General features: G+C 40.7%; 53 protein-coding genes (2 of these 53 running past the window's edge). 24 read left to right on the top strand and 29 right to left on the bottom strand.

Annotation, left to right across the window (positions count from 1 at the left end):
* The 3 genes from MMU05_RS11865 to rsmG all read left to right on the top strand — a co-directional run.
* Window positions 1-1,925, top strand: the 3' portion of a protein-coding gene (locus MMU05_RS11865; protein ID WP_241141896.1) for a VCBS repeat-containing protein. The gene continues 1,345 nt to the left of window position 1, outside the view; 1,925 of the gene's 3,270 nt are visible here — the last part of the coding sequence; its start codon lies beyond the left edge, outside the window; the stop codon is at window positions 1,923-1,925.
* Between the two features lie 151 nt (window positions 1,926-2,076).
* Entirely contained in the window at window positions 2,077-3,441 is a 1,365-nt protein-coding gene (locus MMU05_RS11860; RefSeq protein WP_241141895.1) for a phosphatase PAP2 family protein, read from the top strand.
* A 115-nt stretch (window positions 3,442-3,556) separates the two neighbouring features.
* Entirely contained in the window at window positions 3,557-4,189 is a 633-nt protein-coding gene (gene rsmG / locus MMU05_RS11855; protein ID WP_241141894.1) for a 16S rRNA (guanine(527)-N(7))-methyltransferase RsmG, read from the top strand.
* Between the two features lie 188 nt (window positions 4,190-4,377).
* Here rsmG and MMU05_RS11850 read toward each other — a convergent pair whose 3' ends face one another.
* The 3 genes from MMU05_RS11850 to MMU05_RS11840 all read right to left on the bottom strand — a co-directional run bounded on the left by MMU05_RS11850 (window position 4,378) and on the right by MMU05_RS11840 (window position 9,332).
* On the bottom strand, window positions 4,378-6,924 hold the full coding sequence (locus MMU05_RS11850; RefSeq protein ID WP_241141893.1) for a mechanosensitive ion channel family protein: 2,547 nt from the start codon (window positions 6,922-6,924) through the stop codon (window positions 4,378-4,380).
* Window positions 6,925-7,232: 308 nt separating this feature from the next.
* Window positions 7,233-7,802 carry an outer membrane beta-barrel protein gene (locus MMU05_RS11845; protein ID WP_241141892.1) on the bottom strand — a complete coding sequence of 190 codons (570 nt, stop codon included), beginning with the start codon at window positions 7,800-7,802 and terminating at the stop codon, window positions 7,233-7,235.
* Window positions 7,803-8,294: 492 nt separating this feature from the next.
* Window positions 8,295-9,332 (bottom strand): sialidase family protein, encoded by a 1,038-nt coding sequence (locus tag MMU05_RS11840; RefSeq protein WP_241141891.1) that lies wholly within the window; start codon window positions 9,330-9,332, stop codon window positions 8,295-8,297.
* Between the two features lie 98 nt (window positions 9,333-9,430).
* Here MMU05_RS11840 and MMU05_RS11835 point away from each other — a divergent pair, with 98 nt between their 5' ends.
* Complete coding sequence (locus MMU05_RS11835; protein WP_262917664.1) at window positions 9,431-10,627, top strand: ATP-binding protein; 1,197 nt, start codon at window positions 9,431-9,433, stop codon at window positions 10,625-10,627.
* A 32-nt stretch (window positions 10,628-10,659) separates the two neighbouring features.
* Here the strand turns inward: MMU05_RS11835 and MMU05_RS11830 are convergent, their stop codons facing one another.
* Entirely contained in the window at window positions 10,660-11,079 is a 420-nt protein-coding gene (locus MMU05_RS11830) for a PH domain-containing protein (protein WP_241141889.1), read from the bottom strand.
* A 143-nt stretch (window positions 11,080-11,222) separates the two neighbouring features.
* Between MMU05_RS11830 and dnaE the strand changes: the two genes are divergently transcribed.
* The 4 genes from dnaE to selD all read left to right on the top strand — a co-directional run bounded on the left by dnaE (window position 11,223) and on the right by selD (window position 18,219).
* On the top strand, window positions 11,223-15,509 hold the full coding sequence (gene dnaE, locus MMU05_RS11825) for a DNA polymerase III subunit alpha (RefSeq protein WP_241141888.1): 4,287 nt from the start codon (window positions 11,223-11,225) through the stop codon (window positions 15,507-15,509).
* Window positions 15,510-15,753: 244 nt separating this feature from the next.
* A complete protein-coding gene (gene trxA / locus MMU05_RS11820; RefSeq protein WP_113925010.1) occupies window positions 15,754-16,074 on the top strand; it encodes a thioredoxin in 321 nt (106 codons plus the stop codon).
* A 76-nt stretch (window positions 16,075-16,150) separates the two neighbouring features.
* Window positions 16,151-17,203 (top strand): tRNA 2-selenouridine(34) synthase MnmH, encoded by a 1,053-nt coding sequence (mnmH, locus tag MMU05_RS11815; RefSeq protein WP_241141887.1) that lies wholly within the window; start codon window positions 16,151-16,153, stop codon window positions 17,201-17,203.
* A complete protein-coding gene (selD, locus tag MMU05_RS11810) occupies window positions 17,179-18,219 on the top strand; it encodes a selenide, water dikinase SelD (protein ID WP_241141886.1) in 1,041 nt (346 codons plus the stop codon). The genes mnmH and selD overlap by 25 nt, the downstream gene beginning before the upstream one ends.
* On the opposite strand, the gene MMU05_RS11805 is transcribed toward selD, so the two are convergent.
* The 9 genes from MMU05_RS11805 to cmk all read right to left on the bottom strand — a co-directional run bounded on the left by MMU05_RS11805 (window position 18,216) and on the right by cmk (window position 26,068).
* Complete coding sequence (locus MMU05_RS11805) at window positions 18,216-18,842, bottom strand: 3-keto-disaccharide hydrolase (protein ID WP_241141885.1); 627 nt, start codon at window positions 18,840-18,842, stop codon at window positions 18,216-18,218. The two genes, selD and MMU05_RS11805, sit on opposite strands and share 4 nt — an antisense overlap.
* Window positions 18,843-18,948: 106 nt before the next feature.
* Window positions 18,949-19,506, bottom strand: coding sequence for a DUF502 domain-containing protein (locus MMU05_RS11800; RefSeq protein WP_241141884.1), 558 nt, complete (start codon window positions 19,504-19,506; stop codon window positions 18,949-18,951).
* Window positions 19,507-19,660: 154 nt separating this feature from the next.
* Window positions 19,661-20,272, bottom strand: a complete 612-nt coding sequence (nqrE, locus tag MMU05_RS11795; RefSeq protein ID WP_241141883.1) for an NADH:ubiquinone reductase (Na(+)-transporting) subunit E — start codon at window positions 20,270-20,272, stop codon at window positions 19,661-19,663.
* A gap of 15 nt (window positions 20,273-20,287) precedes the next feature.
* Entirely contained in the window at window positions 20,288-20,968 is a 681-nt protein-coding gene (locus tag MMU05_RS11790) for an NADH:ubiquinone reductase (Na(+)-transporting) subunit D (protein ID WP_241141882.1), read from the bottom strand.
* Window positions 20,969-20,995: 27 nt separating this feature from the next.
* The gene (nqrC, locus tag MMU05_RS11785; protein ID WP_241141881.1) at window positions 20,996-21,772 is read right to left on the bottom strand and encodes an NADH:ubiquinone reductase (Na(+)-transporting) subunit C; all 777 of its coding nucleotides are present in this window, start codon (window positions 21,770-21,772) and stop codon (window positions 20,996-20,998) included.
* Entirely contained in the window at window positions 21,759-22,973 is a 1,215-nt protein-coding gene (locus MMU05_RS11780) for an NADH:ubiquinone reductase (Na(+)-transporting) subunit B (protein WP_241141880.1), read from the bottom strand. The genes nqrC and MMU05_RS11780 overlap by 14 nt, the downstream gene beginning before the upstream one ends.
* Before the next feature lie 5 nt (window positions 22,974-22,978).
* Window positions 22,979-24,343 carry a Na(+)-translocating NADH-quinone reductase subunit A gene (locus MMU05_RS11775; protein ID WP_241141879.1) on the bottom strand — a complete coding sequence of 455 codons (1,365 nt, stop codon included), beginning with the start codon at window positions 24,341-24,343 and terminating at the stop codon, window positions 22,979-22,981.
* A 134-nt stretch (window positions 24,344-24,477) separates the two neighbouring features.
* A complete protein-coding gene (locus tag MMU05_RS11770) occupies window positions 24,478-25,377 on the bottom strand; it encodes a 4-hydroxy-3-methylbut-2-enyl diphosphate reductase (protein WP_241141878.1) in 900 nt (299 codons plus the stop codon).
* A gap of 10 nt (window positions 25,378-25,387) precedes the next feature.
* Complete coding sequence (cmk, locus tag MMU05_RS11765; RefSeq protein WP_241141920.1) at window positions 25,388-26,068, bottom strand: (d)CMP kinase; 681 nt, start codon at window positions 26,066-26,068, stop codon at window positions 25,388-25,390.
* A gap of 154 nt (window positions 26,069-26,222) precedes the next feature.
* On the opposite strand from cmk, the gene ade reads away from it, so the two are divergent.
* The gene (gene ade, locus MMU05_RS11760) at window positions 26,223-27,857 is read left to right on the top strand and encodes an adenine deaminase (RefSeq protein ID WP_241141877.1); all 1,635 of its coding nucleotides are present in this window, start codon (window positions 26,223-26,225) and stop codon (window positions 27,855-27,857) included.
* Between the two features lie 232 nt (window positions 27,858-28,089).
* Window positions 28,090-29,229, top strand: a complete 1,140-nt coding sequence (locus tag MMU05_RS11755; RefSeq protein WP_241141919.1) for an acyl-CoA dehydrogenase family protein — start codon at window positions 28,090-28,092, stop codon at window positions 29,227-29,229.
* Window positions 29,230-29,479: 250 nt separating this feature from the next.
* On the opposite strand, the gene MMU05_RS11750 is transcribed toward MMU05_RS11755, so the two are convergent.
* The 8 genes from MMU05_RS11750 to MMU05_RS11715 form a co-directional block, all read right to left on the bottom strand.
* Window positions 29,480-30,232 carry an MIP/aquaporin family protein gene (locus MMU05_RS11750; RefSeq protein ID WP_241141876.1) on the bottom strand — a complete coding sequence of 251 codons (753 nt, stop codon included), beginning with the start codon at window positions 30,230-30,232 and terminating at the stop codon, window positions 29,480-29,482.
* On the bottom strand, window positions 30,232-31,731 hold the full coding sequence (glpK, locus tag MMU05_RS11745) for a glycerol kinase GlpK (RefSeq protein WP_241141875.1): 1,500 nt from the start codon (window positions 31,729-31,731) through the stop codon (window positions 30,232-30,234). Before glpK ends, MMU05_RS11750 begins: the two co-directional genes overlap by 1 nt.
* 3 nt (window positions 31,732-31,734) lie before the next feature.
* Entirely contained in the window at window positions 31,735-33,303 is a 1,569-nt protein-coding gene (locus MMU05_RS11740) for a glycerol-3-phosphate dehydrogenase/oxidase (protein WP_241141874.1), read from the bottom strand.
* A gap of 125 nt (window positions 33,304-33,428) precedes the next feature.
* The gene (locus MMU05_RS11735; RefSeq protein ID WP_241141873.1) at window positions 33,429-33,926 is read right to left on the bottom strand and encodes a SixA phosphatase family protein; all 498 of its coding nucleotides are present in this window, start codon (window positions 33,924-33,926) and stop codon (window positions 33,429-33,431) included.
* 51 nt (window positions 33,927-33,977) lie between these two features.
* A complete protein-coding gene (locus MMU05_RS11730; protein ID WP_241141872.1) occupies window positions 33,978-34,205 on the bottom strand; it encodes a hypothetical protein in 228 nt (75 codons plus the stop codon).
* A 77-nt stretch (window positions 34,206-34,282) separates the two neighbouring features.
* The gene (locus MMU05_RS11725; protein WP_241141871.1) at window positions 34,283-35,017 is read right to left on the bottom strand and encodes an RluA family pseudouridine synthase; all 735 of its coding nucleotides are present in this window, start codon (window positions 35,015-35,017) and stop codon (window positions 34,283-34,285) included.
* A gap of 125 nt (window positions 35,018-35,142) precedes the next feature.
* The gene (locus MMU05_RS11720; protein ID WP_241141870.1) at window positions 35,143-36,723 is read right to left on the bottom strand and encodes a peptide chain release factor 3; all 1,581 of its coding nucleotides are present in this window, start codon (window positions 36,721-36,723) and stop codon (window positions 35,143-35,145) included.
* A 277-nt stretch (window positions 36,724-37,000) separates the two neighbouring features.
* Window positions 37,001-38,245, bottom strand: a complete 1,245-nt coding sequence (locus MMU05_RS11715; protein ID WP_241141869.1) for a sensor histidine kinase — start codon at window positions 38,243-38,245, stop codon at window positions 37,001-37,003.
* 148 nt (window positions 38,246-38,393) lie between these two features.
* On the opposite strand from MMU05_RS11715, the gene MMU05_RS11710 reads away from it, so the two are divergent.
* Window positions 38,394-38,864 carry a Dps family protein gene (locus MMU05_RS11710; RefSeq protein WP_241141868.1) on the top strand — a complete coding sequence of 157 codons (471 nt, stop codon included), beginning with the start codon at window positions 38,394-38,396 and terminating at the stop codon, window positions 38,862-38,864.
* A gap of 60 nt (window positions 38,865-38,924) precedes the next feature.
* Here MMU05_RS11710 and lipA read toward each other — a convergent pair whose 3' ends face one another.
* On the bottom strand, window positions 38,925-39,803 hold the full coding sequence (gene lipA, locus MMU05_RS11705) for a lipoyl synthase (RefSeq protein WP_241141867.1): 879 nt from the start codon (window positions 39,801-39,803) through the stop codon (window positions 38,925-38,927).
* A 60-nt stretch (window positions 39,804-39,863) separates the two neighbouring features.
* Window positions 39,864-40,592 (bottom strand): hypothetical protein, encoded by a 729-nt coding sequence (locus tag MMU05_RS11700; protein WP_241141918.1) that lies wholly within the window; start codon window positions 40,590-40,592, stop codon window positions 39,864-39,866.
* Between the two features lie 382 nt (window positions 40,593-40,974).
* On the opposite strand from MMU05_RS11700, the gene MMU05_RS11695 reads away from it, so the two are divergent.
* From MMU05_RS11695 to sdaAA, 4 genes are all read left to right on the top strand, one after another.
* Window positions 40,975-41,523, top strand: a complete 549-nt coding sequence (locus MMU05_RS11695; protein WP_241141866.1) for an RNA polymerase sigma factor — start codon at window positions 40,975-40,977, stop codon at window positions 41,521-41,523.
* Window positions 41,504-42,844, top strand: a complete 1,341-nt coding sequence (locus tag MMU05_RS11690) for a hypothetical protein (RefSeq protein ID WP_241141865.1) — start codon at window positions 41,504-41,506, stop codon at window positions 42,842-42,844. The genes MMU05_RS11695 and MMU05_RS11690 overlap by 20 nt, the downstream gene beginning before the upstream one ends.
* 2 nt (window positions 42,845-42,846) lie before the next feature.
* Window positions 42,847-43,803, top strand: coding sequence for an FKBP-type peptidyl-prolyl cis-trans isomerase (locus MMU05_RS11685; RefSeq protein WP_241141864.1), 957 nt, complete (start codon window positions 42,847-42,849; stop codon window positions 43,801-43,803).
* Window positions 43,804-43,905: 102 nt separating this feature from the next.
* A complete protein-coding gene (sdaAA, locus tag MMU05_RS11680) occupies window positions 43,906-44,814 on the top strand; it encodes an L-serine ammonia-lyase, iron-sulfur-dependent, subunit alpha (RefSeq protein WP_241141863.1) in 909 nt (302 codons plus the stop codon).
* Here sdaAA and MMU05_RS11675 read toward each other — a convergent pair.
* The 4 genes from MMU05_RS11675 to MMU05_RS11660 form a co-directional block, all read right to left on the bottom strand.
* Entirely contained in the window at window positions 44,803-45,261 is a 459-nt protein-coding gene (locus MMU05_RS11675; protein WP_241141862.1) for a hypothetical protein, read from the bottom strand. The two genes, sdaAA and MMU05_RS11675, sit on opposite strands and share 12 nt — an antisense overlap.
* Complete coding sequence (locus MMU05_RS11670; RefSeq protein ID WP_241141861.1) at window positions 45,258-46,181, bottom strand: sodium:calcium antiporter; 924 nt, start codon at window positions 46,179-46,181, stop codon at window positions 45,258-45,260. Before MMU05_RS11670 ends, MMU05_RS11675 begins: the two co-directional genes overlap by 4 nt.
* 5 nt (window positions 46,182-46,186) lie before the next feature.
* Entirely contained in the window at window positions 46,187-46,837 is a 651-nt protein-coding gene (gene upp, locus MMU05_RS11665) for a uracil phosphoribosyltransferase (RefSeq protein ID WP_241141860.1), read from the bottom strand.
* A gap of 134 nt (window positions 46,838-46,971) precedes the next feature.
* Window positions 46,972-48,249, bottom strand: coding sequence for an OmpA family protein (locus MMU05_RS11660; RefSeq protein ID WP_241141859.1), 1,278 nt, complete (start codon window positions 48,247-48,249; stop codon window positions 46,972-46,974).
* Between the two features lie 166 nt (window positions 48,250-48,415).
* Between MMU05_RS11660 and MMU05_RS11655 the strand changes: the two genes are divergently transcribed.
* The 9 genes from MMU05_RS11655 (at window position 48,416) to MMU05_RS11615 (ending at window position 56,602) form a co-directional block, all read left to right on the top strand.
* Complete coding sequence (locus tag MMU05_RS11655; protein ID WP_241141858.1) at window positions 48,416-49,327, top strand: M20/M25/M40 family metallo-hydrolase; 912 nt, start codon at window positions 48,416-48,418, stop codon at window positions 49,325-49,327.
* An 84-nt stretch (window positions 49,328-49,411) separates the two neighbouring features.
* Window positions 49,412-49,939, top strand: coding sequence for a hypoxanthine phosphoribosyltransferase (gene hpt / locus MMU05_RS11650; RefSeq protein WP_241141857.1), 528 nt, complete (start codon window positions 49,412-49,414; stop codon window positions 49,937-49,939).
* A 27-nt stretch (window positions 49,940-49,966) separates the two neighbouring features.
* On the top strand, window positions 49,967-50,539 hold the full coding sequence (locus tag MMU05_RS11645; protein ID WP_241141856.1) for an adenylate kinase: 573 nt from the start codon (window positions 49,967-49,969) through the stop codon (window positions 50,537-50,539).
* An 86-nt stretch (window positions 50,540-50,625) separates the two neighbouring features.
* Complete coding sequence (gene obgE / locus MMU05_RS11640) at window positions 50,626-51,621, top strand: GTPase ObgE (RefSeq protein ID WP_241141855.1); 996 nt, start codon at window positions 50,626-50,628, stop codon at window positions 51,619-51,621.
* Between the two features lie 74 nt (window positions 51,622-51,695).
* A complete protein-coding gene (locus tag MMU05_RS11635; protein WP_241141854.1) occupies window positions 51,696-52,271 on the top strand; it encodes a nucleotide exchange factor GrpE in 576 nt (191 codons plus the stop codon).
* 9 nt (window positions 52,272-52,280) lie between these two features.
* Window positions 52,281-53,387, top strand: a complete 1,107-nt coding sequence (dnaJ, locus tag MMU05_RS11630; protein WP_241141853.1) for a molecular chaperone DnaJ — start codon at window positions 52,281-52,283, stop codon at window positions 53,385-53,387.
* Window positions 53,388-53,466: 79 nt separating this feature from the next.
* A complete protein-coding gene (locus tag MMU05_RS11625; RefSeq protein WP_241141852.1) occupies window positions 53,467-54,354 on the top strand; it encodes a DUF4097 family beta strand repeat-containing protein in 888 nt (295 codons plus the stop codon).
* Between the two features lie 48 nt (window positions 54,355-54,402).
* Entirely contained in the window at window positions 54,403-55,302 is a 900-nt protein-coding gene (locus MMU05_RS11620) for an ABC transporter ATP-binding protein (RefSeq protein WP_241141851.1), read from the top strand.
* Window positions 55,295-56,602: an ABC transporter permease gene (locus tag MMU05_RS11615; RefSeq protein WP_241141850.1), complete on the top strand. Its 1,308-nt coding sequence runs from the start codon at window positions 55,295-55,297 to the stop codon at window positions 56,600-56,602. Before MMU05_RS11620 ends, MMU05_RS11615 begins: the two co-directional genes overlap by 8 nt.
* 55 nt (window positions 56,603-56,657) lie before the next feature.
* Here the strand turns inward: MMU05_RS11615 and MMU05_RS11610 are convergent, their stop codons facing one another.
* Window positions 56,658-57,098 (bottom strand): UPF0158 family protein, encoded by a 441-nt coding sequence (locus MMU05_RS11610; protein ID WP_113925050.1) that lies wholly within the window; start codon window positions 57,096-57,098, stop codon window positions 56,658-56,660.
* A gap of 86 nt (window positions 57,099-57,184) precedes the next feature.
* Window positions 57,185-57,671: the 3' portion of an alpha/beta hydrolase gene (locus tag MMU05_RS11605; protein WP_241141849.1), read on the bottom strand. Its footprint extends 152 nt past the window's final position; only the last 487 of its 639 coding nucleotides appear in the window; the start codon falls outside the window, past its right edge; the stop codon is at window positions 57,185-57,187.

Genomic DNA, 57,671 nt, shown 5'->3' with positions numbered 1-57,671 from the left:
TGGCCAAAGAATGGGGCTTGGACCAACTCTCCTACTCCAACGGTTCTGCCTATGCGGATCTGGACAATGATGGAGACCTTGATTTGGTGGTCAATAATATTGACCAAGAAGCATTTTTATACCAAAACCAAACTGCTGCAAAACTTCAAAACCATTTTGTTCAGTTTGATTTGAAAGGAGAAAATCCCAATACTTTCGGGATTGGTGCGCAGGTATTTGTCCATAGTGGGGAAGAAATATTTCACCAAACACTGAGCACTTCCCGAGGATTCCAATCAGGAACGTCCACAACTTTGACTTTTGGTTTAGGGAAAAATTCTGCTTTGGATTCTGTGGTGGTTGTCTGGAATGCCACAGTTACAGAAATTTTCCGAAACCTTGCCGTCAATAAAAGACATCTATTGGAAAAAGGAAAAGGGAAGAAATCTTCAATTTCCATTAATGGCTCAACCCCGATTTTGGAAGTCAGGGATTTTGGTATTGATTGGACCCATGAAGAAAACCTTGATTTTGATGATTTTAGAAGGGAATATTTGATCCCAAGAAAGTATTCGACTGAAGGTCCTGCATTGGCAGTAGGAGATGTGAATGGGGATGGTCTGGATGATATTTTCTTTGGCGGGGCCAAAGGTCAGGCCGGAGTTTTCTATTTTCAGATGGAAGGTGGCAAGTTTGAAAAAAGTAATCAGCCTGTCTTTGACAAACTGAATATGGCTGAGGACGTGGTCGCAATTCTGGAGGATTTTAACCTTGATGGCACTTTGGACCTTTACATAGGAAGTGGAGGTAACGAATCTACGAGGAAAGAATTTTTCAACTTTGACAGGCTTTTCCTGAACGATGGCAAGGGAAATTTCTTCTTTTCCATGAATTCCCTCCCTCCTATTGCCGAAAATACCTCGACCCTCGCCGTCCACGATGTCAATGGAGACGGGGCACCGGATATTTTTGTCTGTTCCGGCATTGTTACAGGCAATTATGGTGAAATCCCCAAAAGCTATTTCTTGCTCAACGACGGCAGAGGCCAATTCAAAGAATCTACAATAACCTATTTTGGAGAGGGTTTTCAACCTGGCATGGTCAAAAAGGCAAAATGGGCTGACCTGGATAATGATGGAAAAAAAGAACTCGTATTGGCAGGAGAATGGATGCCTGTGCAGGTTTACCGCCAAAATCCCGAAGGAAAATTTGAGTTGGCCAAGACCGAATCCCTAAACTTTCCAGGTTGGTTTTTTGGTTGGGAAGTGGAAGATCTGGACGGAGACGGGATGGGAGATATCTTGGTAGGAAACCTGGGATTGAATTCCAAACTCAAAGCAAGTCCCGATAAACCTGTTTGGCTTTACCACGGAGATTTTGATGAAAACGGGCAGGCTGATCCCTTGATTTTCCATTATATGGAAGGTCATTTGGTTCCTTTTGCCACGAGAGATGACCTGATCAAACAGATCCCGGGCATCAAAAGAAAACATCCAAATTATATTGAATATGCCACTATCCAATCCCCTTCAGATCTTTTTGAAAGTTCTCAGATTGATAAGGCTTCCAAATACCAAGCTTCGGAATTTAGATCAGGGGTATTTTGGAACAAAGGTGAAAAAGGATTTGAATTCAGTCCATTTCCTGTTGAGGCACAATTCAGTCCCCTCCATGGTTTTGCCTCTTTCCAATCCAATGGGAACCAATACCTGCTCGGAATCGGGAATTTCCATGGCTTCCGCAATGATTTTGGCAAAGTAGATGCACAGCCTTTGGTTTTGATGAAATGGGAAAATGGAAATTGGGAGACCATGCCGATGGGAATTAACGGGAAAGAATATTGGGGGGAATTCAGAAACATTTCAAAATTGAAATTAGTTGAAAAAGAAATTCTGGTAGCGGTTAGAAACAACGGAACTCCTCTGTTTTTCCAGTTCAAACCATAAAACCTGCTTAAAATCAGTCTATTTGGACAATGAAAATTAATGTAAATCTGGGAATAATATTTAAATTTGAGGGATCAAAACCACACCCTTTCCTCCCGATCTACCATTGAGGAATCTCTAAAACAGAAGAATAGCCAAAGATTTATAACCCATGAAAAGTATATTCCCAAGATTACTCCTTATCGTTTTCCTAGCAAATCTCGGATTTGGCTGTCAGGAAAAAAAGGATTATCAAAACGCCATTACGGATGGTTCCTACCAGATTGCTGCCCAGGACAAACTCACCACTGTCATCATCAATGATATTTTCTCACCCCCTGTCGCAAGCAGGATTTATGCCTATTCTTCCATAGCTGCATTTGAAGTGGCTGCACTCTCCGATCCCAATTACAAATCTTTGATGGGTCAGCTCAATGGTTTTGAGAAAACTGAATTTGATACAACAGGACAAATCTATTATCCTTTGGCTTCTCTTGCGGCCTATTACAAAGTGGCAACTGCGTTGATTTTCTCAGAAAATCTAATGACTGAACACCGTGACAATGCTTATGCAGAGCTTAGAGAAAAAGGCATTCCGGATGAAGTATTTGAAAGATCTGTCAAACTCGGTGATGAAGTCGGTGCACACGTAATTGCCTATTACAAAAAAGACAATTATCATGAAAGCCGTTCTTTCGAAAAATATACCGTCAGCAACGACCCAAGCACTTGGCAACCAACTCCTCCTGCTTATGGGGAAGGAATTGAGCCTCATTGGAATAAAATCAGGCCTTTTGTCCTTGATTCGGCATCACAGTTTAGAACAAATTCCGTTACCGAATTCAGTTTTGACCCCAAAAGTCAATTTTACAAAGAGGCAGAGTTTGTTTTCTCTACCGTAAATAATCTCACTTCTGATCAAAAGGATATCGCCATGTTTTGGGACTGTAATCCCTACAAGGTCAATGTCAAAGGACACGTGATGTTTGCTGAGAAGAAAATCACCCCCGGAGGCCATTGGATGGGTATCGCTGCGATATCTTCCAAAACAGCAGTGCAGGATTGGAAAGGAACTTCTGAAACTCTGGTCTATACGGGTTTGGCGGTTTTTGATGCGTTTATATCCTGTTGGGATGAAAAATACGAGACCAGGTTGATCCGGCCTGAGACATATATCAACCGGTATATTGACGAAGATTGGTTACCGCTATTGCAGACTCCTCCGTTCCCTGAGTATACAAGTGGACATAGTGTGGCATCCAATGCGGCCGCTGAAGCTTTGACCAGTTTATTTGGTGAGCCCTTCCATTTTGTAGATTCTACGGAAGTGGCCTACGGTCTCCCGATTAGAGAATTTGACTCTTTCAGGCAGGCGGCAGACGAAGCGACAATCAGCAGACTTTATGGCGGCATCCACTTTATGCCGGCCATTGTCAATGGATCTGTTAAAGGGAAAAATGTGGGCAACCATTTGATAGCCAATGTTAAAACCAAATCAGAATCATTTTCTCCTGTTGCCGAAAATGCAATAAAGTAAAACAGACTACTCCTTTATAAAGGCAGGTGATTCTTCATTTGCCTTTTTTTATTTCCCAAGGGGCAAAATAGCCAATCGAAAGCCCTAATTTTGAAACTTAACTCCAATAGAATTTATGGACCTTATTCTCAAATATTTTCCGGATCTGACAGAATCCCAAAAGGAAAAATTCGCCAAACTTGGCCCTTTGTATGCTGATTGGAATGAAAAAATCAATGTAATCAGCAGAAAGGACATGGAACACTTTTACGAAAAACATGTCCTCCATTCATTGGGTATCGCAAAAGTGATTCAATTTGAACCTGGAACAAAAATATTGGATATCGGTACAGGAGGAGGATTTCCGGGAATTCCATTGGCAATTATGTTTCCCGAAACACATTTTCATCTAGTAGATTCGATCGGTAAAAAAATCAATGTTGTCAAAGACATCGCTAAGCAACTGAAGCTTTCCAATGTCGAAGCCCAACAGGTTCGGGCTGAAGATTTGGTAAGGAAATATGACTTTATTCTCAGCAGGGCTGTGACCCGTTTTGCAAATATCCTTCCTTGGGTCAAAAATAAATTCAAAAAAGAAGACTTCAACGAACTCCAAAACGGCCTGCTGCTGCTCAAAGGCGGTGATGTCGATGAGGAAATGGAAGAAAGAGAAGTCAGCTATGTGGCCTACCACTTAGACGACTATTTCAAGGAAGAATTTTTCAAAACCAAAAAAGTGGTCTATGTGCCTTGGGAAGGGAAAAGGTGAGAAGAAGGGGAGTTTGGAAGTGGGAAGGTGGGAAGGATGGAAGTATGGAGGTGGGAAGTTTGGAAGTAGGAAGTTCGATCCAAAAAAAAGGTTAAGAATAGTAAATAACTTATCCTTGTCACATCGACCAGAGGGAAATATCTGTTGAAAAGAACGGTGGAAAGACGAAAAAGGAAATATAGCTTTCCTTAATCCTTTTCAGGACTTCCGGTATTGGCATATTCATCCAAGTCACCTTTTTGGGTTTCAAAACTTGACCTGAAATGTATATCACGCTGCGGAAAGGGAATAACAATTCCCTGCTTCTTGAACATCACATCGATTTGATTGATGATGTCGCCTTTGACAAAAGGGACCTCTAGGTAGTGTGTCACCCAAAAGGCAATTTCTAGGTCTATCCTACTATCATTGAACTCCAAAGGCAGAACTCTTGGTATTGGCTGTGGATGGATCCGAGAATCATTTTTCAAAATCTCTTTGATCAACATAGCGGTTTGTTCGAGGTCAGTTCCATATGCCACCCCTACCACAATGCTGACCTTTTTCCCTTTTCCCATAGTCCAGTTCACAAGTTGCTGACCAAGAAGATCCCCGTTAGGAATGATGATACTTGCCCCTTCATACATATTGACCACACTGCTTCGGAACCCGATGGATTTCATCACTCCCGGTTTTCCGTTGATTTCTATCAAATCCCCCACTTTGACCGGATTCTCAAATGCAATAATTACTCCGCTGACAAGGTTGTTGAAAAGTCCCTGAAGGCCAAGTCCGATTCCCACCCCCAGGGCACCAAGTACAATGGTAATCTTGTCCAAAGGAATCCCGGATGCCGCCACTGCCAAAAACAAGCCCATGCTGATAATGAAAATCTGAACCAAAAGAAGCCAACTTCCCAAGCTGATGCTTTTTCTTTTGGTAGGTGCATTTGCTGTATCAGGATCCGAGCTAAAGAAGGAAACTATTCTCGACAAAAGAACCGAAACCACTAAGATAACAAAGAAAATAAACAACCCATTGATGGTAAAATCATAGCTACCAAGGGTCTGTGGGGCATTGAGGAAATTGGTAAAATTTCCCGAAATCAAATGGTAAGCATAGAAATTTCTCCCTACCAAAATGACCCATCCAAACGTGAGTAGCATGTAAAACAGGCTTGGCACTTTCTCTCCAACCTTATCAAAATTGATAAAGAAAAGCTTCTTGTCCGGTTTGTTATAAATATTGGAAGCCAAAGCCAAAAGCTGGTTGATCAACCTCACAGCCCATAACAAAATGATCCCAAGTACAACTCCGAGAAAACCACTGACCAATAAGGCTTTGGAAAAATTAAGGCTTCCGTAAAGGTTGAAAATCAATGATAGGGACTGCATACCCAACATAAGCGCCACAAAATACAAGATGCGCCTTTCTTTGAGTTGTACCCTTTTATCATTGGCAAATAAGAATATGCCATACAAAACCCCAATGAAAGACAAAATTAACATGGCTATCCTCTCCACTTGGGTAAATGCCAATAACAAATTGATAGAGTTGGATATAAAGAAAACAACCAACACGACTACCCAAAATACCATCCAGTATTTAGAAAGAAACTTTCTGAAAAGGATGCTCAAGGAAATACCGGCAATCATCCAGAGTAAAAAATAAAAGACAAATGGTGGAGAAGGAAAGAAAAACTGGAAAATGCCAATAATGATAATGAGAGAGGAAAAAAACGGGTTCTTAAGGACAAGATGTTGATTTTCAAAATCTTCTGAATGGGTTTCTTCCCTAACATGAACTTTAACATTTGAGATGAAAAAAGTGAGCAAAAGAACCAAAAAAAGCATGGTAATAATTCTCCCACTGTAGATCTCAAAATATAAGATTAAAGCCAAAACCTCTTTTTGATGGGACATTTTTACCACTTCCCAAAAGCTAAAGGAAGAAAAACCCACATTTGCAAAACCACTCACCTCCTTTGAAAGAATTTCCCGATTCAATTCTCCCCTTCTTCTTTCTATCTCCAATATGGAGGCCTGGAGGGTAATCAAAACCTCGTCAGTTTTGGACTGTAATTTATCCAGACTATTTAGGGTATAGTGAAGGGCATTAAATGTTGGCTCAATTTCTTTGGCTAGAAGTACAAACTTCTTGGCATAAGCAGCCGCAAGCACTGAATCTGAGGAAAATTTATAAATCTCCTCAATGCCGGACAGAGAGTCAATCTCATAACTCAATCTGAATAATTCTTGGGATCGGTCCTGTATTTTTTCTTTGAACGAATTGGCTTTGTCAAACAATTCCCATAAAATCGCCCTTGATACCGCTAGATTCCTATCTGACTGGAGTATGTCATCATTATCAAAAACTCCCTTTTCCACAATCTCCCGTTGGGTATTGATCAGTGCAAGTTCTTTTTCAATCTTTAGCGAATCAAAGCCACTTCCCAAATATATCCTCGCCTCCTGAACCGTATTTTTGACCTGCGACATAACAGACCTCTGGATTCCCTGAACACGAGAGGCATTAAACTCCTCTACACTTTTAAGAAATCCATCAGAACCAATCTTTTGAAGTTTGCGGGTAAATTCCGCTTTGGCTGCAGTATCGATTAGAATAAGAGAAGTGGTGTCTTGTTGTTGTCCAAAAACCTGGACTGAGCCCGGGAAAAAGAGAATTAATCCCAACAATAGATGGATTGATTTAAGTAAACTTGGCTTAAAAAAAGGAACGGTTAGAATATAATTCATGAAATCAGTTGGAGTCAAATAGCCGTGAAGAAATCAAGTCACTTTCAATACTGAAAAATAATCATTTGATCGATGAAATAACAAAATCCACTGATAAATAAGAAAAGAGTGTAAAGCCAAAATGGGACTATTGGCCTATTAAAAAGTTGCTGAATAGGAAGACCCGAGTAGAAACCAAATTCTAAAGAATTTCAGAATAAATACAATATTTCAAAATTGATTTTGGAAATGAAAATGATAAAAAAATGAAAGGGTTTTCAGGAGAAACTCCGGCAAACCCTTGTCAATTTCAACTGGAAGTTTTTATCTTAAAATCTAAATCCTGCCGTCAAAAACACTCCGTTTGTTCTTCCCAAATCAATACCAGGAATATTTTTTTGAACATTGGTTAGGGACCATTGGTAACTCAAATCAATGAAGATAATAGAAATATCGGCACCTACCCCTGCAAATACTCCCCATTCAGGGTTGTTAAAATCACTTATGGCATATCCATCAGACACACTAGATAATATAAAGGCTGATCCTCCTCCAAAAACACGGAAACCAAATGAAGAATCTGTATTGCCAAGAATGTTATAGCCTATCGACAGTGGGATTCTAAAACCACGGAACTTCGCATCGGACAGCGAGGATACACCATCATTGATGGACGTAGATTCGACATTCCGAGTCATATAGAATATACCAGGCTCAACATAAAATTTGTTTCCTAACTCGACGGAAGCACCTGCCTGCCAGCCCATTTGACCGTTTGCATCATCCAGTGTTCCTGAAATATTTGTGAAATTTAACCCAGCACCAGGCTTGAAAGAACTTTGAGCAAAAGCACTTCCTACAGTTGCCATTAGAATAAATAATGTTACAAGACTTTTCATTTTAAATAGATTTTTGGTTTCAAATAATTAAGTAATTTGACTATCATGAATATTCCTCGATCGTTTTTTTATGAATCGAGACCTAAACGAATTAAATTATTTTTGGATAATTGAAAATTTGATTAGTCATGTTTTTAAAATATTCACTTCACAAATTTTAATATTTTATTATTTTTATTATTATAAAATCTAAAGGGATTCTTTAATAATTATTGTTTTTTAGCCGGAAATGGATTTAAATTTTGTTTTCCTTGGATATGAATCATTTTCTACACAAATGTTCATTCTTCAGATAATTACACTTTGAAATGTAAAAAGGCCCAAGTCTAGAGCTGTGTGGATTGTACTTTACTGTCCCAAAGCCAAAAAATGAATAGATGGGTATGAATTATTAAAAAAGGGTTTAAATGAAAAAGCTTCTATGACAGGTGGCTATCCTCTTAATTTATTTTACCTCTTAATTGAACCAAAGGAATGGATCATCTGCCAGTATCAGAATCCCACCTCAACCTTGACAAATTTGATCTTTTCCCTATTCCATGTATAACAAAAAACCAAATACCCTTCATCATAAATGATCGAAGGATAAGAAAACTCATTTTTCCCCTCCCCAGCCTCGATTACTTCCTTTATTGGCCAAGTCTGTCCATTGTCAAATGAAACCGCCAACTGCATTGGATAGCGCTTGCCCCAATTTTCACCAACCGGATTATAGACCAACGCGATGGTTTCATCCTTGATCTTGACGAGGTCTATGCCGCTGTTGTTATTGGGCAAATCTGTCAGTTCCACAGGTGACCAGGTTAAGCCATTGTCTTTGGAATCACTCCTACCGATTTTTCCGGCAGAAGTTCTCAAAAGCATGTGAATCCTATTTGGCTTTGATTCCCAAAGTGCAGGTTGGATGACGCCTTCACCTGTGATCAGCTTTCGATCTAGGATCAAAGTTTCTGTATTGAGCCAGGTTTTGCCACCATCTTCAGACCTGTCCACAAAGGCATTCCAAACCCTGTCTTTTTCCAAGGAAGCAGGTGCCAACCAAGTGCTGTCTGATAATACCAGGATATGATTACGGACAGGTCCCCTACCCCCACGGTCACCTTCCACGAGTTCTTTTGCCTTTGACCATGTATCGCCACCATCTTCCGAATACTGCACCCAAGTCTCCCAATCGTCGATTTCCTTTCCAACTTTGAAGTAGAGATACAATTTTCCATCCGGAGCATTGAACAGCACAGGGTTCCAATGCGGATCGTTTCTGACTTTGACCAGCATCTGTGGGGCTTTCCAGTTTCCGGGTTGGCCTTTGGACATCCATATCCCGACATCGTCGTTTTTCTCATGAGAACCAGCAAACCAAACGATCATATATTGCCCATTTCCCAATTTCTCTATAGAGGAAGCATGACACTGCGCAAAAGGCCTGTCGTCTCCAAAGATGAATTCATTGGTTTCAACTTGAAGGTTCACTGTCTGTGCAAAAGTCCCAAAACTGAGGGATAACAAGGATATAAAAAGGAGAGATTTCATATGAATTGCGGTTTCGTACTTTTAAAGATACAATTAATTATATTTTTTGTATCTTCAAAGATACACTTTAAATATTAAATCGTATCTTTGAAGATACAATGGAATCGTTAATTACAAGATACAAAAACCTTTTAAGGTCGGTCAAATTAGATTTTAAAAGAAATCTATACCACCAAATCAATTGGGACGCAAGAGCAATTTGTATCCTTGGTGCAAGAGGTACAGGTAAATCTACTCTGATGCTCCAATATTTGAAAGAGAAACTTCCAGAAAGCCAATCCCTTTACATATCATTGGATGACCTATATTTCAAACAAGAGGGACTTGTAGAAGTGGCAGAGCGATTTATCCAATTGGGTGGAAAGCACCTTTTTTTGGATGAGGTGCATAAGTATGGGGATTGGCAAGCCGCAGTAAAAAACCTTTATGATTTTTACCCGGACTTGAAAATGGTGATCTCCGGTTCGTCAATTCTTCCGCTTCAAAAGTCCCAAGTTGACTTGAGCAGGAGATTGGTTTATTATGAACTTCCCGAATTATCTTTTAGGGAATACATTGCATTGAAACATCAAATAGTGGCTTCACCGGTTGATTTGAACTATCTGCTCATCAATCACCAAGAGCTTTCAAGCAAAATAATTGAGGTTTTGCCACACCCATTAGCCGAGTTTGAACAATACTTACAATATGGAGCCTACCCCTTTTTTAAAGAAGGACAGCAAGATTATATCTCTAAAATCAATCAGTTGATCAATGTCATTATAGATTATGATTTACCTGAAGGAAGGGACATCTCCACCGCTACCCAGGCAAAACTGAAAAAATTACTTTACATCTTATCCACGGCTGTCCCTTTCAGCCCAAACATCACCAAACTGGCAGAAAAAACAGAAACTACGAGGCCTAGGTTACTGGAAATGCTCCACATGTTGGAAACATCTAGGCTCATCAGAAACCTTAGAAATTCATCCCATGGAGTCAGCATGATGAATAAGCCAGACAAAATCTTTTTGTCCAACACGAATCTCATTTATGCCTTGGCCCTTGAAAACCAAAATAAAGGAAATGTCAGGGAAACATTTTTTTATAACCAATTGGCAAACAGTAAAAGAACAGTCACCTACCCTCAGCAGGGAGATTTTCTGATCGATGATAAGTACTTATTTGAAATAGGCGGAAAAAATAAAGACTTCAGCCAAATCGCCAATCTTCCCGATTCATTCATTGCTGCAGATGATTTGGAATATGGATTAGGCAACAAAATCCCCTTGTATCTTTTTGGCTTTTTGTATTGAGAAAGGTATTTAAACATAAGAGATGCAAGTTTTTATTCCACAACTTCAATTCCAGAATTGATTTTTAATAAATCTTCAATCATTTCCTCATTGTCTTCAGGAGCTACATAAATTTCATCATATTTCATTTTTATGATAAGTCCTTTGCCGGCCATCGCAGGTTTGACCCCGGTCCACAAAGTTCTATTTTTGGTAATCCCGCTAATTTGATGGATATCTAAATCACCTTTTAAGAATGCTGATTTATAAAAAAGTTTTTCATTGTCAATCCAATAAGCGGTGCTAAGGTAAACCCAACTCAGCATTAAAATCGGAATCAAAAGAAGCAGAAAAATCACGGAGAAATTTAGAGGTAGTTGACTCTCAAAAACATAAACAAGAACAGGAAAAAGTATTGATAAAGCCAAAAGGATTTTTATGCCTGTTCCCTTTTTTGCCTTGTATTTTTTCATGGGTTAAGTTTAACAAAAAAGCTTATCCATTTCAAATGGCTTAATGTGAAAATCTAAAATTAAATCCCGACAATTTGCCCCACTCGCATAGCAGCTCCCGAGGATATGTCTTATTTTAGACCATCCAATTTTGAGTAGCACCTATGTACCTTATTTTCGATACCGAAACCACCGGATTACCAAGAAGTTACAATGCCCCCATGTCAGATGATGACAACTGGCCAAGGCTGGTTCAGGTGGCATGGCAGCTTCATGATGCCAAAGGCAAACTCCTTTCCAATCATAATTACATTGTCAAACCGGAAGGATTCACCATTCCTTACAATGCCGAAAAAGTGCACGGCATTTCCACAGAACGTGCCACCAGAGAAGGTCATGCTTTGGATAAAGTGCTCGCAATTTTTCATGAGGATGTAGAAAAAGCCAACTACCTCGTAGGTCACAACATCGGTTTTGACATCAATGTGGTGGGTTCTGAGTTTTTGCGAAAGCAAATTCCCATGAAGCTGCAGTCCATGAAGGAAATGGATACCAAAGACCTTTCCACGGATTTTTGTGCGCTACCGGGCGGCAAAGGAGGGAAATACAAATGGCCGACTTTGACGGAATTGCACCACAAACTTTTTGGCAACGGATTTCAGGATGCCCACGATGCGGCCTATGACGTAGCAGCCACTGCCAAATGTTTTTTTGGTCTGATTACCCAAAAAGTAATTTCCCCGGAAAAGGGAATCCTGGTTTCGGAAGTTATATATGAGGCACCAAAACTGGATGCGGCCAACTTTGCCAATGTAAAGGATGATCAAAAAACAGCCGCTAAAGATGTCCTGAAAGCTGCCGGAACAGCAGATATCTCGGTCATGACGGACATGCCTTTTTCGCACCTGCATGTCCATACGCAATATTCTGTCCTGCAGGCGACTTCTGAAATTCCTGCAATGATAGCCCTTGCAAAGGAAATGAAGATGCCTGCGATCGCCATGACAGACCACGGCAACATGATGGCGGCATTCAATTTTGTCAAAGAAGCCCTTGCAAAAGAAATCAAACCCATCATCGGTTGTGAATTTAACTTGACCAAGGACCGAAATAACAAAAGCCAAAAGGACGACGGTTACCAGACTGTACTCCTAGCAAAAAACAAAAAAGGATATCATAACCTCGCCAAACTCTCTTCCTACGCCAATATCCAAGGCTATTATTATCTCCCAAGGATCGACAGGGAAGTTTTGGTGGAATACAAATCAGACCTTATCGCTACCACAGGCGGACTGTGGGGAGAGATTCCCTACCTGATTTTGAATGTGGGTGACACGCAGGCGGAGGAGGCTTTTGTCTGGTGGAAGGAGCAATTTGGAGAAGACTTTTATGTAGAACTCAACCGCCACGGGATTCCTGAAGAGGAAAAAGTGAATGAGGTTTTGTTGCATTTTGCACAAAAGTACGGCGTCAAATACTTTGCCGCCAACAATACGTACTACAACCATAAAAATGACGCCAAAGCCCATGATATTTTGCTTTGTGTCAAGGATGGGGAATTGGTAGAAAAGCCGAAGAAATATATTGGAAAGCGTGGACGTGAATTCAGATATGGATTTCCCAATGACGAATTCTATTTGAAAAGTCCAGAGGAGATGAAAAAACTCTTCGCTGACCTTCCTGAGGCAATCGCCTGCACCAACGAGATTGTCGAAAAAATAGAAACCTACAAACTACAAAGGGATGTCTTGCTTCCCAATTTCCAAATTCCAGAGGAATTCAAAAATCCGCTTGATAAAGAAGATGGAGGCAAAAGAGGGGAAAATGCTTATCTGAAATACCTGACTTATGAAGGTGCGAAGAAACGCTACCCTGTCCTCACTGACGAAATCAGGGAAAGGCTAGAATTTGAATTGGCGACGATCGAAAAAACAGGTTATCCGGGTTATTTTCTCATCGTCCAGGACTTTACAGGAGCAGCGAGAAAGATGGGGGTCTCCGTAGGTCCGGGCCGGGGTTCGGCCGCAGGTTCTGCTGTTGCTTATTGCACGGGAATTACCAATGTGGATCCCATTGCTTATGACCTACTCTTCGAGAGATTCCTCAATCCGGACAGGGTTTCCCTTCCCGATATTGACATTGACTTTGACGATGAAGGCCGTCAAAAAGTAATCGATTATGTGATCAACAAATACGGTTCAAACCAAGTCGCACAGATCATTACTTACGGTACCATGGCTGCCAAATCAGCCATCCGTGATACCGCAAGGGTTTTGAACCTGCCTTTGGCTGAAGCCGATAAACTGGCAAAACTTGTCCCCGATATCAAGCTAAAGGCGCTTTTTGACCTTTCCAACGACCGGGCAAAACTAGCTGACAAACTCAAAAACAACGGAGAGGACATTGGCAAGGCGGATGAACTGATCCGTATTTACAAAGGTCAGGATGAATTGTCCCGAACCATCAAGCAGGCAACGGTTTTGGAAGGTTCGGTTCGAAATCTCGGAATACATGCCTGTGGGGTGATCATCACACCCGGAGACATTACCAATTACGTTCCTGTGGCTTTGGCCAAAGATTCGGACATGGTCTGCACGCAGTTTGACAACTCAGTCGTGGAAAGCGCCGGGTTATTGAAAATGGACTTTTTGGGTTTGAAAACCCTTACCCTGATCAAAGACGCTGTAAAAATCGTCAAAGAAAGACATGGCATCGACCTCGATCCGGATGAATTTCCGATAGATGATGTAAAGACTTATGAGCTTTTTCAAAGAGGGGAAACCGTCGGAATCTTCCAATACGAATCTGCAGGGATGCAGAAGTACATGAGGGAACTGAAGCCTACCGTTTTTGCCGATTTGATTGCGATGAATGCACTTTATAGACCGGGACCTTTGGAATATATCCCGAGTTTTATCCGAAGAAAGCACGGCACAGAACCAATCAGCTATGACCTTGATGACATGAAAGAATACCTGGAAGAAACTTATGGTATCACCGTCTATCAGGAACAGGTCATGTTGCTTTCCCAAAAATTGGCAGGATTTACCAAAGGCGAAGCTGACGTACTCCGTAAGGCAATGGGTAAAAAGCAAAAGGATGTCTTGGATAAAATGAAACCCAAATTTGTGGAACAGGCTTCCTCAAAGGGCCATGATCCAAAAAAACTGGAGAAAATCTGGAAAGATTGGGAAGCCTTTGCCTCCTATGCCTTCAACAAGTCGCACTCCACCTGCTATGCCTGGATTGCCTACCAGACGGCATACCTCAAGGCACATTATCCGGCTGAGTACATGGCTTCTGTACTGAGCAACAACATGAATGATATCACGCAGGTGACATTCTTCATGGAGGAATGCAAGCGTGCCGGAATCGCTGTATTGGGGCCGGATATCAATGAATCCAATAACGGATTTACCGTAAATAAGGAAGGTCAGGTCAGGTTTGGTCTTGCTGCCATCAAAGGTGCAGGAAGTGCAGCCGTGGATATGATTATTGCAGAAAGGGAAAAATCGGGACCTTACAAAAATATCTTTGAGTTCTGCAAAAGAGTCAATTCCCGAGCAGTAAATAAGAAAACGTTGGAGGCATTGGCAATGGCTGGAGGTTTTGATTGCTTCAAAGAACATCACAGAAGACAATACCTCGAAGCATTAGACGGTGATGTGACTGTGTTGGAAAAAGCCACTAAATATGCACAAAAAGTGCAGCAGGAAGCAGACAGTTCACAGGTGAGTCTCTTTGGCGGAGGTACCGGAATGGAAGTTCCCTTACCAAGCATCCCTCCGATGGAGCCGTTTAGTCAGCTTCAACAACTCAACATTGAAAAAGAAGTTGTCGGACTTTATATCTCAGGACATCCATTGGATCAGTTTAGGGTAGAAATAGAGTCATTTACCAATACGCCTCTTCCGGAGTTCAGTGATATCGAAACCTTGCGAAAAAAAGGCGAGATCAAATCCGCCGGTGCGGTGACATCATTTGCCCATAGGACTACCAAAACGGGGAAACCATTTGGAACGCTGACCATGGAGGATTATCACGGGGCGCATACCTTCTTTATTTTTGGAGAAGATTATATCCGGTTCAAAGAGTATTTCATGACAGGTTGGTTTATTTACCTGACCGGGTCCACCCATCTCAACAAATGGAAGGATAATGAATACGAATTCAAGATCAACTCCATGATGCTTTTGAGTGAGGTAAGGGGAAAAATGATCAAAGGTTTGCGAGTCAATATTGACCTAGATGACCTTAATTTTGACCTGATGGAAAAACTCGAAGCCATCACCCAAAAATATAAGGGAGAAGCCAAGCTGTACATCAACATTATTGACAGTAAGGAAAACATCACTCTAGACCTCATGTCCAAGCGGTATACGGTAGATCCTTCCAATGAAATGATCAAGGACTTGGGTCAAATTCCTGAGGTGGTCTATCAGATCATATAATCTGGAGAATTAGAAAATTTGCGAAACAAAGAATCATATTCCTCAAATTAGGGGTTTATAAAGTGTGGTTTCGATTTCCAGAAAAGCAATTTGGAAAAAGTTCCTATTGAAAAATGACTTTCAATCACACCAAGCAAATTCATTTTGGGTATTTTATTTTTTTAATACCTCTAGGAACTTATTCCCAAGTAAAGTGCTTTAGAAGTATATTTGAAAAATTAGCAACATCCAAAAATACAATACAATGGCAAAAGCAATAGAAATTACTGACGCAAACTTTCAAGAAATAATCAATTCAGAGCATCCTGTTCTAGTGGATTTTTGGGCAGAATGGTGTGGCCCATGTAAAATGATCGGCCCAATAGTAGAGGAATTGGCAGGTGATTATGCAGGCAAAGCAGTGATCGGAAAGGTAGATGTGGATTCCAACCCAATGGTTGCCTCGCAGCTTGGAATCAGAAGTATCCCAACCCTTCTTTTCTTCAAAGATGGCAAAATAGTAGATAAGCAAGTCGGAGCAGTTCCAAAGGCCGTTTTGGCTCAGAAACTGGATGCCCAGCTTTAATCCTGATAAGAATTAAATGGATAGCCACAAAGATTCGATCTTTGTGGCTATTTTTATTTTTGAGTAAAATGAATTCATGAAAGAAATCCTGATCGAACTTGAGCAATTTTTGGAACTACGGGGAAGCATCCCGATTTTGGATGCGCGTAGTGAAGGGGAGTTTGAGCAGGGACATATTCCAGGTACCACCAATGTGCCAATCCTGAACAACGAGGAAAGGAAAATTGTCGGAACGATCTACAAGCAACAAGGAAATCAGGAAGCCATTATAAAAGGGTTCGAGCTCGTCGGACCTCGGTTCCATGCCATTATTCAGGATGCTTTGCGGCTTTTTCCCGACAAAAAAATCATGACGTATTGTTGGCGGGGAGGCATGAGAAGTGAGATCATGTCTTGGCTTCTCAGCATGGCGGGATTTGAAATATTGCGGTTGAAAGGCGGCTACAAAACATACCGGACACTTACTTATGAAACCGTAAGGGCAAAAAGGGATTACATCGTTTTGGGTGGAAAAACAGGTGTAGGTAAAACTGTCCTGCTTTATGAACTCCATAAAAACAGAGAATCCGTCATCGACTTGGAAGACCTAGCCAAACACAAAGGCTCTTCCTTTGGCGGGATTGGTCTACCTCCACAACCGAGCATTGAGCATTTTGAAAATTTGCTTGCAGAAGAACTTTTCAAAATCCCGCTTTCCGAGAAAATATGGATAGAAAATGAAAGCCAGAGGATTGGAAAAGTGAATCTAGCAGATGAACTCTATGCCAATATCCTAGCTTCTCCTTTGATAGAAATCACAAAATCAGAATCAGAGCGGATCAATCATATCACTCAGGAGTACGCCTATTTGCCTACAGAAGATCTTCTTGAATCTGTTAAAAGACTGCAGAAAAAACTGGGAGGAAAGAGGACGGCAGAGGCTTTAGAGGATATCCTTCAACAGCGCCATGATTCATGGATAGCAAATATGCTGGTCTATTATGATAAGACTTACGGCTACGAACTCGCCAATAATAAAAGAGCGCAAACATTCCATCTAGACTTGAGTAATAAAGGTATTGAAGAATCTCTCCAGCAACTGTTGGCTATAAAACACACCATCCTATGGAAAAACCAACTATCAGATTAACGCAATTCAGTGAAGGTTCAGGTTGTGGATGTAAGATTGCGCCGGCAGTTTTGGATAGCATCCTTGCAAATAGAAATTCAGTGGATTTGGTGGATACCCAGCTTTTGGCGGGAAATTCATCCAAAGACGATGCCGCTGTATATCAGGTCAGTGAGACCATTGCCATGATCAATACAGTTGATTTCTTCACGCCGATTGTGGATGATGCTTTCGATTTTGGGAGGATTGCCGCAGCAAATGCATTGTCGGATGTATATGCGATGGGGGGAAAGCCACTTTTTGCCAATGCGATTTTAAGTTGGCCGGTGGAAAAAATTGATCCATTGTTAGCAAGCGAAGTGTTGGAGGGAGGAAGGGAGATGTGCCATTTGATAGGAATTCCTTTGGCAGGAGGACATAGCATCGCGGCCAAAGATCCGATTTTTGGGCTTTCTGTCAACGGAATCATTCACCCCAACAATATCAAAACCAACAAAGGATCACAGGTAGGGGATTTGATTTACATCACCAAGCCATTGGGTATCGGGGTTTTGGCTACTGCACTGAAAAGGGATAAAATCAAAGAGGAGGATTATGCCAACATGATGCGCTATGCCACCCAAATCAACTCCATCGGAAAAGATTTTGGATTATTGGATTACGTCCATGCGATGACCGATGTGACAGGTTTTGGAATATTGGGACATTTGGTGGAGATGGCGGAAGGAGCAGGACTTACAGCTGTCATTCAGGGCAACAGTCTTCCACTCATCGAAGGCGTATCTGATTATATTTCCCAATTCGTATTTCCTGACAATACCTACCGGAATTGGAATGCCTACAGCGGCAAATCCGAAGGAATCGTCGGCATGGAATTGGTCAAATTCTGCGATCCACAGACCAACGGAGGATTGATGGTGGCAATCAACCCAACATTTCAAAAAGCTTTTGAGTCAATCTTGGAACAACACCAACAAAAAGCATGGCTGATCGGGGAGTTCGATTCCCAATCAGCCGTGGTGGTCAAGGTGGTTTAATCCAAAATTTTCACCTTGATATTCCTATAATAAATCACGCTTTCGGGATCATGGGCCTGAAGTGCAAATGTTCCCTTATCGATTTTCTTTTCGCCAGCATTGGCAGGTCGGTTTTTATCCTCCGACTCCACGTATTCCATCACGGTTTTGCCATTGATCTTAACAGTGACATGGTCACCTTTGACGATGATGTGTTCGGTATACCATTCTCCATCTTTGACATGGACTTCTTTTACGTCATTGAAAGAATACAAGCTTCCTGTCTTTCTCCAGTCACCATGGGATTGATTTACCTGAACTTCATAGCCTTTATCAGGCCATCCGGTTTCTTGGTATTTGGTATGGAAAAATATCCCTGAGTTGGCTTTGGGCATGGTTTTGACCTCGGCGATAAATTCAAAATCTTTAAACTCCCCATTATTGACTTCGCCAACATAGAATGCGTGTGCACGTGGACCGTCGATTTTGATCTCTCCATCGACCACTGTGAAGGAAGAAGGGTTTTCTGAAACCTTCCATCCATCAAGGTTTTTGCCATTGAATAAAGAAATCCATTCGTCTTTTTGTCCAAAGGAAAAGGTAGAAATGGAAAGTATGAATAGGATTACGAGTAGGTTTTTCATGGTATATCGGTAAATGGTTATTTGGAAATATAACGTAAATAATTTTGTCTGCTTCCGTAAAATTGGCTAGAAGGTATTTAAAATGCTTGGCAGGATAATCTTTCCATCAATCATGCAAAGGAGACACCCCACCCGAGACTATCATTTTCATGATATCTGCACTCTTTACATTTTTTAAAATCCGGACATTGTCTCTCGGGACCAAATAAAGATTCCCAGAGAAATTATAACTGTGGGGGAAATAAATGGCGACAAGATTCTCTTCTTCCAAAATCGACAAATCATCCTGTGTGATAAAACCCAATCGGGACATTCCTTCAGACAACTTCACAATCACAGGAATATTGAATTTCTTTTTGTCACCCACAAAAGCGGACATCAGGTCCTTGATACTTGTATAGAGAATATTGATCAAAGGGATTTTAAATACCCACTTTTCAAAAATGTCAAAGAGAGGCTTTGTGATAAATATACTCGCCAAAAAACCAATGAATGTAATGAATGCCAACATGATCAAAATCCCTAGACCGGGAATCGGAATTGGTAGGATCCCATCCAAAAATTGAATGATAAGATAGATCACATAGATAGTCAGGGTTATAGGAACCACAAACAACAATCCCCTGAAAAAATAAGTAATGATTCGTTTATAGGTGAACGCCATGGTTAAACATTTTGAATAAAAATACAAAAAATTGGATGCTTACCGAGAGGAAATTATTGTTAAAAACTTATCAAAGGTAAATTTCCTTGGCGACAAGCCATAAAAAAACCCCGGATTGGAAAACCCAGGGTTTCAATATTTCGAAGGGAAGTAATTAAAGATCAATTCCCATAAAAGACATAAAGGCAATACCCATCAAGCCCGTCAACAGCATGGTGATACCAAGACCTTTAAGACCATTTGGTACATTGGAATATTTCAATTTTTCTCTGATAGCAGCAAGCGCAACAATTGCCAACATAAAGCCTATTCCAGAACTGAATCCATAGACAGTTGCTTCAGCTAACGTGTAGTCCCTTTGGGCCATGAAAAGAGAACCTCCCAAAATAGCACAGTTTACAGCAATCAAGGGAAGAAAGATACCCAAAGCACCATATAATGCAGGGGCGAATTTTTCAACAATCATTTCCACAAGCTGAACGATTGCTGCAATGATCGCAATGAACATGATAAACCTTAAGAAAGAAAGGTCTATGGTAAGAAATGTATCTCCTGCCCAGGACAAAGCACCTTCTTTCAAAACATACTCATTCAAAAGCCAATTGGCAGGTGTGGTCACTGCCAACACAAAAACAACAGCAGCACCTAGACCTATCGCTGTACTTACTTTTTTGGAAACAGCCAAGAAAGAGCACATTCCCAAGAAATAAGCGAAAATCATATTGTCAATAAAGATTGACCGAATACCCAAGCTAAATAATTCCATGTCTAATTTCTTTAATTAATGTTCAACATAACCTGTCTTGGTACGCTGTACCCAAATGATCAATCCTAGGATGATAAAGGCACCTACCGGTGTTACCATCAGACCATTTCTGGCCAAGCTGAAATCATTTCCGATTAATCCTGCGATAGAATCATAAACAGGAACACCAAAAACGTTCCCTGAACCTAGCAATTCTCTGAAAAATGCAACTGCCAAGATAATCCATGAATAACCTAAAGCGGAACCAAAACCGTCAAGAACAGAATCATAAGGTTTATTACCTAAGGCAAAGGCTTCAAGTCTGCCCATCACAATACAATTAGTGATGATCAGGCCAACAAACACTGACAACTCCTTGTACATGTCATAAGCAAATGCTCTCAAGAGTTCACTTACCAATGTAACCAAAGTCGCTACCACGGCTAATTGTACTATAATCCTTACTCGGGAAGGAATAGTATTTCTCATCAAGGAGATAACAAAATTGGACATGACCACCACGAAAATAACCGAAATGGCCATGATCAAGGTTGGCTGCATCTGAGTGGTAACAGCCAATGCTGAACAGATTCCCAAAACCTGAATGGTAACTGGATTGCTGTCGATGAGCGGATCTGAAATTAATTTCTTTCTTCTTTTTGACAAAAGCGCTTCAGCTGGCTTTTTAACTTCTGTCACTGTAGTTTCTGTACTCATTTATCTATAGTTTGAAACGTTCAAGATTTAATTTACTGCAACAACTTCAGATTGTTGACTAGATTTTTGATTACTCAAAAACGAGCTGTAATACTGAAGGTAATTTTTCAACATGTTATTAACGCCATTGGCAGTGATGGTAGCTCCTGAAAGACCATCCACTTTATCGGAATCATTGGCATAATCTTTTCCCTCTCCTTTTTGCATCCATACAGACTGAATATTACCGCTCTCGTCAAAGATCTGCTTACCCTGATAGCGCTGCTGCACATCAGGCGAAGTAATTCTTGCACCGAGGCCCGGTGTTTCTGCTTTGTGTGAGAACGTTACTCCCTCGATGGTATTGAGATCTGTCTGCAATGCGACGTAACCCCAAATCTCATCCCAAAGACCTGCACCGTATACGGGAAGGATATAGGATTCCACTGACTCAGGGTTCCCCTCTGCATGAAACACATAAATCGGATACATCCTGCTTTCAGGAGCCATTTTGTAGTTTTTACCAACATTCACTTTTTCAGCGACAATGGGACTTCCATCAGGGTTTTGGGTTACTTCTTTCCCTTCAATATCCACTACTTTAGAAATAATTCTTGATTCGTAAAAACTCAAAACTTCTTCTGGTTTCATTTGTTTTAACTGGGCTCCATCCAAAACAGCTCCCAAAATTTGCTTTTTGGCATCCAATTCCTCTGCTTTTCTCTGCAAAGGTCCCAACACCTGGGACGTTCCAGATAGCAATAATCCCAAAACTACAGTCAGGATGATGGAAAATGTGATAATGTATGTGTTAGACTGTTGCACGTTGTAACCTCCTGTTTTTATTTGCTTTAACTACATAATAATCAATCAATGGAGCAAACACGTTCATAAATAGAACGGCAAGCATAATTCCTTCCGGATAAGCCGGGTTTGTCACACGGATGATCACTGTTAGAATACCAATCAACAAACCATAAATCCATTTTCCGGTTTCCGTTTGGGCAGCTGACACAGGATCTGTTGCCATAAATACGATACCAAATGCCAATCCTCCCACTACCCAATGGTATTCAGGAGACATAGCCATGTACTCATTTACAGCAAAAAGATTCATTACCAAACCCATGATATAGGCACCTGCAAAACCACTGACAATGATTTTCCAACTTGCGACACCTGTACCCACCAAAATCAAGGCTCCGACCAATGCCATCAAGGTAGAGGTTTCTCCGATAGAGCCGGGAATCCAGCCCATAAACATATTATAGAAACTATATAGCCCATCTCCTATAGCAGAATTGTGCTCTGCAAGCGCCTGGGCGACAGGCTGACCGTCAACACCCGCGTTGTAGGCAACTGCCAAGGCGGTAGCGCCCGAGAATCCATCCACAGGAGCTTTGTCTCCAAGGTAAGTCCATACGAGATCACCTGAAATCTGTGCAGGATAGGCGAAATACAAAAATGCCCGTGCCGTCATGGCAACGTTAAGTACGTTCATCCCTGTACCTCCAAAAACTTCTTTTGCTATTACCACTGCGAAAATCGTAGCGAGGGCAACTTGCCATAAAGGAATGGTGGCAGGTACAACCAAAGGAATCAACATTCCTGTCACAAGGAATCCTTCATTGATCGGGTGTTTTCTGATGACTGCAAATGCAGCCTCTACCAATCCACCTGCTGCGTAAGCCACTATCACTACCGGCAGTACCAGCTGCAGTCCCAAAAGGAATTTGGGTCCGAAATCCTCCCATAATCCTGCTGTCTGTCCTGTTGCAAGAAAATGCTGATGACCGGTATTGTATATACCAAAAAGAAGACAAGGAATCATGGCAATCACCACGGTGATCATCATCCTCTTCAGGTCAATGGCATCTTTTACCTGAGCACCTTTTATACCGTTGGTATGATTTGGGGAAAACAAAAATGTCTCTCCCGCCTCATAGAGGTAAAATAAGTTCTCCAACTTTCCGCCTTTATGAAAAAGCGGTTTCTGCTTATCCAACAGATCTCTTAGAAACTTCATATTAATTAACTGTATTGAATTAAATCTATTCCTTTTCTGATAATTTCCTGAACGGGATGCTTGGACACATCTACAAACTCACACAGCGCAAGATCTTCCTCCACTACTTCGTAAATTCCCAATTCTTCCATTTCATCAAAATCTTCCGCCATAATAGCTTTCAACAGATAAACAGGAAGAATATCCATCGGTGTGACGCTTTCAAATACTCCGGTCTGAACAAATGCTCGTTCTTCTCCTCTCACGTTGGTATCAAGAACATACTCCTTGTTTGGCTTCAAGAAAGAAAGCAATCCAAGTGCTCTATGGTAACTTAGCTTTTCACTTGTCGGCTTCATCCAACCCAAAAACTCATAGTAATCTCCCTCGGGAAGAATGGTAATTTGACTTGCGTAAAATCCCAAATAACCATCATTATTGATTTTTTCTCCTGTCAGCACATTCCCGGAAACCACTCTGATATGATCTTGCTTCAGGTTGCCATTTACCAAAGTATCTACACAGGCGCCGATATACGTTTTTGCATATGCGGCTTTCTTAGCTTCAGAACCCGAAACAGCAACAAGTTTTGATGCGTCGTATTTTCCTTCAACAAAAAGCTTTCCGATCTGAACAACACCAAAAGGACTGATTGTCCAGACTATTTCCCCTTTATTGATTGGATCAACATGGTGAATATGGACACCCACATTTCCTGCAGGATGTGGACCTGAAAATTTATTGACCTGTGCGCCTTGAACATTTGCAAAAACAGGCGCTATTTCCGAATCAAGCTCAAGTCCCAAATGAACTTTTCCTGTTGTTAGTTTTTGTAGTACAAGAACACCAGCCTGGAAAAATTTCTCTTCACCCTTCAAAGCAAAACCATAATCGGGTGCCAAAGGATGGGTATCAAAACCTGAAATGAAAATTGATTTTGGGGAATCCTGTGGGTTGGCAACAATTCCATATGGCCTTTGTATCAATTGAGGCCAAACTCCTCCTTTACACAATTGGGCGATTGCTGTCTCTTTGGAAAGAGTTTTGATAGAGGAATCGGTGAATTTTTCAAAAGATTCATAACTGACTTCAGAATCTGCGAGGATTTTGATCTCCAGCAGTTTCCTTTTGTCTCCCCTTTTGATTTCGATTATCTCACCTGAAACGGGAGCGACGTAATGTACACTTTCCATTGCTTTGTCAAATAAAATCGGAGTACCGGCCTTGACCAAATCTCCTTCATTTACAGTGACTTTTGGTCTTTGCATTCCAATAAAATCAGCAGGTTTGATCGCAAAGGTTTTTGCCCGTTTGAAATCCCCAAGCTGCTTTTCAGCTTTTCCGGCGAGCTTAATATCGAATCCTTTCTTAAGCTTTATTGTTTTTGACATATGATTTTGAACTGTATGGTCTATTTAAAAACGCCTCAAATCTAATAAAATACATCAGTTATTAGAAGGTAATGGCGGTAATATTTGTGAGTTTTCGCACAGATATCAAAGGTTTTATTTGAATGGAAGGCTGGTCAATTTTCTAAAACCTTGTCTCTTTCCAAAGATTGTACATAGTCCAACACCTGCTCCATCAACCACATTGGCGTGGAAGTGGCCCCACAAATCCCAACTTTGTCCTCAGAATTAAACCATGATGGGTCGATTTCTGTTTCGTTCTCCACAAAATAACTTCTGCTATTTTCGGTAAGGCAAACCTGATATAGGGCCCTACCGTTGGAGCTTTTTTTGCCTGAGACAAATAAAATGACATCATTCTCTAGCGAAAACCGCTGAAGCTGTGGCTCCCTGTTGGAAACCTGTCGGCAAATCGAGTCATTGGCATTGAAATCAACCTCTGAAAGCTCCCCTTTCTCAGCTTTTATCCTTTCCTCAATTTTGGCTTTCAGTTCATAAAAACCTTTGGTGCTTTTGGTAGTCTGACTGAACAAGGTCACAGGTCGGGAATAATCGACTTTGTCCAAATCTTTGTCTTCCATGACAACAATGGCTTTTTCTAAAGTCTGTCCTGTAAGTCCAATCACTTCAGCATGGCCTTTTTTACCATAAATGACAATCTGACCCTGCTCCCTTTCCATTTTATCAAAAGCTGTTTTTACCCTATGCTGTAGTTTCAACACTACCGGACAAGAAGCATCAATCAGTTCGATGTTATTTTCTATTGCTGTTCTATAAGTTTCTGGCGGTTCACCATGAGCCCTTATCAACACCTTGCAATCTGTCAATCCCTGAAGCTGTTCCCTGTCGATCACCACCAATCCTTTCTTGCTAAGACGCTGTACCTCCATGTCATTGTGAACAATGTCCCCAAGGCAATAGAGCTTTTCAGATACTTCCATTTCGTCCTCAGCCATTTTGATGGCAAACTCGACCCCAAAACAATACCCTGAATTTTTGTCAATGGTTACTTCCATGGTCAAAACATTAAATGCCAATTTTTCCTTTGGCGAATGATACAATTTGATTTACCTGGTCGTCAAATTCCAACTTACTCGTGTCCAATTCCACAGCATCTTCTGCTTTTCGAAGCGGACTTTCCAGTCTTGTCGTATCTACTTGATCTCTTTCTGCTAGATTCTGCACTATTTTTTCAAGCGCTACCAACTCCCCTCTTTCGAGAAGTTCCTTTCGACGTCTTTCAGCCCGTATCTTCAAATCCGCCGACATAAAGACTTTTAATTCAGCAGAAGGAAACACCACCGTGCCGATATCCCTTCCATCCATCACTACCCCTTTCTTTTCACCTAACTTTTGCTGCTGAGCCACAAGTTCAGATCTTACCTCCTTAAGCTTACTGACTTCGCTGACGTAATCAGAAACCCTCATGGACCGGATTTCATCCTCTACGTTCAACCCGTTTACAAAGGTTTCCTGTTTTCCGTTATCCGAATTTGGATGAAATGAAATTTCAAGTGATTGGAGATTTTTGCTGACCTCTTTGGGATTGGAAAGAACAACATGGTTATTCAAAAAATGCAATGTTGCAGCTCTGTACATGGCTCCTGAGTCGATATAAGTATAACCCAAAATTTGCGCCACTGCTTTAGCGGTAGAACTTTTGCCACATCCTGAGTATCCGTCAATCGCAATCACAATTTTCTGCATCAAATAAAAGTAGCCTTGGCTTTTTTTAATTTCAGGCGCAAATATAGTAGTTTTAAATCTATTTCCTTTCCAATGTGTATGTATTACATAACTTGGTGTGGCTAATTCTTTTTATGGTAAACATAACTTTACATAATTTAAAAACCATTCCATTATGGCTTATTTTAATGTCCTCGGACAGCTTGTTGACATTGCCAACCGTGAGATTTTTTCAGCCGAAGTTACGGTTGAAAAAGGAAGGATCGTTTCTATCCGAAAAGTAATTGAGGATAAAAACCTCCCCTTCCTTCTTCCAGGTTTTGTCGATGCCCATGTACACATAGAGTCATCCATGCTCGTTCCGTCCGAATTTGCGAGGTTGGCTGTGGTCCATGGAACTGTTGCGACCGTTTCTGATCCGCACGAAATCGCCAATGTATGCGGCATGAAAGGAATCAATTATATGATTGAAAATGGAAATCAGGTTCCTTTCAAGTTTTATTTTGGCGCTCCCTCCTGCGTTCCTGCTACTCCTTTTGAAACGGCAGGCGCAGAAATCAGTGTGCAGGATATCCATGATTTGTTGGAAAGAAAAGAAATCAGCTACCTCGCAGAGATGATGAATTGGCCGGGAACTGTCAACAGAGACCCGATAGTCATGGAAAAAATCGCCCTTGCGAAGAAATACGGCAAGCCTGTCGATGGCCATGCTCCGGGATTGAGGGGGAAAATAGCCGCCCAATATGCCTCAGCGGGCATCACCACAGACCACGAATGTTTTACTTTGGAAGAGGCTTTGGATAAAGTTAGGTTGGGAATGAAAATTTCCATCCGGGAAGGGAGCGCTGCCAAAAACTTTGAAGCATTGATCGATATCATCGATGACTATCCTGATAAGGTGATGTTTTGCTCGGATGACAAGCATCCTGATAACCTCGCTCTCAGCCATATCAATGAACTAGTGATCCGGGCGGTGGCAAAAGGAAAGGACGTATTTGATGTTTTAAAGGTAGCATGCATCACAACTGTCGAACATTATCGGATGGATGTCGGGCAAATGCAAATCGGTGATCCCGCAGATTTTATTATCGTAAAAGACCTCAGTAATTTCAAAGTTCTTCAGACTTATATTGATGGACAATTGGTGGCAGAAAACGGAAAAACATTGATCAACCGAATCCAAAATCCGATTATCAACAACTTCAATACAGGAATAAAAAAGATTGAGGATTTTCAATTATTGGCAAAAGGAAATAAAGTCAGGGTAATCAGCGCATTGGACGGACAACTTATTACGCCAGAAATCCAAGGAGAGATCATTGTCAAAAATGGCTTTGCCGAATCCAACCTTGAATCTGATATTCTAAAATTGACAGTTGTCAACCGTTACCAAAATGCAGTGCCAGCTATCGCTTTTATCAAAAACTTCGGATTAAAATCCGGAGCGATTGCTTCTTCCGTCGGCCATGATTCACACAATATCATTGCAGTCGGCGTGGATGATGCGTCCATTTGCAGGGCAGTCAATTTATTGATCCAAGAGAAAGGCGGCATTTCTGCTGTGAACGGAACCAAGGAAAAGGTATTGGCTTTGCCTGTTGGCGGTATCATGTCGCCCAATGACGGGTATGAAGTCGCGCAAGCCTACACCAACATCGATAAAATGGCAAAGGATATGGGTTCATCTCTCAAATCACCCTTCATGACTTTGAGTTTTATGGCATTATTGGTTATTCCAGACCTCAAGCTCAGCGACAAAGGATTGTTTGACGGACAGCGGTTTGAGTTTGTTGACGTGTTTCTATCCTAGCTTTCAACCAATTGTATAAATATTTTTCAAATTTTGATCAAAATTAAATTTTGTTATTTTCTCAATTTCCTCATAGAAATACCACAGAATCCTTGACTCAAAATCGGAAGTTGCTCCGTTTGTCGTGTTGCAGGCGCAAAGCCTGAAATCCCAGATTTAAGACAAACCTTCCCCATGAACTTGGAGTTTGTATCTTAGTACAGATAAACCCAATTAATAAAATAGAATTATGATGAATTTTGAGCTCAATGAAAATCAGGCGATGATCGCCAAGATGATTCGGGACTTTGGAGCAAAGGAGATTACCCCATTCAGAAAAGAATGGGATGACAAGCAGATTTTTCCTGTTGAACTTTTCAAAAAACTTGGACACCTCGGTTTGATGGGGGTACTTGTGCCAACAGAATATGGTGGTTCAGGTTTTGGCTATTTTGAATATGTGACAGCGATTGTGGAATTATCCAAATTGGATCCATCAGTCGGTCTGTCCATGGCGGCGCACAATTCGCTTTGCACCAACCACATCCTGATGTTTGGCAATGAAGCCCAAAAGCAAAAATACATCCCCAAATTAGCCACCTGCGAATTGCTCGGAGCTTGGGGACTAACCGAGCCGAATACTGGTTCTGATGCCGGCAACATGCGAACTGTCGCGATCAAAGATGGCGAGCATTATATCCTCAATGGTGCCAAAAACTTTATCACACATGGAATTTCCGGTGATGTAGCTGTGGTCATCGCAAGAACAGGAGAAGTGGGGGATTCCCATGGGATGACTGCGTTTGTGATAGAAAAGGGAACTCCAGGATTCAAAGGCGGTAGAAAAGAAGACAAACTCGGCATGCGTGCATCTGAAACTGCGGAACTGATTTTTGAAGACTGTAGGGTACATGAAAGTCAGATTTTGGGAGAAGTCGGTGATGGTTTTATCCAGTCCATGAAAGTTCTGGATGGGGGAAGGATTTCCATCGCCGCACTTTCATTGGGCATCGCTGAAGGGGCTTTGGAAGCGTCCATCCAATATTCCAAAGAACGTCATCAATTCAACAAACCGATCAACAGTTTTCAAGGAATTTCTTTCAAATTGGCAGACATGGCCACTCAAATAGAAGCAGCAAAGCTTTTGACTTTCAAAGCAGCAGCATTGAAAAATAAAGGCCAAAAAGTGACTTTGGAAGGTGCGCAAGCAAAGTTATATGCATCTGAGGTTGCGGTATCTGTTTCCAATGAAGCAGTTCAGATTTTTGGTGGCTATGGATTTACAAAAGATTATCCGGTGGAGAAATATTATAGGGATTCCAAACTTTGCACCATTGGAGAAGGAACATCAGAGATTCAAAAGATTGTGATTGCGAGAGAAGTACTCAGATAGAGAATAAACAACCCTCCAAGAAAGAAAAATTCTTGGAGGGTTTGACATGTATCATTTTTCGATTTTAATCTGCTATTATCCGACTTCTAATTTTTTGAGCAGGGTTTTAAAAATTCAAACCAGAAAATCTTTTTTTGTTTTTCACCATTAGCAAAGAAAACTAAGCGTAAAAAAACCCTCAGTCTCACAACCAAAGGTGTTTTCAAATTTTACCTTCTCGCTTCTCGTCTCTAGCTTCTCGCTTCTCTTTTCAAACCAAGTTCCCTTCACTCAGCAAAAGGAAAATCCCTGCAGCCATAGCCGCACCCAGAATCGGGCCCAATACCGGAACCCAAGAATAGGCCCAATCACTCGTACCTTTACCTTTGATCGGTAGCAGTTGGTGCATCAATCTTGGTCCAAAATCCCTTGCAGGATTGATGGCATATCCTGTCGTTCCACCCAAAGCCAATCCTATCACCCAAACCAAAAACGCTACCGGCAATGCGCCAAGAGCGCCAAGACCGATCGGGATTTGCTCACCGTCGGTATATTGTATCACAGGATTGGTGGAATATAGGATCACAATGATCAAAACGGATGTTCCAATGATTTCTGAAAACAGGTTGGAAGGTAGGTTCCGGATGGCAGGTGCTGTCCCAAAAGGAGCAAATTTCGATCCCGGATCTTCTGTGGCATCAAAGTGGTCCTTGTACACGAGCCAAGAAATCCCAGCCCCAAACATGGCTCCTAATATCTGGGCAAAAATATATCCCGGAACCATCGCCCAATCGAAAAGTCCGGCAATAGCCAAACCGATACTTACAGCGGGATTGAGGTGCGCACCGCTGTGCGGACCTGCCACCACAACCCCAATAAAAACTCCCAATGCCCAAGCGGTAGTGATCACCATCCAACCTGAATTTTGCCCTTTAGTTTTATTCAAGACTACATTGGCAACCACTCCCGAACCCATTGTAATCAGGAGTGAAGTCCCTACGAATTCTGCTATCAAAGTATCCATTATTCTACCCAGTTTTTTGATCGTTCAACTGCCTTATGCCAAAAATGAAGAAAGTAATCAACTTTCTCAACATCCATTTTTGGATCAAAATCCTTGTCTGATTCCCATAGGGCCTGTAATTCTTCTTCAGATTCCCAAAAACCTACTGCCAAACCAGCCAAAAACGCCGCTCCAATTGCGGTGGTTTCGATGATTTTGGGCCTTTTAATTTTGGTCTGCAAAATATCCGACTGGAACTGCATCAAGAAATTATTTGCGGTAGCACCACCGTCGACACGGAGTTCTTTGATCGGTGCTCCACTGTCTTTCTGCATCGCATCCAATACATCCCGGACTTGATAGGCTATGGCTTCCAAAGCTGCCCGAGTCATGTGCGCTATCGTTGTACCACGCGTAATTCCAAAAAAAGCGCCTCGGGCATTTTGGTCCCAATGCGGAGCCCCAAGTCCTGCCATCGCAGGTACAAAATAGACACCGTCATTGTCTTTAAGACTTTGTGCCAATACTTCACTTTCTTTGGCATGGCCAAAAAGCTCAATCCCGTCCCTGAGCCATTGGATAGCTGCTCCTCCGATAAATACAGAACCTTCCAATGCATAGTTTACTTTTCCATTGATTTCCCAAGCAATAGTAGTCAGCAATTTGTTGTTTGACTTAACCGGTAATTCGCCGGTATTCATCATGAGAAAACAACCGGTCCCATAAGTGGTTTTTGCCATTCCGGGATGGGTACACAACTGTCCAAAAAGTGCCGCCTGCTGATCACCTGCTATCCCGGCAATGGGTATCGGCACAGGAAACAACGATTCGGAAGTATGTCCATATACCTCAGAACTTGACTTCACTTCGGGCAATAAGGACATTGGAATATCAAAAAGAGACAAGAGTTCGGTATCCCATTTTTTTTCAAAAATGTTGAATAGCATGGTACGGCTGGCATTTGAAACGTCCGTAACGTGCACCTGCTTATGGGTCAGGTTCCAAACTAACCAAGTATCCACTGTACCAAAAGCCAATTCTCCGTTATCAGCTTTTTCTCTTGCTCCCTCGACATTGTCAAGCAACCATTTGATCTTGGTAGCTGAAAAATAGGCATCCAACACCAAGCCGGTTTTGGAGGCGACCATTTCTTCTTTGCCTTCTGCTTTGAGTTGGTCAACATAGGCGGAAGTCCTGCGATCTTGCCACACGATGGCATTGTAGATGGGTTTTCCTGTTTTCCTATCCCAAATAATGGTGGTTTCCCTTTGGTTGGTGATTCCGATCGCTGCAATATTCTTTGCTTTAATACCTCCTTTGGCCATGGACTCTGCCAAAACCGAAGATTGGGTTGACCAAATCTCCATAGGGTCATGTTCTACCCATCCTGATTTTGGAAAATGTTGTTTGAAAGCTCTTTGGGCAACACAAACTATTTCGCCCTGTTTGTTAAAAATGATGGACCGTGAACTTGTCGTTCCTTGGTCCAAAGACATGATGTACTGGGTATTTTGGGTCATTGCTTAGGGTTTTATGATGTATTTATTGGCAGTCTTTTTAAATTCCTTCAATTCATCCTCTATCCAATTTTGATCCATTCCAAGTTCTTTGGCCATGATCTCCACCACTTTTGGCGCCATCTCCATGGCAGTCCTGGCATCAAGCAAAAGAATCCTGAACCTCCTTGAGAGCACATCTTCCAGTTTGACGGCCATTTCATTCCTAATGATCCAAATCACCTCGGCAATGGTATAAGGATATTTTGGATGTAGTTTTTCTCTCCACTCGGGGTGGTCTTTGAGCATAAACCTGATCTGAAAAGCGTCTGAACCATAGATGGCCATATGTCCTTCATCCGGCTTGATGGTGAATCCATGAAGTTTTTGTGAGGCAGATTTGCTTTCAGACATATTTTTGCCTGTTACTCTAGGGAAATATTCTACTGTATCCTCACCCATTTTACGGAATGTGGTCCATTTGCCACCTGTCAATGTGACCAATTTAGAATCTGAAAGAATCACTTTATGGGTACGGGAAATTTCCTTGGTCTTGGCGCCATCTTCTTTTGGCGCAGCCAATGGCCTCAATCCGGCAAAAACAGAAAGTATATCAGCCTTTGTGGGTTTTTTGGTCAGGTATGCTTGGGCAGTTTCCAACACAAAATCTATTTCCTTTTCCAAAGCTTCCGGTTCCAATTGGGGTTTGTCCTTCAGGGTATCTGTGGTCCCGACGACTAGCTTTCCATGCCAAGGCACGGCAAACAACACCCTGCCGTCAGAAGTTTTGGGAATCATCAACGCGTCCTTGCCTCCCAAAAAAGACTGGTCAAAAACCAAATGTATGCCTTGACTCGGTTGAATGCTCTTTCTCGCATCAGGATTATCCATCCTTAAGATCTTGTCAGCAAAAACACCCGTGGCATTGACCACCATTCTTGCTTTGATCTGTAGATGGCTTCCATTCAATTGGTCTATAAAATTCAGGCCGTCGACCTTACCGTGGGTATCTTTGGTCAGGGATTCTACTTTGGAATAATTCAACACACAACCGCCGAGCTCATCGCAGGTCTGGGCCAAAGCTATGATCATCCTGGCATCATCAAACTGACCGTCATGATAGACCACCCCGCCTTTCAGTCCTTCCTGTTTGATCTGAGGCATCCTTCGGACAGTTTCGGTTTTACTGATAAACTTTGATTTGCCGAGCCTCCACTTGCCTGCCATCAGGTCGTATAATTTCAGTCCAACTGAATACTGTAACCTATCAAACCAAGTGTAAATGGGAATGATAAATGGCTGGTTGTAGGTCAGATGGGGAGCATTCTCCAAGAGTCTTCCCCTTTCTTTCAAAGCTTCCAAAACCAACAACACATCTCCTTGGGCAAGGTAGCGTACGCCGCCATGAAGTAGTTTGGTACTGCGACTGGAAGTGCCTTTGGCGAAATCCGATTTTTCTAACAAAACCACCGAAAGCCCTCTCGAAAGCGCATCCAAAGCGACTCCAAAACCGGAAGAACCTCCTCCAATGACCGCAATGTCCCAAACTTTTTCCTGATTGTCTTTGATTTTACTGAGGTTAGCTGACCTATGCATAACGAAAAATTTTTCTTTCCAAGTTAATGGAAAAAAATAAGGAAATTAAAATTCAGGCAAATGTTTAAAATATGATTTAAGTCAGCCTGAATAGTATTTTAAAAATTATTCTGTGGTGAAAAAAATCAAAAATCCTTAAAAACTTTCCTTTCTACTGAACTGCCATCTTCCTTTAGAGAAACTTCGAATATAAAATCATACTCGATGTCTTGAAGTTCGGCGTATTTATCACCTGAGCCTACAAAATAATTGGCCAACTGATTGACAGTATTACTGTGGCCGACTACAAGGATGTTACCTGTTCTTTCCCGAAGCTCCTTGACTAGATCATCATGATTTTTAGCGTCGTATATTTCTATAGTAATGCTTATTGCATCCGCCAAAGGCTTTGCGGTAGTTTTGGTACGGATGGTATTGGTGCTGAAGATGTGTTGGATTTCTTTTTTTACAAGGATTTGCCCTAGTTTTTTGGACCTTGCAGTTCCGGCCACGCTGAGTCCGGGGTCATCTCCTTGTAAGATTTTCTCTGCATGGCGGACAATGTAAATGGTCTTTGGCTCCTGCTTGGGTGAACAAGCGAGCAACAATAAAGAAACGATTAGAAGGGTGAAAAGACTTTTCATTTCAATTATTTAAATTTTTTAGAGCAAATAATTAAGGGAAGCCAATTTGTGTCAAAAATGACTTTCATTCCTTACCGCCTTGATCTCCGCATCAATTTCTTCCAATGTCAATTCTGACAATCCTACCCCTTTTGCAATATTTTGACATTCTTCTAGTGCTTTCCTTGCAAAATCGAGGTTTATTTTTTCAACAAGGAGCTTGAAATCAATGATTGGGTCACTGTCCAGATTATACTTCTCTAAATCCTTTTCACTTACTTTGACTTGTATTGTTTTCATAAATTCAGGCTTTGAAACATCAATTTATGTAACTTTTTCAAAAACAAAGGCAAGCAAAAAACAATTCGAAAATGAAATTACCCACTAAAAGTATTTTCCAATTGCTGGTCTTTGCCCCTAACCGGTTCAAATTCCAGATATTGCTCCCAAAAAGCTTCTTCCGGCAATGCGGCTCTTAAGAAGATCTTTTCCTTTTTGATAGGATGGACAAATACCAGGTGGAATGCATGGAGGTTGATACTCGCATCTGGATTGGGTTTGTGAAAACCATATTTCAAATCCCCCCTGATCGGGCAATTCATGGAAGCCAATTGCACCCTGATCTGATGCGGTCTTCCGGAAACCGGGCGTACCTCCAACAGCCAATGGTCATTCAGTTTGCCCAAAGTCTTGTAATTGAGTTCCGCTTTCTGAGAACCTTCGACTTCCTTTTCGTGTGCGGTTACAAAGTTTTTAACCTCGTCCTTCACCAGATAATGGGTCAGTTTCCCGGTTTCTTCCTTTGGCCTGTTTTTGACTATCGCCCAATACACTTTGTGGATGTCCCGCTTGCGGAAAAGCTCCATCATGCGCTCAAGTCCTTTGGAAGTCCTCGCAAAGACCACCAATCCACTGACAGGCCTGTCAAGACGGTGAACAGGATGTAAAAAAACATCACCCGGTTTATTGTATTTCTTGGCTATATATTCCCTGCAGTAATCTGTCAGCGTTTTGTCCTTGGTCTTGTCTCCCTGCACGAGCACGCCTGCAGCCTTGTTGACTATCAGGAGGTGATTGTCTTCATAGACTACTGAAAATGGTTTCTTCTTCATAAAACTTGTGCTAAAGATTTTTCTCCCACTAAGACACGGAGCCACGAAGGGAAATTGAATGAATGTTATTAAATATCCACAAACCAAAACTTTGTGTCTTTGCGGCTTTGTGGGAATGTTATTCTCTAAAACTCGGAAGTGAAATGGAATTCTATCTCTGGATAATTGTCCTGCACCATCTGAAGCCAAGCCCTTGATTCGGCCATAAAGACCACTTTCCCGTCTTTGTCGTACGCAATGTGCCTGCTCTTGGACCTGATAAACTCATCCAACTGCTTTTTGTCTTTGCTGCTGATCCAACAGGCTTTATATAGATTCATCGGCGCGAATTCAACGGAAGCGTTATATTCATTTTTCAGCCTGAACTGAATAACTTCAAACTGCAGCTGACCCACAGTACCCACTACTTTACGGTTACCCATTTCGTAAGTAAAATATTGGGCAACGCCCTCTTCCATCAGCTGCTTCAAGCCCTTTTCCAATTGCTTGGTCTTCATGGCGTCTTTGTTGATGACTTCTTTGAAGATTTCGGGGGAGAAACTTGGGATGCCTTTGAAAGTCATGTTTTCACCTTCTGTCATCGTATCGCCGATTTTCAGATTGCCGGTATCAAATAAGCCGACGATATCTCCTGGAAATGCCTCATCGACGATTTCTCTGTCCTGCGCCATAAATTGGGTCACATTCGAAAACCGGAGTGGCTTAGGTCCACGAACATGGTTGTAAGGTTTGTTTCTCTCAAATTTTCCTGAAACTATCCTCAAAAATGCAATCCTGTTTCTATGGTTGGGATCCATGTTGGCGTGGATTTTAAACACAAATCCAGAGAATTTGGATTCTTCTGGTTTAACTTCCCTCTCCTCAGTAAATCTGCTTTTGGGAGAAGGTGCAATCCGGATAAAGGTGTCTAACATCTCATTGACCCCAAAATTATTTACAGCAGAGCCGAAAAACACAGGTGCGACCTTTCCTTCAAGGTATTCTTTGGGATCAAAATCAGGATAAACTCCTTCAATCAATTCCACGTCTTCCCGCAGCTGCATGGCATTATTTCCTCCGATCAATTCATCCAGTTTGGTATCATCCAGGTTTTGGATTGTCTCCCTAGCATCACTGAGTTTCCGCTGACTAGGAGTGAAAAGGTTCAGCTTTTTGTCATATAAATTATAGACTCCCTTGAAACCCTTGCCCATTCCGATAGGCCAAGAAAGCGGTCTGACCTGGATATTCAATTTTTCCTCCACCTCATCCAACAACTCATAAGGATCTCTTCCTTCACGGTCGAGTTTGTTGATAAAACAGATCACGGGCGTATTTCTCATCCTACAGACTTCCATGAGTTTTTCGGTCTGTATTTCGACACCCTTCACACAATCTATGACCATGATGACCGAATCGACAGCTGTCAAAGTCCGATAGGTATCCTCCGCAAAATCCTGGTGACCCGGGGTATCCAATAGATTGATTTTGACACCTTGATATTCAAAACCCATTACCGAAGTGGCCACAGAGATACCTCTTTGCTTTTCTATTTCCATCCAATCGGATTTGGTAGCAGTATCGATTTTGTTGGATTTCACCGCACCGGCTGTCTGGATTGCACCACCAAATAGCAAGAGCTTTTCGGTCAAAGTGGTCTTTCCTGCATCAGGGTGGGCAATGATGGCAAACGTCCTTCTCTTTTGTATTTCCTTAGTCAAACTCATGTAAAGTCCTGATTCTGTAATTTTTCAGCCTGCAAAGGTAGGCTTTTAATTCTAAGGTTGGAAGGGTGGAAAGTTTAAAAATTGAATATCAGATTATGGGTAACTTATTCTCATTAATTCAAAAGTCAATTTGTTGAATTTAGATATTCATTGATATTGGATATTGATGGATATTGATTTGGAAATTTACGCTTAGTGTGGTTCGAAAGCTGCCTGTAAATCCGAGAACAATTTTGAGTTAAGTCAAGAAAAGCTAACAAATACTTTGAATCCAAAATCAAACTTTTTGTCCCAAAAAATCTTCCTGTTTGAATCCCTGAATTCCTTCTTTGCTTCCGTGAAGGATAATTCTGAATGTGGTGCCAACACCCAATTCGGAATGTTTGACATAGACTTTTCCTTTGTGGTATCCTTCTATTATCCTTTTGGCGAGTGTTAATCCAAGTCCCCAACCTCTTTTTCTAGTCGTGAAACCGGGGTTAAAAACTTTTTTAAACATGCCTTTCTCCATGCCTTTTCCATTATCAGTGATGTCCACAAAGACGAATTTTTCGCTTTCCTTCACGATATCTATCGAAATACTCCCCTGCCCTTTCATGGCATCCACGGCATTTTTGACAATATTTTCGATCACCCATTCAAAAAGTGGTTTGTTCAACATCGCCTCGATATTGTCAGCATAACCGTTTACTTGTATGTCGACTTTGGTAGAAATCCTTGGTCTCAAATAATTTATAGCCTCATCCACTACCAAAAAAACGTTTTCGAGTTGGATAGAAGGTTTGCTTCCGATCGAACTGAATCGCTCAGTGACCATTCTTAATTTGACCACATCCTTGTCCATTTCCTGGATGACTTCTTTGTTTTCTTCCCAGATAGGTGAATTTTTGAGATAATCCATCCAAGCCATCAAAGAAGCAATAGGGGTTCCCAACTGATGGGCAGTTTCTTTTGTGAGGCCTGCCCATACACGGTTTTGTTCAGCGACTTTAGACTGGTTGAAAACAGCATAAGCCAAGACTCCAAACACCAAAATCACGGAAAGCTGCACGTAAGGATAGTATCTGAGGGATGTTAATAGCTCCGAGTTACGATAATAAATCAGAGAATCTTCGCTCACGATCGGTTCATATTCGGCTTTCATTTGGACAAGCTCTGCCCTTAATACTTTATCTATTTCCTCCTGATTTGCATCCTTTTTGAAACTTATATTCTTATGATCGACCGGATCTCCATCTGAGTTGACGACTATTACCGGAATCGAATTATTTTGTGTGATGATTTCTTGGGTGATAAAGCTGAGGTTATCTGTGTCAATGGAAGCACTTGATGCATATTCAAGTGCCCTTGCGAGTAATTCAATCTGACGTTTTTCCCTTTCTTTCAGTTCTTCAACCAAAATATTGGTATAGTAGATAGACCCAAAACTGATCACCACAGAACTGATAAAAATGAGCCATTTGATCCGGTTTTTGTTTTGGTAAAAATCCAAAATCCCTATATCCTGCAGTGTATTCCTCATTGGGTGTATTTATAATTGGTCAAAAGGTGTTGTAATAGAAAACTCGATTTTGCCATAGATATTATCAATCTGACAAAATTACTTATCCACCTTCTGTGGCTTCATTTTTGTGCATGTACTGATATAACTAACCATAAATATAAATATTATGAGCACAAACGATATCGGATTAGAAATAAAAGAAAGCAAGGTACTGGTGAAGAAATTGAATATCCTTTTGGCTAATTACCAAGTCTATTATCAAAACCTCAGGAATTTCCATTGGAATGTGTCAGGACCTAATTTTTTCGAGCTTCATGCCAAGTTTGAGGAGTTGTACAATGTAGCAAACCTTGGAGTGGACGAAACAGCGGAAAGAATTTTGACTTTGGGAGCTAGACCTTTTTCCTCCTACGAGGAGTACATTGAAAACTCTGAAATCAAGGAGGCCAAAAAAGTCCATGATTCTAAAAACATGGTAGAAATCGTCCGTGACAACTTGAACACCCTTTTGATGCTTGAAAGAGAAGCTTTGGAAGCAGCCACCGAACAAGGCGATGAGGGCACTGTTTCGTTGATGAGCGACTATATCACCGCCAAAGAAAAAACGGTGTGGATGCTGTCTGCATACCTCAGATAAAAAAATAACTCTTAAAAAGAAAAGAGGATGGGGTTAAGGCCTCATCCTCTTTTTTTATTTTTAGACATTCACATGTCTTTCGGCGTGGTAAGAAGATCTCACCAAAGGTCCCGATTCGACATATTTTATTCCTCTTTTCAATCCCTCTTCTTTATAATGGGCAAATAAATCCGGATGGATAAATTCTGCCACTTCGATATGCATTTTGGTAGGCTGCAGATATTGCCCTAGTGTCAGAATGTCACAGCCATGTGCGGCAAGATCGTCCATTGCTTTGTATACTTCTTCTTTTGCCTCACCAAGACCAAGCATAATTCCGGTTTTGGTTCTTTTACCATATTCTTTGGTCAATTTGATCTGTTCCAAAGATCGGCTATACTTTGCCTGCGGCCTCACCCTTCTATATAGCGTCTCAACGGTTTCCATATTATGGGAAACAACTTCCTGACCTCCGCTGATCATTCTATACAATGCCTCCCAATTTGACTTGACATCCGGGATCAGGGTTTCAATGGTAGTTTGAGGAGAAAGTCTTTTGGTCTCTACCACGGTCTGATACCATATCTCTGATCCTTTGTCTTTGAGTTCATCCCTGTTGACGGAAGTGATTACAGCATGTTTCACTCCCATCAGTTTAATGGCCTCAGCTACTCTTCTTGGTTCGTCGGTATCATACTCGGGCGGTCTTCCTGTGGCGACAGCACAAAAAGAGCAGGATCGCGTACAGACATTTCCCAATATCATGAAGGTCGCCGTCCCCGCACCCCAACATTCGCCCATATTTGGACAATTGCCGCTTTCGCAGATCGTGTGGAGTTTATGTTCGTCGACTAGTTTTCTAACTTTGGCATATTCCTTCCCAATGGGCAACTTCACCCTCAACCAATCAGGTTTTTTCCTTTTTGTTGCCTCTTCAGAAATTACAGGTAATTCGATCATGTTCTCGAGATTAAGAATGCGAAATTAAGTCCAAGGTATGAGTAAACCCAATAAAAGGGTCTATTTCCTGAACCCATAGAAAAACGTGAAGTAAACAGATTGAAATACCTGACGGTTTTCAACAGTGGGCATCAACGGGATTTCTTTGGTAAAACCTTCCAATTGGTATCCAAGTTCCAAACCAGTAACATTTGATTTGAATACTCCGAACTCAAAAAGTACGGCTGCTTTTGCATTACCGCCAAAAGCGACCTGGGATTGGCCGATCCCTTCGAAGAGTCTGCCGGGACCTAAAATATTAAACCTGCTTTGATGCACTTCAGGATCATATTGCTCTCTGACAGTTTCTAGCCTATTGACCGCATACTCAATGTAATAAGGAGCGATGATACCGATCGTGGGACCAATTGCTCCCAATAGCGATACCTGAACCCCTTGTTGTGGTGCTTTTTTGAATACAATCACTTCCCTCCCATAATATGGCCGGATGGAATAGAGATAATTAGATTTTCCAAAAATGTAGGAATTGCCCAATACCGTATTGTACCTGACTTCTTTTGGGTTTTTGACATTGACCAAATCAAGCCCAAAAAACTGGAAATTTGTCTCATCTATCCGGTACCCCATCTTCAAAACAAACCCACCAATCAATCCGCCGTTGGTATTTTTATTGATACCAAAAAGCACTTCTCTGTCATATTCGTAATTCCCCGCATCTTCTCTTTGGCCAAAAGAAAAAGTAGCCGAAAACAAAAGAAAGAAGGTAGAGATTAAGGTGATTCTTCTCATCATAAATTGGTTAACAATTAAACGGAGACTTTTGAAGTAAGTTTTTAACCAAATATAAAAGTAAGGGTTTAAGGCAATGATAAAAATTCTTCCATAAAGAATTCTTTTTATTAAAAATTCGACCAAAATTATTTGAGAACGATAAGAGTATTCTAAATCCCAAATTTCGAAACAATTACCTTTCAGCGCACTTGAGGTAATTTTTCCCTGATTATTAGATTTATCTTTGCCCATCGGGAATAAAAACAGGCTGAACCTTCTTTTCGTAAGGAATAAATGAATTTAGCATAAAATCAAAAAGCCGACATTTTTTTTGCCTGATGTCGCATTAATCCATCAATAGCCGTCTTCAAAAAGAAGGCTTATGTAAAAGCAATAATCTTTGGAAAAACACCTCATCCAAGAAGCCAAAAATGGAGACAGAAAATCCATAGAACTGCTTTATAAGCAATTCTATGGATATGCCATGAGTGTTGCTTTGAGGTATTCAAATTCAAGGGAGGAAGCTTGCGAAATCATCAATGACAGCTTTATAAAAGCCTTTGACAAGCTAGGTAATTATGATCCCCAAAACTCCTTTAAAGGTTGGCTGAGACGGATATTGATCAATACATCCATTGATTATTATCGGAAAAACAGCAAACATACCGCAATGATGGACATAGAAAAAGCGGATACCGAAACCCTCGAAGCGGATATAATCGACCGGCTTTCTGCAGAGGACATACTCGGAATATTAAGGGAACTTCCAGAAATCCTCAGGATTATCTTCAATATGTATGAAATAGAAGGGTATTCGCACAACGAAATCAGTGAACAATTGGGAATCCCTTCGAGCACTTCAAGGACCTATTTGGCCAGGGCAAAGAAAAAACTTCGAGAAAAAATCCAGGAGCTAAATCAAATCAAAAATGAGGGAGCAATTCGATAAAAAACTTGTAAACAAAATCAAATCCTCCTTCAAGGAAATGGAGGGGGAATTTGATGCTTCAGAATGGGATAAATTTTCCAAAATCTATTTCAGGAAAGAAGCAAAACCAAAATTGCTTTGGGTGAAGTGGGTTTCCGGTATTGCTGCGGCAATTCTTCTCGGATTCTCATTGAATGCCATTCTACAACCTACCCAAACTTCACCCACTGAAGATCAAAATCTGATCACCGAAACCCGAAAAGATACTCCAATAAAAAAAGAGAATATCGAATCAAGAGGAAAAGTCTCTATTCCTCCACCTTCGGCTACTACAACTATTCAACCTGATTCCCCTGAACTGGCTGAAAAGCCAAAAACCAATGGCAAAGGGAACTTCGGAAATTCTCCTTCTCCAAAACCGGGTTCAAAGGATGCAGCAAAAAATCTAGCTTTTATTCCTGAACGGATCGAAAAAACCATCTTGCCTGAAAATCAAACTTCAGAAAAAACAGAAATCTTGCTTTCACCAAGTACGGATTTGATTGCAAAAAAAGAAGTTGAACAAATGACACAACAGGAAGCAATCGAACAAATCCAGGAATGGAAAGGAGAAAATACTTTGGCCTCTACAGAAAATGAAATCCAGAAAGAGGCGCTTGCCAAAGAACCTATGAAATTGGGCGTCATGGTAGCCCCACAAACCATCTCCAATTCTACCCAAAGCTTAAATTTGGGAGCAGGTTTGATGTCGGAATTCTCTTTCTCTAAAAAACTCAAACTTGATGTGGGAATGGCCTTTGCGAGACAAAACATTTCTCCTTCTTCTGGAGGAGGAAATTACTTATCGGCTAATGTTTCGAATAACGCCGATGCCCAAAACTTAAAAGCATCCGCATTTACAGGAAATGTCATCAACACCTCCAGAGAATTGAGTTTCGGCCAACTTGATATTCCCATCAACCTAAAATACAAAGTGATGGACAAAAAGGAATCAGACATTTACTTAATTTCGGGATTGTCCAATATGTTCTACCTCAATCAGCAGGATGTCACCACTTTCAGCACTGCCAATCTAGCAACAGCTAACTTTGTAAGCAACCAACAAATGGTAAACACCTTTACCCAAACCATAGTGCCTGATTCACAGTCCAGTGGAATTAACACCGGAAGGATGGTGAATTTTGGTGTGGGATTTGAACAAAATCTTAAAAATGGGACATTCCTTTCGATAGAACCATTTTATAAATTGCCCTTGGGCAATCAGACCTTTACCAACCAACAATTCTCCATGGGGGGAATAAATCTTAGAATGAATTTTCAATTAAAAACTAAAAAAGAATAAAAATGAGTAGAAAAATTGTCTTACCGGTGCTGATTGGACTGCTATTTGGAATTGCAGGTTGTTTTCCAGAAGTTGAGTCAGATTTACAGAATGCGATCGATAGAGATGACAGGTTGTTAGCGGATTATCTTTCCCGAAATAATATTGATGCCACAGAGACACAATTGGGTTATTTTTATAAAAAAATCATTCCAAATGAAACCGGCAATCAAATCATAAACAATGACATCATTGGGGTGTATTATGAAATCAGGACAATTGATGGTCAGTTGATTGAAAACTATACTGATGAATCCAAGAGTCCAAAAATCTACAAACATACCGAAGGGGGATTGATTCCAAGAGCCATTAATTTTGCTTCCGGGCTAGCCAAAGTAGGAGAAACTTTTAGCCTATATATCCCATCGTACCTTGCCTATCAAGAATATAACTACCAACAATTGATCCTTCCAAACTCCAATCTCGTGGTGAAAGTGAAATATGCAGAAACCTATACCAACGCTGAAATCAAGGAAATGGAGGAAGAAATGATTTTAGATTACATCTCTGAAAAAAACCTAGAAGGGTTCGTAAAAACAGCAGACAGTATTTATGTCAAAACTGTCAAAGAAGGGGAGGCAGAAAGCAAAGTCGCTACAAATAGAGATGAAATCAGGTTCACCTACAAAATCCTCCAACTTGATAGTGAGAATCCTATTGCCCAATCCACAGGAAATACGCCGTTTCAAATTATGCTTGGAAGTGAATCAAATCCCGGGTTTTTGAATCTAAGCCTAAAAGGATTGAAAAAAGGACAAGAAATCGAGGTAATAATCCCTTCCCGACTTGGGTTTGGATTAACTGCCCAGGTTTTTCCCTTCTCAATAAGAAAAGATTTGTTTGATAAGGGTTATATTACTCAAATTGCAAGACCCTTTGAACCCATCATTTTCAAAGTGGCTGTGACCGATATCAAGTAAACATCGACTCATAGAATTTGAGCCCCCATTGTAGAATAGTGGGGGCTTTTGTTTTATAAGATAGTTTGTTCAAATTTGTCTATACCGTACCCAAAAGATTTTATGCGTTTTTTATTTGATAGTTTCGTTGGATGGAAATCCCATTGTGAGAATAACCAGATCAGTTTGCATCAGGCTGTCATTGACTATGAGATTTCTCAAAAAAACAGTGTTCCGGAAGATATTTATCAAGGCTTACAGCAGGCTTACGACGTCATGAAGGAGGCTGTGGATACTGGCTTGAGTGCAGATATGACCTCAAGATCAGGAATGATTAATAATGGAGCAAAGAAAGTTTATAACCACCCACTTACCGTCTTATCTGTTGATTTTCAGAAGCTGATTTCTAGAGCCTTGGCGGCTAAAGAGGTAAATTCTTGTATGGGAAGGGTTGTTGCAGCACCTACGGCAGGGGCATCCGGAATACTGCCCGGCGTACTTTATACCCTTCAGGAAATACATGGATTGGAAGATAAAAAAATCTTGGAAGGATTATTGGTTGGCGCTGGAATCGCCTTGATCATCGAGCAAAAAGCGAGTTTGGCAGGTGCTGTCGGAGGCTGTCAGGCAGAAACAGGGTCAGCGGCAGCAATGGCCTCAGGAGCAATTGTGTATTGTTTGGGCGGGTCAATTGACCAAGTGTTCAATGCTGTTGCAATCACTATACAATGCATGCTTGGTCTGGTTTGCGACCCTGTTGCAGGACTTGTGGAAGTCCCCTGTGTGGTTAGAAACGCAAGTGCTGCAGCAATTGCCTTCAGTTCTGCTCAAATCGCCATAGCATCCGTCAGTTCAGTTATTCCTGTGGATGAATGCATCGAGGCAATGGGAGAAATCGGCTCAAGTATGGAAAGTAGGTATAAAGAGACCGCTATGGGAGGATTAGCTGCTACCTTGACAGGTCAAGAAATCTCAAAGAGGGTTTTGATCCAGGATATCGAAATTTTACCGGATGAGCACTCACCGGAGTAATGTATCAAAGAATGGAATGCTCAATATCCAATTAATGGATCCACCTAGAAGGAGCGCCCAAAAGAACCCACTGATTGACATATAAAGGATAATTTTCCTTCTATCCACATTAAATGCGTTCATGACTATCGAACCTCCAATTGGAGTTAGAAAAATAGGTGTAAAAACCGCTACTCCAACAGGTCCGAACTTTCTCCAAACACGTACAATTTTTCTGGATTTAGGCGAAAATCTTTTTCTATTAGGAGATATTCTAAGATTCCAATAAGATTTAAACCAATCTCCTATGTATGTAACAGTGATAACCGTTGTCATCATCCCTCCCACCGAAACAAGAACTATCTCTCCTAAAGAGAAACCTGCAGCAGCACCCAAAACAGGGCCTGATATAAATTTAAAGAGGCATGCAAGGTAAATCCCCAGAAACTTCCAGATATAACTTGTCATAAAATGATGAAAATGTATGTACAATAGGCTGCAAAGAGAAACACACCCTCTATTCTTGAAACCCTATCACCTGACCTCAAAATCGGAAATAATACAATCGTCAATCCCAACATCCAATAAAAATCTAGGTTGAGAAATCCTTCAGAAACAGGGATAGGACTAATGGCAGCAGTTGCTCCAATAATGGCCAGAATATTCATAATGTTACTCCCAAGGATATTCCCTATAGCGATATCTGTTTTTTTGTTTAAGGCTGCGATTATAGAAGTAGCCATCTCCGGCAAACTTGTACCGATAGCAATGACTGTTATTCCAATGATTCTTTCGCTTACTCCAAAAATGGAAGCAATTTCAATCGAACTTTCAACGAACAAATCTGCCCCATAATAAAGTCCGAAAATTCCTAAAATCAGGAATGATATAGACTTCCATTTTGGCAATGGTAAAATCAAATCGGCTACTAATTCATTGAGATCTACTTTTCCTAATTTAAAAAAAAAATAAATATTGATCAAAATCAGAATCAAAAGAAGAAGAAATCCTTCAAATCTCGAGATGATGCCGTTTAAAGAAAGGAAATAGAAAATTAATGAACTACTAATTAGAACAATATAATCTACCTTAAATACGGAGGAGCTGATCTTGATCGGAAAAACAATGGCACTGATTCCCAAAACCAGAGAAATATTTGCAATATTAGAACCAATAACATTTCCTATGGAAATGTCACCTTTCCCGTCAAGGGCAGCATTTAAACTTACGAGTAATTCCGGTGCGGACGTACCAAAAGCAACAATTGTAAGTCCGATAAAGCCTTGACTCAACCCTAAATTTAATGCCAACGAAGAAGCTCCATCGACTAAAAGCTTTCCACCGCCAAGGAGGATCAATAGGCCGATGCATAAAAATAAGTAAACCATATTTCTTAAATTTTATTTCCGAAACAAAGATCTCCTGCATCTCCAAGGCCCGGAATGATATAGGATTGATCATTAAGACATTCATCCAAAGAGCATATCCATAATTGATAAGGTTGCTTAATACTGGCTTTTAAAAATTCAATCCCTTCAGGTGCGGCAATCACGCTAACAATATGAATTTCTTTAGGATTGCCTATTAAAAGTAAATTTTCAATAGTTTTCACGATAGATTTTCCGGTGGCTAGCATTGGATCAATCAGTATCAAGGTCTTATTATTGATATCAGGGGTTGCTTGGTACAAATACTCAACTTCCACTTTAGGATCACCGACTTGTTCTTCCTTTCTAAACGCACCAATAAATCCGCTATCGGCTTGGTCAAAAAAATTTAAAAATCCTTGATAAAATGGAAGTGCTGCCCTAAGGATGGCAATCAAAATGGGCTGTTCGAGAATTAAATTCGATTTTTTTTTACCTAAAGGTGAAGAAATGACAATCTCTGAAAAATCAAATGCTTTGGAAACCTCATAGGCCATCACCTCACCCAATCTTTCTAAGTTTCTACGGAATTTCAATCGGTCATTTTGAAGGGTTTCATTTCTGAGTTCGGCAAGAAAATGGTTTGCAATACTGTTTTTATCTTCTAAAATAAACATATCAAAAGAATTTAAATTCGGCAGAATCAAATATCGTAATAATACCTATAACCAAAATGCTTTGGATTTGAAATTTAAATCAAAAAAAAAGCCCGATTCCTAGAACCGGGCTTTTCGTATTATGATTTTAATTATTATTTCACTTCGAAACTTGCTCTTCTAGACAATTGTCTAGCGTCAGCAGAGTTCTTGTCTACACTTGTATCTTCTCCGTAGCCTTTATGAGAAAGTCTAGAAGCATCTATACCTGAAGCAATCAATAGGTCATAGACAGCTTTAGCTCTTCTTTCAGACAACTTCATGTTGTAATCTTCAGGACCTAATTCGTCAGCAAAACCTTTTACTTCTAGTTTAACTCCCGGATTTCTCTTCAAGAAATTGGATACGAAGTTTACAGCAGAGGCAGAGAAACCAAGTGGCTTAGCTGAATCAAATGCGTAGTAAACATTTACGTAGTTTTCATTAATTGCCCTTTTGAAGAAGTCAATTTCTTCTTTAACTTGTTCGATTGGGCAACCGTTGTTAGAAGCAGGACCTGGAGCAAATGGACATTTATCCAAATGATCAGGGATTCCATCACCGTCAGAATCAATTGTTCTACCGTTCGAATCTACTCTTGCTCCGCCTGGAGTATTAGGTTCTTTGTCAAGGTAATCAGGAATACCGTCGCCGTCAGAATCTTTCAACATATCTTTGATCTCACCGATTTGTTGAGCCAATTCAGCTTTGGTTGCATATTTATCAGCTTCAACATACCAGTCAGCATGAGTTGCTCCTTTACCAAGGTAGAATGTCAGACCTAGGGTTCCGGTCCACCAAGTACCATTTGTACCATAGTATCCAGGATCTGTGGGACCGATGTTGGTGTTTCCATCAAATGTAACTGTCTGCCTTCCATTGAGAATTGTGCTTACGTCACCTGTAAGGGCGATTCTTTCGCTCAGTTTAACCTGACCGGTAAGTCCTACAATGAAGTTATAAACATTATCGTTGAAAGTAATTGGAGGTCCATCATGACGAACTTGACCAATACCAGCACCGAAATGTCCTAACAAATTCACCTTCCTAGTGAAAGATTCCCACTTCATTATTCTACCCAAGTTCGCTACCCCTTGAAGATTAAGTCTGTAGTAACTAGTAGAAAATGCAGGATTGTTGTCTTTTCCAGATTCACTGAATGAACCTAGACCATAGTCCAATTTTGCACCGAATTTGTCATTGAACATATACCTAACACCAAAGTCGACGTGACCAAGATTTAGTGTAGGTGAATAAAATCCAGGAGACAACGGGGCCATAGGTTTGTTAAAACCTCCATTGAGTTCTAAAGACCACTTGTTATAGTCGTCTTGGGCGTTAACTCCTAAAGCTAAACAGCCCGCCATAATTGTAGATAGTAATATTTTTTTCATAATAAAAAATTTTTTGTTCAGATTTTTAGGTGTTTAATTGATTTGACTGCAAATTTATAAACTTTTAACTATTCACAAATGTATATTAATATTTTAAAACTATACCAAAATTCTTTTTGATTTTTAATGAATTTACAATTAAAATCGATGTGAAATACATTATCCCATGACAAAATTACTATTTGATCTCTTAAATACAAGCAGTGTCTCCGGAAATGAAACTGCCATGACTGAATTTCTAATTGATCATATTCACAAACGGAAAAACTCGTGGAAGGTTCAGCCTGAAATCTTTTTTGGGGACAAATTGCATGATTGTCTGTTACTTAAATTTGGAAATCCAAAAGGCGCTGTCTTTGCACATATGGATACTATTGGGTTTTCCACACGTTATGAAAACCAACTAGTACCCATCGGCGGACCAGAAATCGAAGATGGTATAAGACTTACAGGGGAAGATAGCCTAGGTCCCATTTCATGCAAAATAATTTTGGATGATGATCTTGTTTTTCATGATTTCCCAAGAGCAATTGACAGGGGAACCCTTCTTTCATACGAGCAGTCCATTATTTTAGATAATGAATTTATCCAAGCAGCATACTTAGACAACCGGCTTGGAATATATAATTGCTTAAAATTATGCGAGGAATTGGAAAATGGTTGGGTAGTTTTTTCCACTTATGAAGAACACGGGGGAGGAAGTGTCCCATTTCTACTCAGATTTATCCAAGAAGTGGCACCGATTACGTTTGCGCTGATTTCAGATATTACTTGGATCACAGAAGGTGTACGACATCATCAAGGGGTGGCCGTTTCGTTGAGAGATCGATTCATTCCCCGAAAAAAATTTTTGGACAAAATATTGACTCTTGCAAACGAAAGCGGCATCCCTTATCAATTAGAGGTCGAGGGAAGTGGCGGCAGTGATGGCAGGGAAATCCAATTGTCTGCTTACCCGATTGACTGGTGTTTTATCGGTGCAGCAGAAGACAATGTACACACACCTTATGAAAAGGTTTCTTTAAAAGATCTTCAAAACATGATTGACCTTTACAAATATTTGATGAAGCGATTATAGGATTAGCAATTAATTAGATGGAGAGGAATCTTTTTTTTTTATATTTGCCGTGCCCTTGAATAAAGGGCATTTTTATTTGATCTTATGATATCAATTAAAGACAAAGTATTTGTTCCTTATATTACAGCTAATTCACTCCAACAACGTGTGGCAGAGATTGGTGCTGAAATTTCCAGGGATTTCAAAGGGGATTGCCCTGTTTTGATTGGTGTCCTCAATGGTTCTTTTGTATTTCTTTCAGATCTTGCAAAAAGTATTTCCATACCGATTGAGGTAAGCTTTGTCAAAGTTTCTTCTTATTCAGGGACGAATTCTACCGGTGAGGTCAAAAACCTTCTTGGATTGGACATTGAATTGAATAACAGGTCTGTGATAATCGTAGAGGATATCATTGATACAGGGTTGAGCATGAAACATCTCCTTGAGATGGTTCAAAGGAAAAACCCAAAAAAGCTAGCTGTTGCAACGCTTCTATTAAAACCAGAAGCCCTTACACATCCCCTCAAAGTGAGTTACATAGGCTTCGAAATCCCTAATAAATTTGTAGTCGGTTATGGAATGGACTTTGATGGATTAGGGCGAAATCTACCTGAACTTTATCAGTTGAAATAATTATAAACATATTAAGAGAAACAGAATATGCTCAACATTGTCTTATTTGGCCCTCCGGGGGCAGGCAAAGGAACCCAAAGCGAAAATATAATCTCAAAATACAAGCTGACCCATTTATCGACGGGAGATTTATTCAGAAAGCATCTTGGAGAAGGAACAGAGCTTGGAAAACTTGCGCGAAAATATATGGATGAAGGCAGACTTGTCCCTGACGAAGTGGTCATCGGCATGGTGGATGACAAAATAGCAAATACTCCGGGGACTAATGGTTTTATTTTTGACGGATTTCCCAGGACTGTCGCACAAGCCGAGGCATTGGATAAGCTTATGGAGAAGAACTCCATTGAAATTTCAGGCATGATCGCACTAGATGTGGCAGAAGATATATTAAAGGAAAGAATAAGGGAAAGAGGAAAAACCTCAGGTAGGACAGATGACCAGGATGAATCCAAGATTGCTACAAGGATTAAGGTATATCTAGATGAGACCCTTCCTGTGGCGCAATACTATGAAAAACAGGGAAAATTCACCAAAATAAATGGCGTCGGCACCATCGAAGGCATCTTTACTGACATTACTAAAGTCATCGACCAATACTAAATACTGAATATTTCTTACCTTTGCGGGGAAGATTATCCGGCTAAGCCTTCAAGCTTAGCTTTTTTTGTTTAAAACACATAGAAAAAGTGGCAGAAACCAACTTTATAGATTACGTAAAATTCTGCTCCAGATCAGGTGCCGGAGGAGCAGGTTCGGTACATTTTCGAAGAGAAAAGCACGTGCCGAAAGGTGGCCCTGACGGCGGGGATGGTGGCAGAGGAGGTCATATCATATTGAAAGGAAGCACCCAGGTGTGGACTTTGCTCCATTTGAAATATAAAAAACACGTCATCGCTGAAGAAGGAAAAGGTGGAGAAGGAGGAAGAAGAAAAGGAAGAGACGGGAAAGATGTTATCCTAGAAGTCCCGCTGGGGACCATTGCCAAAGACGCTGAGACTTTTGAGACAAGATTTGAAATAACTGAAGAAGGACAGGAAGTAATCCTAACAAAGGGCGGAAGAGGGGGATTGGGAAATGACCACTTCAAAACAGCAACCAACCAGGCACCTCATTTTGCGCAGCCCGGAGAGGAAGGAATAGAAGAATGGATCATACTTGAGCTCAAGTTATTGGCAGATGTCGGTTTGGTTGGATTTCCAAACGCAGGAAAATCAACCCTTCTTTCCAGTATTTCTGCTGCCAAACCTGAAATCGGAGATTATCCTTTTACCACCTTGGTACCCAACCTAGGTGTAATTCCCTATAGGAATGAAAAATCTTTCGTAATGGCAGATATTCCCGGAATCATAGAAGGCGCTGCTGAAGGAAAAGGACTTGGCCTGAGGTTTTTGAGACATATAGAGCGAAATTCCATCCTGTTATTTATGATTCCTGCCGACTCAGACAATATCAAAAACCAATACAAAATACTACTTGGTGAACTTCAAAAATACAATCCGGAATTGTTGGACAAGAAGAGATTGTTGGCCATTACAAAAGCTGACATGTTAGATGATGAACTGATGGACCAAATGAAAAAAGAAGTTCCCAAAGACCTTGATTCGATTTTTATATCAGCGGTTTCAGGGTACAACCTTGACAAACTCAAAGATATGCTTTGGCAGGCTATCACCATCCAATAAATGCCAAGTTGTCAGTTTAGAGCCCTTGGCAAACAAATTGATAGAAAATTAAAAGTCAAATTTTGAGATAAATAATGGAGGACAAAGAAATATTCAATGAGGATCCGATCACATCCCAAGAACATGGTGTGCAAGAGGAGCAGATTGTAAATGATGATCAAAAAGAATATTCTGAAAATTCAGCAAAACCAAAAGCTTCCCAAGAAGACAAATTGGTCAAAGAAGTTGCAGAATTGAAGGACAAATATTTGCGACTTTACTCTGAGTTTGAAAATTACAGGAGGAGAACGGCAAAAGAACGTCTGGATCTGATCAAAACAGCTTCTGAAGATTTGATGACAGAAATCCTTCCCGTAGTCGACGACTTTGAAAGGGCCTTCAAAGCCCATCAAAATGAAACAGACGCTTCAAAAGTAAGAGAAGGGAACCAGCTTGTGTTCCACAAGCTAGTAAGAATATTGGAGCAAAAAGGACTAAAATCCATGGAAAACCTAGCAGGAAAACCATTTGATGCAGAGACTCAGGAAGCTATCACCCAAATAGCTTCACCCGATGGAGAGATGAAAGGGAAAGTCATTGATGTCATTGAAAACGGATACACCCTTGGTGATAAAGTCATCAGGTTTGCCAAAGTAGTAATTGGAGCTTAAGAAAGTAATATGGCAAAAAGAGATTATTATGAAATATTAGGGGTAACAAAAAGTGCAACTCCTGAAGAAATAAAAAAAGCTTACCGAAAGCTCGCAATCCAATACCATCCGGATAAAAATCCTGACAATCCCGAAGCTGAAGACAAATTCAAAGAAGCAGCGGAAGCTTATGAGGTTTTGAGTAATGCAGAAAAGAAGCAACGCTACGATCAGTTTGGTCATCAGGGTCTTGGAGGCAATGGTGGATACAGCGGCGGTGGAATGAACATGGAGGATATCTTTTCCCAATTTGGAGACATATTTGGAGGAGGTGGATTTGATTCGTTTTTTGGTGGAGGAAGAGGTGGCCGAAGGGTAAAAAAAGGCACCAATCTCAGGGTTAAACTGAAGATGAACCTCAAAGAAATAGCCAACGGAGTAGAGAAGAAAATCAAAGTAAAACGCCATGTTTTGGCAGATGGAGTTACCTTCAAAACCTGCTCGACCTGCCAGGGTTCAGGTCAGATCAAAAAGGTAGTGAATACGATGCTTGGCCAGATGGTCTCTACCAGCACTTGCCATGTCTGCGGCGGCAACGGCCAGATTGTGGACAAAAAGCCTGCTGATGCTGATATCAGAGGACTTATTCTCAAAGAAGAAGTCATATCGATCAACATTCCCGCAGGTGTGGCGGACGGCATGCAGCTCAGTATGTCAGGTAAAGGCAACGAAACTGCAGGTGGCGTTCCCGGTGATTTATTGATCGTCATCGAGGAGATCGAGGATGAAGTGCTTCAAAGAAATGGGAATGACGTCATATTTGAATTGTACGTGAGCTTTATTGATGCGGCACTCGGCTCCCAAATCGAGGTTCCAACTATTGAAGGAAAAGTCAAAATCAAGCTTGATCCCGGAACCCAAAGCGGTAAAATGTTGAGATTGAAAGGAAAAGGAATAAAAGATATCAATGGATATAGCAGAGGTGATCAACTGATCCAAGTAAATGTCTGGACACCGAAACAGCTTTCAAAAGACGAACGCCAGATTTTGGAAAATTTGAAAAATTCAGAAAACTTCATGCCTGATCCAGGAAAATCCGAGAAAAGCTTCTTTGATAAGATGAAAGAATTTTTCTAAAAAACTTGCAGCCGGATTAAAATCCGGCTTTTTTTATACCTTTAATAACCTTTTAAATTGATCGCCGTAACCTAACCGTATGTTGAACAGATTTTGCTTACTAATTGGATTGGTTCTAGGGAGTACGTCTTGGTCCGATGCCCAAATTACTAAGGAGTTCAAAGTCGAGGAAAAAAACGGCTATAATCTTGTCCACCTGGATTTCAATGTTTATAAAGGTATCTCTGAAATCAAAAGAGATCAAATAGACGGACCTCTGACGATACACTCTGAACTCAATAAGGTAAACATTCTTCCTTCATTCTCTTATCGGATCAAGGACGGGATTCTTTTTACGAATCTTTCCCACAGGAATGTCGAGTCTGAAAACCTCGGAAAAAGTCTTTCTTACAAGCTCTTTTCAAGCTCGAACGAGGACTTTGACCACAAATGGGATGTGGGGCTGAATTCCCACAATCTCTATAATCTACATTTTTACTTTGGAATTGGGTTAGCCACTTTTGATTTGTCTCATTTGCCGATTTCCAATTGTCAGATCAAATCCACAAGTGCGGACATAAAGTTGGATTACAGTAAGAATTTTGCCAATTCAGTAAAAATGGATACACTTTCCGTTTCCATCAATATGGGTAACCTGGAAGCAAAAAACCTCAACTTCACCAATGCCAAAGAAATGATTTTCGAGTCGAATTACGGCACTTTGGACCTTTCCTTCACTGATAAAATGTCAGAATCTTGCAATATCAAAGCTATGGTTGGCGTCGGGAAAGTCAATCTCCAGTTGCCCAATGAAAATCATGCCTACATTTTGAAAATCACCTCCACTCCAATGTGTAGAACCTACATCCCGAAGTACCTAAAAGACCTAGGCAACAATACCTATGTGAGTAAAGCCTATAGAGAAAACAGCGAAAACCTGATGAGTTTTACCATTGATGTTTCTGTAGGTTCGGTCACGATTAAGTAAGGCGTCAAACCGGATTTTTTTTCTACTTTTAGCAAAACACACTCAACCGTGGAAATTCTTGAAATCCAAAACCTGACCAAAACTTATGGGAACCAAAAAGCCCTAAACAATCTCAGTTTGTCAATTCCCAAAGGTGGGATCTTTGGACTGCTGGGTCCAAATGGAGCTGGGAAAACAACTTTGATCAGGATTATCAACCAAATCATCGAAGGAGATTCCGGAAAGGTTTTTTTTAAGGGAGAGACTCTCCAGCCTAAACACATCTCCCAGATTGGATATCTGCCTGAGGAAAGGGGTCTTTACAAGAAAATGAAGGTTTGGGACCAGTTGGTGTATTTTGCAAGGCTCAAAGACATGCCAGCGGCTTTGGCCAAAGAAAGGGTGGATTATTGGCTCAAAAAAATGGATATCATCTCATGGAAAGACAAAAGAATAGATGATCTTTCAAAAGGAATGGCCCAAAAAGTGCAGTTTATTTCGACCATCATCCATGAACCGGAGTTGTTGATTTTGGATGAACCGTTCTCCGGTTTTGATCCCCTAAATGCAGAGATCATCAAGAATGAAATCATCGAACTGAAAGAAAAGGGAATCACTGTAGTGCTGTCCACCCACAGGATGGAGTCTGTCGAACTGCTTTGCGATCAGATAGCCATGATCCATCGATCGCATAAAATTTTGGAAGGTAGACTCACTGATATCAAGCAACGGTTTCGGCCAAATACCTATGAAATAAAACTTTCAGGAATCAATACCATACTCCCGGAAAATTGGAATGCATATCCAATCAACGGAGAGGCGGTTTTCTCCATACCATTGGGCCAAGATTCTCCAAATGGGACTTTGACAAAGCTGATGCAATATGGTGAAGTGGTAGGTTTCAAAGAAATCCTCCCCTCTATGGAAGAAATCTTTATCCAACAGATTAAAAATCATTCCTATGAATAAAATTTGGTTGGTTATCCAAAGGGAATACCTCTCAAGAGTCCAGAAGAAATCATTCCTGTTAGCAACTTTGTTGACACCATTGATTTTTCCCTCCATCATGGGGATATTTTTGTGGATCTCTATCGGAGAGTCTGAAAACCCCTTTTTGCAAATCATAGAAGTAGTAGACGAGAATAACATCTTTTTCATCGAGAGTTCTGAACAATACGCTTTCTCATTTTCTAAAATAAGCAGCGAAGAAGGAAAGAAAATGGTCAATGATGGGGATCGCTTTGGGTTTTTATATATTCCAAAAATCGATCTCAGCAATCCTTCCGGGATCACATATTTTGGTGAAAAAAACCCGAGTATGAACCTGATCTCTTTTCTTGAATCAAGTATCAAAAGGAGAATTGAGGAACAAAGGCTATTTGAATCCGGAATCAGCCCAGAGGCAATCAATGCTTATCGAACCAAGGTATCCATAAAGGCCATCACTTTGGGTAACAGCGGGGAAGAAAAAGTAACAGATGCAACAGTCAATTACGCAATCGGATTTCTTGCCGGCATTATGATTTACATGTTTATTTTTATCTATGGCAACCAAATCATGCAGGGAGTCATTGAAGAAAAATCAAGCAGGATCATTGAAATCCTTGTTTCTTCGATCAAGCCTTTTCAACTGATGATGGGAAAAATAATCGGAATCGGCGCAGTGGGACTGACTCAATTTTTGATTTGGATTATCCTTATCGGAGGAATTTCATCCATTGTAATGGGTTATTTTGGCTTACAGATGCCGCAACAACAGGCGATGGAACTTGCCAATCCTGAATTGGGCGAAATGATGGACAGCCAGAACAATCTCCAAAACATCCTTCAAGTCATCAATGGCATTGATTTCATCCAATTGACATTGACCTTTATTTTCTATTTCTTGGGTGGTTATCTGCTTTATGGGGCTTTTTTTGCAGCAGTAGGTGCAGCGGTAGATGCACCCTCGGAGGCGCAGCAATTTATGTTGCCTATCACAATCCCATTGTTGATTGGATACCTTGGTTTATTTGTTTTTGTCTTAAATGATCCCAATAGCAACGTTTCTTTTTGGCTTTCCATTATCCCATTTACCTCTCCCATTGCGATGATGGGAAGAGTAAGTTATGGGGTGCCGATTTTTGACCTGATATTGTCCATGTCGCTATTGGTGGTAGGATTCTTTTTCAGTACTTGGGTTGCAGGAAAAGTTTACCGGATAGGAATATTGATGCATGGTAGCAAAGTCAATTATAAGACACTTTGGAGGTGGATAAAAACGAATTAAATCCTATCTATTAACTCCAATAAAAAAAAGAGCCGCAAAAAATGCGGCTCTTTTTTTAGTCCTCTGCGTAATTAAAGCTATCTACCTGTTCTTTGATCCAGTCTTTATAATTCTGAAGTCTATATTCCTTCCAAACTTCGTTGTATTTCCCTGAACTGTCAATCAAAAACTTGAAGGCTGTTGCCGCCTTTGGTTTACTCAATGCATTGACCAATTCATCTTGGAAAACCCTCTCCTTTACGATTCTGTCTGCAAACCTTTCCATCATCTGATGTTCCTGGTTTGGTTCCATTTTGACGAATTCGGCAAAATTATCCGGATTTTCATCTATTTCATCCAGGATATCTTCTTCTTCAGGCGTCAAATCATAATTAAAATAATCTTCATCATCAGGAAGTTGGTAGATTTTTTTATTATCCAATTGGTAAAAACAAATCATTCCTTTAAGCAGCTGGACTGCTATTTTCTCTACTTCTTTTTCAGATAGGGTAAGCATGTTAGAAATAAAATAAATTTTAAGAAAATTAAATAACTGCCGGATTAAATCAAACTATTTCACCATCTAAACTTTGACCAAGTAGGTCAGGCAAAAATACTTTTTAATAGCGGTAAGTTAATGTCATGTCCGCCTTTAAATTCAAGCCTTTCTACTTCAAACGGTAAAGATGCAATAAATTCATTTTGTTTTTGAATAGATTCCGAAGTAATCATCGGATCTGAATCTCCCAATACTACTACCACTTTGGTGTCTTTTAGATTTTGTGCGGCCCTGCTTACATCCAAATCATGTGCAAATCCGCCACTCCACAATACCAAGGTGTCCACTTTAAAAGATAACTGACTGACCCATCTCGAGGCTGTAGCAGCACCTTGCGAAAAGCCGATCACTTTTACCACAGGCTTCTGCTTATACTTTATCAAAACTGATTCCAAAATTTCATTCAAATAATGGTTATTATTTTCAATTGCGGTTTCCCTCTCATGACTTGTCATCCAGATAGCCCCTACTCTTCCTGAAAACCCTTGTTGGTAGGCGTAATTTGTCGCTTCAGGAACCACAACCAATCGG

This window comes from Cognataquiflexum rubidum (genome assembly GCF_022538115.1).
Classification (GTDB): Bacteria; Bacteroidota; Bacteroidia; order Cytophagales; family Cyclobacteriaceae; genus Cognataquiflexum; species Cognataquiflexum rubidum.
The sequence above is the reverse complement of the archived record's forward strand: the minus strand, read 5'-3'. Positions and strand labels throughout refer to the sequence as shown.

What these genes read in the sequence shown, in the direction of transcription:
- MMU05_RS11715 (WP_241141869.1), bottom strand. Translation starts at nt 38,245, where the DNA reads ATGAGGAATACACTGCAGGATATAGGGATTTTGGATTTTTACCAAAAC.
- MMU05_RS11775 (WP_241141879.1), bottom strand. Translation starts at nt 24,343, where the DNA reads ATGTCAAAAACAATAAAGCTTAAGAAAGGATTCGATATTAAGCTCGCC.
- MMU05_RS11830 (WP_241141889.1), bottom strand. Translation starts at nt 11,079, where the DNA reads ATGAAAAAATACAAGGCAAAAAAGGGAACAGGCATAAAAATCCTTTTG.
- MMU05_RS11725 (WP_241141871.1), bottom strand. Translation starts at nt 35,017, where the DNA reads ATGAAGAAGAAACCATTTTCAGTAGTCTATGAAGACAATCACCTCCTG.
- MMU05_RS11740 (WP_241141874.1), bottom strand. Translation starts at nt 33,303, where the DNA reads ATGCATAGGTCAGCTAACCTCAGTAAAATCAAAGACAATCAGGAAAAA.
- MMU05_RS11800 (WP_241141884.1), bottom strand. Translation starts at nt 19,506, where the DNA reads ATGGCGTTCACCTATAAACGAATCATTACTTATTTTTTCAGGGGATTG.
- mnmH (WP_241141887.1), top strand. Translation starts at nt 16,151, where the DNA reads ATGAAAGAAATCCTGATCGAACTTGAGCAATTTTTGGAACTACGGGGA.
- MMU05_RS11690 (WP_241141865.1), top strand. Translation starts at nt 41,504, where the DNA reads ATGAGGGAGCAATTCGATAAAAAACTTGTAAACAAAATCAAATCCTCC.
- MMU05_RS11850 (WP_241141893.1), bottom strand. Translation starts at nt 6,924, where the DNA reads ATGAATTATATTCTAACCGTTCCTTTTTTTAAGCCAAGTTTACTTAAA.
- MMU05_RS11625 (WP_241141852.1), top strand. Translation starts at nt 53,467, where the DNA reads ATGTTGAACAGATTTTGCTTACTAATTGGATTGGTTCTAGGGAGTACG.
- trxA (WP_113925010.1), top strand. Translation starts at nt 15,754, where the DNA reads ATGGCAAAAGCAATAGAAATTACTGACGCAAACTTTCAAGAAATAATC.
- MMU05_RS11780 (WP_241141880.1), bottom strand. Translation starts at nt 22,973, where the DNA reads ATGAAGTTTCTAAGAGATCTGTTGGATAAGCAGAAACCGCTTTTTCAT.
- MMU05_RS11670 (WP_241141861.1), bottom strand. Translation starts at nt 46,181, where the DNA reads ATGGTTTACTTATTTTTATGCATCGGCCTATTGATCCTCCTTGGCGGT.
- MMU05_RS11860 (WP_241141895.1), top strand. Translation starts at nt 2,077, where the DNA reads ATGAAAAGTATATTCCCAAGATTACTCCTTATCGTTTTCCTAGCAAAT.
- MMU05_RS11750 (WP_241141876.1), bottom strand. Translation starts at nt 30,232, where the DNA reads ATGGATACTTTGATAGCAGAATTCGTAGGGACTTCACTCCTGATTACA.
- upp (WP_241141860.1), bottom strand. Translation starts at nt 46,837, where the DNA reads ATGTTTATTTTAGAAGATAAAAACAGTATTGCAAACCATTTTCTTGCC.
- lipA (WP_241141867.1), bottom strand. Translation starts at nt 39,803, where the DNA reads ATGATCGAATTACCTGTAATTTCTGAAGAGGCAACAAAAAGGAAAAAA.
- MMU05_RS11685 (WP_241141864.1), top strand. Translation starts at nt 42,847, where the DNA reads ATGAGTAGAAAAATTGTCTTACCGGTGCTGATTGGACTGCTATTTGGA.
- MMU05_RS11700 (WP_241141918.1), bottom strand. Translation starts at nt 40,592, where the DNA reads ATGAGAAGAATCACCTTAATCTCTACCTTCTTTCTTTTGTTTTCGGCT.
- ade (WP_241141877.1), top strand. Translation starts at nt 26,223, where the DNA reads ATGGCTTATTTTAATGTCCTCGGACAGCTTGTTGACATTGCCAACCGT.
- dnaE (WP_241141888.1), top strand. Translation starts at nt 11,223, where the DNA reads ATGTACCTTATTTTCGATACCGAAACCACCGGATTACCAAGAAGTTAC.
- MMU05_RS11770 (WP_241141878.1), bottom strand. Translation starts at nt 25,377, where the DNA reads ATGGAAGTAACCATTGACAAAAATTCAGGGTATTGTTTTGGGGTCGAG.
- MMU05_RS11610 (WP_113925050.1), bottom strand. Translation starts at nt 57,098, where the DNA reads ATGCTTACCCTATCTGAAAAAGAAGTAGAGAAAATAGCAGTCCAGCTG.
- MMU05_RS11645 (WP_241141856.1), top strand. Translation starts at nt 49,967, where the DNA reads ATGCTCAACATTGTCTTATTTGGCCCTCCGGGGGCAGGCAAAGGAACC.
- MMU05_RS11635 (WP_241141854.1), top strand. Translation starts at nt 51,696, where the DNA reads ATGGAGGACAAAGAAATATTCAATGAGGATCCGATCACATCCCAAGAA.
- MMU05_RS11790 (WP_241141882.1), bottom strand. Translation starts at nt 20,968, where the DNA reads ATGAGTACAGAAACTACAGTGACAGAAGTTAAAAAGCCAGCTGAAGCG.
- MMU05_RS11755 (WP_241141919.1), top strand. Translation starts at nt 28,090, where the DNA reads ATGAATTTTGAGCTCAATGAAAATCAGGCGATGATCGCCAAGATGATT.
- MMU05_RS11710 (WP_241141868.1), top strand. Translation starts at nt 38,394, where the DNA reads ATGAGCACAAACGATATCGGATTAGAAATAAAAGAAAGCAAGGTACTG.
- MMU05_RS11835 (WP_262917664.1), top strand. Translation starts at nt 9,431, where the DNA reads ATGGAATCGTTAATTACAAGATACAAAAACCTTTTAAGGTCGGTCAAA.
- MMU05_RS11675 (WP_241141862.1), bottom strand. Translation starts at nt 45,261, where the DNA reads ATGACAAGTTATATCTGGAAGTTTCTGGGGATTTACCTTGCATGCCTC.
- hpt (WP_241141857.1), top strand. Translation starts at nt 49,412, where the DNA reads ATGATATCAATTAAAGACAAAGTATTTGTTCCTTATATTACAGCTAAT.
- selD (WP_241141886.1), top strand. Translation starts at nt 17,179, where the DNA reads ATGGAAAAACCAACTATCAGATTAACGCAATTCAGTGAAGGTTCAGGT.
- MMU05_RS11840 (WP_241141891.1), bottom strand. Translation starts at nt 9,332, where the DNA reads ATGAAATCTCTCCTTTTTATATCCTTGTTATCCCTCAGTTTTGGGACT.
- MMU05_RS11735 (WP_241141873.1), bottom strand. Translation starts at nt 33,926, where the DNA reads ATGAAAAGTCTTTTCACCCTTCTAATCGTTTCTTTATTGTTGCTCGCT.
- MMU05_RS11655 (WP_241141858.1), top strand. Translation starts at nt 48,416, where the DNA reads ATGACAAAATTACTATTTGATCTCTTAAATACAAGCAGTGTCTCCGGA.
- glpK (WP_241141875.1), bottom strand. Translation starts at nt 31,731, where the DNA reads ATGACCCAAAATACCCAGTACATCATGTCTTTGGACCAAGGAACGACA.
- cmk (WP_241141920.1), bottom strand. Translation starts at nt 26,068, where the DNA reads ATGCAGAAAATTGTGATTGCGATTGACGGATACTCAGGATGTGGCAAA.
- nqrE (WP_241141883.1), bottom strand. Translation starts at nt 20,272, where the DNA reads ATGGAATTATTTAGCTTGGGTATTCGGTCAATCTTTATTGACAATATG.
- rsmG (WP_241141894.1), top strand. Translation starts at nt 3,557, where the DNA reads ATGGACCTTATTCTCAAATATTTTCCGGATCTGACAGAATCCCAAAAG.
- MMU05_RS11805 (WP_241141885.1), bottom strand. Translation starts at nt 18,842, where the DNA reads ATGAAAAACCTACTCGTAATCCTATTCATACTTTCCATTTCTACCTTT.
- sdaAA (WP_241141863.1), top strand. Translation starts at nt 43,906, where the DNA reads ATGCGTTTTTTATTTGATAGTTTCGTTGGATGGAAATCCCATTGTGAG.
- MMU05_RS11660 (WP_241141859.1), bottom strand. Translation starts at nt 48,249, where the DNA reads ATGAAAAAAATATTACTATCTACAATTATGGCGGGCTGTTTAGCTTTA.
- MMU05_RS11730 (WP_241141872.1), bottom strand. Translation starts at nt 34,205, where the DNA reads ATGAAAACAATACAAGTCAAAGTAAGTGAAAAGGATTTAGAGAAGTAT.
- MMU05_RS11845 (WP_241141892.1), bottom strand. Translation starts at nt 7,802, where the DNA reads ATGAAAAGTCTTGTAACATTATTTATTCTAATGGCAACTGTAGGAAGT.
- MMU05_RS11720 (WP_241141870.1), bottom strand. Translation starts at nt 36,723, where the DNA reads ATGAGTTTGACTAAGGAAATACAAAAGAGAAGGACGTTTGCCATCATT.
- dnaJ (WP_241141853.1), top strand. Translation starts at nt 52,281, where the DNA reads ATGGCAAAAAGAGATTATTATGAAATATTAGGGGTAACAAAAAGTGCA.
- MMU05_RS11615 (WP_241141850.1), top strand. Translation starts at nt 55,295, where the DNA reads ATGAATAAAATTTGGTTGGTTATCCAAAGGGAATACCTCTCAAGAGTC.